Annotated in this window: 53 protein-coding genes, 2 tRNA genes and 3 rRNA genes; 54 read left to right on the top strand and 4 right to left on the bottom strand. The window is 39.3% G+C overall.

The window, feature by feature from the left end:
- The first annotated feature begins 81 nt into the window (after positions 1-81).
- The 12 genes from AC4G3O_RS18915 to rsmI all read left to right on the top strand — a co-directional run bounded on the left by AC4G3O_RS18915 (position 82) and on the right by rsmI (position 11,001).
- Positions 82-3,017 (top strand): 23S ribosomal RNA (locus AC4G3O_RS18915).
- Positions 3,018-3,087: 70 nt separating this feature from the next.
- A 5S ribosomal RNA gene (gene rrf, locus AC4G3O_RS18910) occupies positions 3,088-3,204 on the top strand.
- 701 nt (positions 3,205-3,905) lie between these two features.
- Complete coding sequence (locus AC4G3O_RS18905) at positions 3,906-4,115, top strand: sigma factor G inhibitor Gin (RefSeq protein WP_066103225.1); 210 nt, start codon at positions 3,906-3,908, stop codon at positions 4,113-4,115.
- 97 nt (positions 4,116-4,212) lie between these two features.
- Positions 4,213-5,661: an aminotransferase class I/II-fold pyridoxal phosphate-dependent enzyme gene (locus AC4G3O_RS18900; protein ID WP_254654693.1), complete on the top strand. Its 1,449-nt coding sequence runs from the start codon at positions 4,213-4,215 to the stop codon at positions 5,659-5,661.
- 7 nt (positions 5,662-5,668) lie between these two features.
- The gene (gene tmk, locus AC4G3O_RS18895; protein WP_148631348.1) at positions 5,669-6,349 is read left to right on the top strand and encodes a dTMP kinase; all 681 of its coding nucleotides are present in this window, start codon (positions 5,669-5,671) and stop codon (positions 6,347-6,349) included.
- A gap of 133 nt (positions 6,350-6,482) precedes the next feature.
- Positions 6,483-6,812 (top strand): cyclic di-AMP receptor DarA, encoded by a 330-nt coding sequence (gene darA / locus AC4G3O_RS18890; RefSeq protein ID WP_066103220.1) that lies wholly within the window; start codon positions 6,483-6,485, stop codon positions 6,810-6,812.
- 37 nt (positions 6,813-6,849) lie between these two features.
- Entirely contained in the window at positions 6,850-7,854 is a 1,005-nt protein-coding gene (holB, locus tag AC4G3O_RS18885) for a DNA polymerase III subunit delta' (protein WP_066103216.1), read from the top strand.
- Positions 7,847-8,674 carry a PSP1 domain-containing protein gene (locus tag AC4G3O_RS18880; RefSeq protein WP_066103211.1) on the top strand — a complete coding sequence of 276 codons (828 nt, stop codon included), beginning with the start codon at positions 7,847-7,849 and terminating at the stop codon, positions 8,672-8,674. Before holB ends, AC4G3O_RS18880 begins: the two co-directional genes overlap by 8 nt.
- Positions 8,675-8,691: 17 nt before the next feature.
- Positions 8,692-9,048, top strand: coding sequence for a DNA replication initiation control protein YabA (yabA, locus tag AC4G3O_RS18875; protein WP_066103206.1), 357 nt, complete (start codon positions 8,692-8,694; stop codon positions 9,046-9,048).
- Between the two features lie 85 nt (positions 9,049-9,133).
- Positions 9,134-9,871, top strand: a complete 738-nt coding sequence (locus AC4G3O_RS18870; RefSeq protein ID WP_066103240.1) for a tRNA1(Val) (adenine(37)-N6)-methyltransferase — start codon at positions 9,134-9,136, stop codon at positions 9,869-9,871.
- Positions 9,858-10,142: a GIY-YIG nuclease family protein gene (locus AC4G3O_RS18865; protein ID WP_491136572.1), complete on the top strand. Its 285-nt coding sequence runs from the start codon at positions 9,858-9,860 to the stop codon at positions 10,140-10,142. The genes AC4G3O_RS18870 and AC4G3O_RS18865 overlap by 14 nt, the downstream gene beginning before the upstream one ends.
- Positions 10,120-11,001, top strand: a complete 882-nt coding sequence (gene rsmI, locus AC4G3O_RS18860; RefSeq protein WP_066103200.1) for a 16S rRNA (cytidine(1402)-2'-O)-methyltransferase — start codon at positions 10,120-10,122, stop codon at positions 10,999-11,001. Before AC4G3O_RS18865 ends, rsmI begins: the two co-directional genes overlap by 23 nt.
- 44 nt (positions 11,002-11,045) lie before the next feature.
- Here the strand turns inward: rsmI and abrB are convergent, their stop codons facing one another.
- Positions 11,046-11,336 (bottom strand): transition state genes transcriptional regulator AbrB, encoded by a 291-nt coding sequence (abrB, locus tag AC4G3O_RS18855; RefSeq protein ID WP_139063808.1) that lies wholly within the window; start codon positions 11,334-11,336, stop codon positions 11,046-11,048.
- Between the two features lie 503 nt (positions 11,337-11,839).
- Between abrB and metG the strand changes: the two genes are divergently transcribed.
- The 25 genes from metG (at position 11,840) to AC4G3O_RS18730 (ending at position 36,456) form a co-directional block, all read left to right on the top strand.
- Complete coding sequence (gene metG, locus AC4G3O_RS18850) at positions 11,840-13,807, top strand: methionine--tRNA ligase (RefSeq protein WP_066103195.1); 1,968 nt, start codon at positions 11,840-11,842, stop codon at positions 13,805-13,807.
- 93 nt (positions 13,808-13,900) lie between these two features.
- A complete protein-coding gene (locus AC4G3O_RS18845; protein WP_066103192.1) occupies positions 13,901-14,668 on the top strand; it encodes a TatD family hydrolase in 768 nt (255 codons plus the stop codon).
- 173 nt (positions 14,669-14,841) lie between these two features.
- Positions 14,842-16,059 (top strand): resuscitation-promoting factor, encoded by a 1,218-nt coding sequence (locus tag AC4G3O_RS18840; protein ID WP_316246012.1) that lies wholly within the window; start codon positions 14,842-14,844, stop codon positions 16,057-16,059.
- A 163-nt stretch (positions 16,060-16,222) separates the two neighbouring features.
- Positions 16,223-16,783 (top strand): ribonuclease M5, encoded by a 561-nt coding sequence (rnmV, locus tag AC4G3O_RS18835; protein ID WP_066103188.1) that lies wholly within the window; start codon positions 16,223-16,225, stop codon positions 16,781-16,783.
- Positions 16,776-17,657 carry a 16S rRNA (adenine(1518)-N(6)/adenine(1519)-N(6))-dimethyltransferase RsmA gene (rsmA, locus tag AC4G3O_RS18830; protein WP_066103185.1) on the top strand — a complete coding sequence of 294 codons (882 nt, stop codon included), beginning with the start codon at positions 16,776-16,778 and terminating at the stop codon, positions 17,655-17,657. The genes rnmV and rsmA overlap by 8 nt, the downstream gene beginning before the upstream one ends.
- Positions 17,658-17,788: 131 nt before the next feature.
- Positions 17,789-18,685 (top strand): sporulation peptidase YabG, encoded by an 897-nt coding sequence (gene yabG / locus AC4G3O_RS18825; protein WP_066103182.1) that lies wholly within the window; start codon positions 17,789-17,791, stop codon positions 18,683-18,685.
- Between the two features lie 483 nt (positions 18,686-19,168).
- A complete protein-coding gene (gene veg / locus AC4G3O_RS18820) occupies positions 19,169-19,426 on the top strand; it encodes a biofilm formation stimulator Veg (RefSeq protein ID WP_066103179.1) in 258 nt (85 codons plus the stop codon).
- Positions 19,427-19,560: 134 nt separating this feature from the next.
- A complete protein-coding gene (locus AC4G3O_RS18815) occupies positions 19,561-19,719 on the top strand; it encodes a small, acid-soluble spore protein, alpha/beta type (RefSeq protein WP_491136573.1) in 159 nt (52 codons plus the stop codon).
- A gap of 188 nt (positions 19,720-19,907) precedes the next feature.
- A complete protein-coding gene (gene ispE / locus AC4G3O_RS18810; RefSeq protein ID WP_066103175.1) occupies positions 19,908-20,777 on the top strand; it encodes a 4-(cytidine 5'-diphospho)-2-C-methyl-D-erythritol kinase in 870 nt (289 codons plus the stop codon).
- A gap of 53 nt (positions 20,778-20,830) precedes the next feature.
- Positions 20,831-21,652 (top strand): pur operon repressor, encoded by an 822-nt coding sequence (purR, locus tag AC4G3O_RS18805; RefSeq protein WP_491136571.1) that lies wholly within the window; start codon positions 20,831-20,833, stop codon positions 21,650-21,652.
- Positions 21,653-21,820: 168 nt separating this feature from the next.
- Complete coding sequence (gene spoVG, locus AC4G3O_RS18800; protein ID WP_066103170.1) at positions 21,821-22,114, top strand: septation regulator SpoVG; 294 nt, start codon at positions 21,821-21,823, stop codon at positions 22,112-22,114.
- Between the two features lie 204 nt (positions 22,115-22,318).
- Entirely contained in the window at positions 22,319-23,692 is a 1,374-nt protein-coding gene (gene glmU, locus AC4G3O_RS18795) for a bifunctional UDP-N-acetylglucosamine diphosphorylase/glucosamine-1-phosphate N-acetyltransferase GlmU (protein ID WP_066103167.1), read from the top strand.
- A 15-nt stretch (positions 23,693-23,707) separates the two neighbouring features.
- Positions 23,708-24,661: a ribose-phosphate diphosphokinase gene (locus AC4G3O_RS18790; RefSeq protein ID WP_066103164.1), complete on the top strand. Its 954-nt coding sequence runs from the start codon at positions 23,708-23,710 to the stop codon at positions 24,659-24,661.
- Between the two features lie 142 nt (positions 24,662-24,803).
- On the top strand, positions 24,804-25,415 hold the full coding sequence (locus tag AC4G3O_RS18785) for a 50S ribosomal protein L25/general stress protein Ctc (protein WP_066103161.1): 612 nt from the start codon (positions 24,804-24,806) through the stop codon (positions 25,413-25,415).
- Positions 25,416-25,627: 212 nt separating this feature from the next.
- On the top strand, positions 25,628-26,191 hold the full coding sequence (gene pth / locus AC4G3O_RS18780) for an aminoacyl-tRNA hydrolase (RefSeq protein WP_491136570.1): 564 nt from the start codon (positions 25,628-25,630) through the stop codon (positions 26,189-26,191).
- A 79-nt stretch (positions 26,192-26,270) separates the two neighbouring features.
- A complete protein-coding gene (gene fin / locus AC4G3O_RS18775; protein ID WP_066103155.1) occupies positions 26,271-26,501 on the top strand; it encodes an anti-sigma-F factor Fin in 231 nt (76 codons plus the stop codon).
- Positions 26,502-26,617: 116 nt separating this feature from the next.
- On the top strand, positions 26,618-30,154 hold the full coding sequence (gene mfd, locus AC4G3O_RS18770; RefSeq protein WP_148631341.1) for a transcription-repair coupling factor: 3,537 nt from the start codon (positions 26,618-26,620) through the stop codon (positions 30,152-30,154).
- 200 nt (positions 30,155-30,354) lie between these two features.
- Positions 30,355-30,891 carry a stage V sporulation protein T gene (gene spoVT / locus AC4G3O_RS18765; protein WP_066103150.1) on the top strand — a complete coding sequence of 179 codons (537 nt, stop codon included), beginning with the start codon at positions 30,355-30,357 and terminating at the stop codon, positions 30,889-30,891.
- Positions 30,892-31,066: 175 nt separating this feature from the next.
- Positions 31,067-32,683: a putative polysaccharide biosynthesis protein gene (locus tag AC4G3O_RS18760; protein ID WP_491136569.1), complete on the top strand. Its 1,617-nt coding sequence runs from the start codon at positions 31,067-31,069 to the stop codon at positions 32,681-32,683.
- Positions 32,684-32,695: 12 nt separating this feature from the next.
- Complete coding sequence (yabN, locus tag AC4G3O_RS18755) at positions 32,696-34,159, top strand: bifunctional methyltransferase/pyrophosphohydrolase YabN (RefSeq protein WP_077248005.1); 1,464 nt, start codon at positions 32,696-32,698, stop codon at positions 34,157-34,159.
- 26 nt (positions 34,160-34,185) lie between these two features.
- Positions 34,186-34,452, top strand: coding sequence for an RNA-binding S4 domain-containing protein (locus AC4G3O_RS18750; RefSeq protein WP_066103147.1), 267 nt, complete (start codon positions 34,186-34,188; stop codon positions 34,450-34,452).
- 64 nt (positions 34,453-34,516) lie between these two features.
- On the top strand, positions 34,517-34,822 hold the full coding sequence (gene yabP, locus AC4G3O_RS18745; protein WP_066103144.1) for a sporulation protein YabP: 306 nt from the start codon (positions 34,517-34,519) through the stop codon (positions 34,820-34,822).
- Complete coding sequence (gene yabQ, locus AC4G3O_RS18740; RefSeq protein WP_148631336.1) at positions 34,819-35,469, top strand: spore cortex biosynthesis protein YabQ; 651 nt, start codon at positions 34,819-34,821, stop codon at positions 35,467-35,469. Before yabP ends, yabQ begins: the two co-directional genes overlap by 4 nt.
- Before the next feature lie 13 nt (positions 35,470-35,482).
- Positions 35,483-35,869, top strand: a complete 387-nt coding sequence (locus tag AC4G3O_RS18735; RefSeq protein WP_066103137.1) for an FtsB family cell division protein — start codon at positions 35,483-35,485, stop codon at positions 35,867-35,869.
- 107 nt (positions 35,870-35,976) lie between these two features.
- Positions 35,977-36,456 (top strand): S1 domain-containing RNA-binding protein, encoded by a 480-nt coding sequence (locus AC4G3O_RS18730; RefSeq protein WP_066103134.1) that lies wholly within the window; start codon positions 35,977-35,979, stop codon positions 36,454-36,456.
- Positions 36,457-36,783: 327 nt separating this feature from the next.
- Here AC4G3O_RS18730 and AC4G3O_RS18725 read toward each other — a convergent pair.
- The 3 genes from AC4G3O_RS18725 to AC4G3O_RS18715 all read right to left on the bottom strand — a co-directional run bounded on the left by AC4G3O_RS18725 (position 36,784) and on the right by AC4G3O_RS18715 (position 37,180).
- A tRNA-Glu gene (locus tag AC4G3O_RS18725) sits at positions 36,784-36,855 on the bottom strand.
- 6 nt (positions 36,856-36,861) lie between these two features.
- Positions 36,862-36,935, bottom strand: a tRNA-Met gene (locus tag AC4G3O_RS18720).
- Between the two features lie 119 nt (positions 36,936-37,054).
- Positions 37,055-37,180: a hypothetical protein gene (locus AC4G3O_RS18715; RefSeq protein WP_262366041.1), complete on the bottom strand. Its 126-nt coding sequence runs from the start codon at positions 37,178-37,180 to the stop codon at positions 37,055-37,057.
- A gap of 72 nt (positions 37,181-37,252) precedes the next feature.
- Between AC4G3O_RS18715 and spoIIE the strand changes: the two genes are divergently transcribed.
- The 17 genes from spoIIE to AC4G3O_RS18630 all read left to right on the top strand — a co-directional run.
- The gene (spoIIE, locus tag AC4G3O_RS18710) at positions 37,253-39,733 is read left to right on the top strand and encodes a stage II sporulation protein E (RefSeq protein WP_066103129.1); all 2,481 of its coding nucleotides are present in this window, start codon (positions 37,253-37,255) and stop codon (positions 39,731-39,733) included.
- A gap of 79 nt (positions 39,734-39,812) precedes the next feature.
- Positions 39,813-40,547: a VWA domain-containing protein gene (locus tag AC4G3O_RS18705; protein WP_066103126.1), complete on the top strand. Its 735-nt coding sequence runs from the start codon at positions 39,813-39,815 to the stop codon at positions 40,545-40,547.
- A complete protein-coding gene (gene prkT, locus AC4G3O_RS18700) occupies positions 40,519-41,487 on the top strand; it encodes a serine/threonine protein kinase PrkT (RefSeq protein WP_066103123.1) in 969 nt (322 codons plus the stop codon). Before AC4G3O_RS18705 ends, prkT begins: the two co-directional genes overlap by 29 nt.
- A 125-nt stretch (positions 41,488-41,612) precedes the next feature.
- Positions 41,613-42,998, top strand: coding sequence for a tRNA lysidine(34) synthetase TilS (gene tilS, locus AC4G3O_RS18695; RefSeq protein WP_148631333.1), 1,386 nt, complete (start codon positions 41,613-41,615; stop codon positions 42,996-42,998).
- A gap of 23 nt (positions 42,999-43,021) precedes the next feature.
- The gene (hpt, locus tag AC4G3O_RS18690; RefSeq protein WP_066103117.1) at positions 43,022-43,573 is read left to right on the top strand and encodes a hypoxanthine phosphoribosyltransferase; all 552 of its coding nucleotides are present in this window, start codon (positions 43,022-43,024) and stop codon (positions 43,571-43,573) included.
- Positions 43,574-43,697: 124 nt separating this feature from the next.
- Entirely contained in the window at positions 43,698-45,683 is a 1,986-nt protein-coding gene (ftsH, locus tag AC4G3O_RS18685) for an ATP-dependent zinc metalloprotease FtsH (protein ID WP_066103115.1), read from the top strand.
- Between the two features lie 407 nt (positions 45,684-46,090).
- A complete protein-coding gene (locus AC4G3O_RS18680; RefSeq protein WP_066103112.1) occupies positions 46,091-46,861 on the top strand; it encodes a type III pantothenate kinase in 771 nt (256 codons plus the stop codon).
- Between the two features lie 29 nt (positions 46,862-46,890).
- Positions 46,891-47,769, top strand: a complete 879-nt coding sequence (hslO, locus tag AC4G3O_RS18675) for an Hsp33 family molecular chaperone HslO (protein WP_066103109.1) — start codon at positions 46,891-46,893, stop codon at positions 47,767-47,769.
- A gap of 18 nt (positions 47,770-47,787) precedes the next feature.
- Positions 47,788-48,669, top strand: a complete 882-nt coding sequence (locus tag AC4G3O_RS18670; RefSeq protein WP_491136568.1) for a peptidylprolyl isomerase — start codon at positions 47,788-47,790, stop codon at positions 48,667-48,669.
- Between the two features lie 173 nt (positions 48,670-48,842).
- Entirely contained in the window at positions 48,843-49,769 is a 927-nt protein-coding gene (cysK, locus tag AC4G3O_RS18665; protein WP_066103103.1) for a cysteine synthase A, read from the top strand.
- 153 nt (positions 49,770-49,922) lie between these two features.
- Positions 49,923-50,771, top strand: a complete 849-nt coding sequence (gene folP / locus AC4G3O_RS18660) for a dihydropteroate synthase (protein WP_148631327.1) — start codon at positions 49,923-49,925, stop codon at positions 50,769-50,771.
- Positions 50,764-51,138 (top strand): dihydroneopterin aldolase, encoded by a 375-nt coding sequence (gene folB / locus AC4G3O_RS18655; protein WP_066103099.1) that lies wholly within the window; start codon positions 50,764-50,766, stop codon positions 51,136-51,138. The genes folP and folB overlap by 8 nt, the downstream gene beginning before the upstream one ends.
- Complete coding sequence (gene folK / locus AC4G3O_RS18650; RefSeq protein ID WP_151675505.1) at positions 51,128-51,655, top strand: 2-amino-4-hydroxy-6-hydroxymethyldihydropteridine diphosphokinase; 528 nt, start codon at positions 51,128-51,130, stop codon at positions 51,653-51,655. Before folB ends, folK begins: the two co-directional genes overlap by 11 nt.
- Positions 51,607-51,816 (top strand): helix-turn-helix domain-containing protein, encoded by a 210-nt coding sequence (locus AC4G3O_RS18645; RefSeq protein WP_066103093.1) that lies wholly within the window; start codon positions 51,607-51,609, stop codon positions 51,814-51,816. The genes folK and AC4G3O_RS18645 overlap by 49 nt, the downstream gene beginning before the upstream one ends.
- A 41-nt stretch (positions 51,817-51,857) precedes the next feature.
- Complete coding sequence (gene dusB / locus AC4G3O_RS18640; protein WP_066103090.1) at positions 51,858-52,853, top strand: tRNA dihydrouridine synthase DusB; 996 nt, start codon at positions 51,858-51,860, stop codon at positions 52,851-52,853.
- Positions 52,854-53,024: 171 nt separating this feature from the next.
- Positions 53,025-54,512 (top strand): lysine--tRNA ligase, encoded by a 1,488-nt coding sequence (lysS, locus tag AC4G3O_RS18635; RefSeq protein ID WP_148631318.1) that lies wholly within the window; start codon positions 53,025-53,027, stop codon positions 54,510-54,512.
- Positions 54,513-54,908: 396 nt separating this feature from the next.
- Positions 54,909-55,236 (top strand): 16S ribosomal RNA (locus AC4G3O_RS18630); the annotation flags it as partial.

Here is a 55,236-nt window from a genome sequence, read left to right as displayed (position 1 = left end):
AATCGTTCTTTGAAAACTGGATAATGTAATGTAAGGCAAAGTAAATGCGTTTTAATAAAAACCGAGTAAGAGTTTTTTAACGGTTAAGTTAATAAGGGCGCACGGTGGATGCCTTGGCACTAGGAGCCGATGAAGGACGGGACTAACACCGATATGCTTCGGGGAGCTGTAAGTAAGCTTTGATCCGGAGATTTCCGAATGGGGAAACCCACTGCCCGTAATGGGGCAGTATCTTACACTGAATTCATAGGTGTATGAAGGCACACCCGGGGAACTGAAACATCTAAGTACCCGGAGGAAGAGAAAGCAAATGCGATTTCCTGAGTAGCGGCGAGCGAAACGGAATCAGCCCAAACCAGATGGCTTGCCATCTGGGGTTGTAGGACACTCATTGTGGAGTTACAAAGGAACGGGGTAGATGAAGCGACCTGGAAAGGTCCGTCAGAGAAGGTAACAACCCTGTAGTCGAAACTTCGTTCCCTCCCGAGTGGATCCTGAGTACGGCGGGACACGAGGAATCCCGTCGGAATCCGGGAGGACCATCTCCCAAGGCTAAATACTCCCTAGTGACCGATAGTGAACCAGTACCGTGAGGGAAAGGTGAAAAGCACCCCGGAAGGGGAGTGAAAGAGATCCTGAAACCGTGTGCCTACAAGTAGTCAGAGCCCTTTTATGGGTGATGGCGTGCCTTTTGTAGAATGAACCGGCGAGTTACGATCCCATGCAAGGTTAAGTTGATGAGACGGAGCCGCAGCGAAAGCGAGTCTGAATAGGGCGTTTGCAGTATGTGGTCGTAGACCCGAAACCAGGTGATCTACCCATGTCCAGGATGAAGTCCAGGTAACACTGGATGGAGGTCCGAACCCACGCACGTTGAAAAGTGCGGGGATGAGGTGTGGGTAGCGGAGAAATTCCAATCGAACCTGGAGATAGCTGGTTCTCTCCGAAATAGCTTTAGGGCTAGCCTCGAGTTTAGAGTCTTGGAGGTAGAGCACTGTTTGGACTAGGGGCCCTCATCGGGTTACCGAATTCAGACAAACTCCGAATGCCAAAGACTTATACTCGGGAGTCAGACTGCGAGTGATAAGATCCGTAGTCAAAAGGGAAACAGCCCAGACCACCAGCTAAGGTCCCAAAGTATACGTTAAGTGGAAAAGGATGTGGAGTTGCCCAGACAACCAGGATGTTGGCTTAGAAGCAGCCACCATTTAAAGAGTGCGTAATAGCTCACTGGTCGAGTGACTCTGCGCCGAAAATGTACCGGGGCTAAACGTATCACCGAAGCTGTGGATGCATACCGTATGGTATGCGTGGTAGGAGAGCGTTCTAAGGGCTGTGAAGCATGACCGGAAGGACATGTGGAGCGCTTAGAAGTGAGAATGCCGGTATGAGTAGCGAAAGAAGGGTGAGAATCCCTTCCACCGAATGCCTAAGGTTTCCTGAGGAAGGCTCGTCCGCTCAGGGTTAGTCGGGACCTAAGCCGAGGCCGAAAGGCGTAGGCGATGGACAACAGGTTGATATTCCTGTACCACCTCTCTTCCATTTGAGTGATGGGGGGACGCAGTAGGATAGGGTAAGCGCGCTGTTGGATATGCGCGTCCAAGCAGTTAGGCCGATGAGCAGGCAAATCCGCTCATCACATAAGGCTGAGCTGTGATGGCGAGGGAACTAGAGTACCGAAGTTCCTGATTCCACACTGCCAAGAAAAGCCTCTAGCGAGGAAGAAGGTGCCCGTACCGCAAACCGACACAGGTAGGCGAGGAGAGAATCCTAAGGTGATCGAGAGAACTCTCGTTAAGGAACTCGGCAAAATGACCCCGTAACTTCGGGAGAAGGGGTGCTCATTAGAGGTTTATAGCCTCGAAGAGCCGCAGTGAAAAGGCCCAGGCGACTGTTTAGCAAAAACACAGGTCTCTGCGAAGCCGCAAGGCGAAGTATAGGGGCTGACGCCTGCCCGGTGCTGGAAGGTTAAGAGGAGCGCTTAGCGCAAGCGAAGGTGCGAATTGAAGCCCCAGTAAACGGCGGCCGTAACTATAACGGTCCTAAGGTAGCGAAATTCCTTGTCGGGTAAGTTCCGACCCGCACGAAAGGCGTAACGATCTGGGCACTGTCTCAACGAGAGACTCGGTGAAATTATAGTACCTGTGAAGATGCAGGTTACCCGCGACAGGACGGAAAGACCCCGTGGAGCTTTACTGCAGCCTGATATTGAATTTTGGTACAGCTTGTACAGGATAGGTAGGAGCCTTTGAAGCCGGAGCGCCAGCTTCGGTGGAGGCATCGGTGGGATACTACCCTGGCTGTATTGACATTCTAACCCGCACCCCTGATCGGGGTGGGAGACAGTGTCAGGTGGGCAGTTTGACTGGGGCGGTCGCCTCCTAAAGAGTAACGGAGGCGCCCAAAGGTTCCCTCAGAATGGTTGGAAATCATTCGCAGAGTGTAAAGGCACAAGGGAGCTTGACTGCGAGACCTACAAGTCGAGCAGGGACGAAAGTCGGGCTTAGTGATCCGGTGGTTCCGCATGGAAGGGCCATCGCTCAACGGATAAAAGCTACCCCGGGGATAACAGGCTTATCTCCCCCAAGAGTCCACATCGACGGGGAGGTTTGGCACCTCGATGTCGGCTCATCGCATCCTGGGGCTGTAGTCGGTCCCAAGGGTTGGGCTGTTCGCCCATTAAAGCGGTACGCGAGCTGGGTTCAGAACGTCGTGAGACAGTTCGGTCCCTATCCGTCGTGGGCGCAGGAAATTTGAGAGGAGCTGTCCTTAGTACGAGAGGACCGGGATGGACGCACCGCTGGTGTACCAGTTGTTCTGCCAAGAGCATAGCTGGGTAGCTACGTGCGGACGGGATAAGTGCTGAAAGCATCTAAGCATGAAGCCCCCCTCGAGATGAGATTTCCCATAGCGCAAGCTAGTAAGAACCCTGAAAGATGATCAGGTTGATAGGTCCGAGGTGGAAGTGTGGTGACACATGGAGCTGACGGATACTAATCGTTCGAGGACTTAACCAAATGAATCAAGCATACTTGCCAAACTTACATTATCCAGTTTTGAAGGAATGATTTCTTTCTAACCAAATAGTCCGGTAATGATGGCGAAGAGGCCACACCCGTTCCCATTCCGAACACGGAAGTTAAGCTCTTCAGCGCCGATGGTAGTTGGGACGCGAGTCCCTGTGAGAGTAGGACGTTGCCGGGCAATTTAAGAAACCAGTTCAGTTGATGAGCTGGTTTTTTTGTGTTGTTTTTATAGGGACCAGGGAGGATTTTGGATACTTGTTAGAGCTGGATGGGTGAGGAGTCGGGAAGGATCTTTCGTAAAGGATACTACCTTAAAGACTTGTGGAAGCTATAGAAAAGCTGCGCTATTCAACACCTATGGGACATCTATACTCGGGGGAAGGTGGGTGAAGTGTGGAAGAAAGCAGTTATGCTCCACCTATGAAGCATCTATGCCCGACCTATACCGGGGTATAGGTGGGGTTGAAAGGTAGGTGAAGTATGGAGGAAAGCAGCTAGCTATGCTCCACCTATGAAGCACCTACGCCCGATCTATCACCTACCTGCTCCCCACCTATCCCCGAAATAAAGATACGAAAAAGACAAAGGAAGCCACCTATCAAATACTAATGATTCCCCTTTCCTGGGGTTATGTAATTAAAGCTACGAATAGTTGAGCTATGCCAATTTCAAGAACAGACCCCAGCATTTTGCTACAACATTTAAGCCGTGAATTCCAAAGGTTTCTACATGAATTATTCCTCAAAGATATTTATATGTTGGACATTTTGAAAGACATACAACGAAATTCACTTGTGGGCATAGAATAATATATAAATTTAAAATATTGTATACAGTTTGTGGCCGGGGGCGATACTAAGAGGTATGGAGGTGTAGTAAATGGCCAACTGCGAGCGTGAAACAAATGATCATCTTAACGAAGAATGTGCAATCTGTGAATCGACGAAAAAAAAGGGAATGCATCTATATAATATTTTTATTTGCTCGGAATGTGAGGATGTGTTAATTCATACAGAAACAAATGACCCTTTGTATAATGAGCATGTAGAGAAGTTGAAGAAAATGAATATTTCCAGTATTTACTCATAAAACTTGAATACGCTATACTCCATCCTTATAATATAGTCAGCTGGCCCCTTCAACCGGAAGGAGCCTTTTTATTTGTTGGAAAAGGAGGCGTGTATGAGTGGCGGAAAAAATAATTAAAGTACCAATATTAGATATGCTGGAGAAACACCGAAATAAGAAGTCCATATCCATGCATGTTCCAGGCCATAAAAATGGTGTTGTCCTGCCTATTGAGGCTCCTCGGAGTTTTAGTTCGGTCCTGTCATGGGATGTGACAGAACTTGCAGGATTAGATGATTTGCATGAACCAGAAGAGGGTATTAAAGAGGCTGAAGCATTATTAGCGAAGTTTTATCAGACTAAAAAAAGTTACTTTCTTGTGAATGGAACAACTGTCGGTAATCTTGCGATGATCTTGGCTAGTATTGAGCCTGGAGATAAAGTCCTTGTACAAAGGAATTGCCATAAATCTGTGATGAATGGATTAAAACTAGCTAAAGCTAACCCAATATTTCTGACGCCTGTTATAGAATCTGATATTTCAATTGGTGTTCCATATGAAACAATTTATAATAGTTTGAATGATCATCTGGATGTAAAAGCAATTATTCTTACATATCCTAATTATTATGGGTTGGGAGTAGATCTGGCATCTATCATTAAGCGAGCTCATAAAAAGGGTATTCTAGTTTTAGTTGATGAAGCGCATGGTGCCCACTTTGCGGCAGGTGCTCCTTTTCCGCCATCTGCTGTCAATTTGGGGGCAGATATAGTTGTTCACTCAGCTCACAAAACCCTGCCTGCTATGACAATGGGCTCCTATTTACATATAAACAGTGAATTGGTAAACCAAGAGCGTGTGGAAGGGTATTTAAGAATGCTGCAATCAAGCAGCCCATCTTATCCAATTATGATGTCTCTAGATTTAGCGAGGGCTTATTTAGAGAGCTATTCAGAAAAGGATAAGGAATATTTAATAGAGCAAATTGAGTCTTTTAAACAATATTTACGAAGGCATGAGGAACTGTGCATTTTCGAATCAGAAAACAGCGATATTCAGGATCCTTTAAAGCTTGTTCTCTATCATAAAAACGGAATGTCAGGCTTTGAGCTGCAAAAATTAATGGAGCAAGCAGGGATTTATTCAGAGCTCGCAGATGAGCTGCATGTACTGCTTGTTCTGCCTTTATTAAAGAAAAGTCAACCATATTCTGTTGATGATATTATACAAAGGCTAGAAAGGATTAATTGGATTACAGGAGAACAAACACGAATAAGCCTGGCTAGTAACCCATTAAAAAATAAACAACAACATATGGAGAGTGTCCTAGCAATATCCTATGAGGAAATGGATATAATGCCGCGGAAAAGAATTTCTCTTGCTCATGCATGTGGAGAAATCTCAGCAGAAACAATTGTTCCATATCCTCCAGGTATTCCGCTCATTCAAAAGGGAGAGATTATTACCTATGACATGGTGCAGAAATGCACATCCTTACTAACTCAGGGGGCTAAAATCCAAGGAGGAGTTTATTTAAAGCAACAACAAATTGAGGTCTTTGTGTAAGTCACATATGATATACTATCTAGTAGTTACAATATTGGAGGTTACTGCCTTGAAACGTGGAGTTTTTATAACGGTAGAGGGTCCTGAAGGGGCTGGGAAAACGACCGTACTAGCAAGAGTGGGAGAGCAGCTTGAAAAGGAAGGCTACTCAATTGTACTGACAAGAGAACCTGGTGGAATTCCTATTGCAGAACAAATCCGGCAGGTCATCTTAAATCCTGATCATACTGAAATGGATTCCAGGACAGAAGCACTGTTATATGCAGCAGCGCGCAGACAGCATCTTATGGAGAAGGTGGTACCTGCATTAAATAAAGGCTGTATTGTCTTATGTGACCGGTTTGTAGATAGCTCATTGGCTTATCAGGGGTATGCAAGAGGTCTTGGGATAGAGGAAGTCAGAGAGATCAATCGCTTTGCTATACAGGATACCATGCCAGAACTTACATTGTTCTTTATGATTGATCCTGAAATTGGCTTGAAGAGAATTGAAAATCATAAAAGTCGGGAAATAAATCGTTTGGATCTTGAGAAGCTCAATTTCCACCAAAAAGTATATGAGGGCTATCAACTATTAATAAAAAATGAACCTGATAGAATAAAGGTAATTGATGCAAATCAAAGCTTTGAAGAAGTTTATCAAGAAACTCTTCAACAAATTCGGACATATATTCACAGGAGACCTTAAGGCAAATGCTTTAAGGTTTTATATTTATCACTTGAATTGCTTTATGGTTACAGAATAACTGGTATAATGGATAAGTAAAGCTTAAATACGCACCGTCATTTTTTCTTTATAATCCTTATAGGAGGTTTTAGCCATGAAACTTATAATAGCAGTAGTACAAGATAAAGATAGTACTAAATTATTAGGTGATTTGGTCGACAATAACTTCCGAGCAACTAAGTTGGCTACAACTGGAGGATTTTTAAAATCCGGTAATACTACCTTTTTGATAGGTACTGAGGAATTAAGGGTGAATAAGGCTCTTGAAATCATAAAGAAGAACTGCAAATCCAGAGAGCAGCTTGTAGCACCAGTTACTCCAATGGGTGGTAATACAGACTCTTATGTACCTTATCCAGTAGAGGTCGAGGTAGGAGGAGCAACAGTTTTTGTAATGCCGGTGGATAAGTTTTACCAATTTTAACAATTTATACAGTCAGTGAGGATGAGAGGAAATAAGCATGATTAACACGTGGGATCAATTAGCCAATCAACAACCAAGAGTATCAATGATGCTCAAGAATAGCCTAATGAAGAATCGTGTGGCCCATGCTTATCTTTTTGAAGGAGAGCGTGGTACCGGTAAAAAGGATACAAGTATTCTTCTGGCTAAATCTTTATTTTGCCATAACCGAGAAGACGGTTTTCTTCCCTGTGAGGAATGTACAAATTGTAAAAAAATTGACCATAAAAACCATGCGGATGTCCATGTTATTGAACCGGATGGTTTATCGATAAAAAAGGAACAAATTCGATTGCTTCATGAGGAATTTCAAAAGAAGGCAGTTGAGTCATCACAAAAAGTTTACATTATTACGCATGCACATAAAATGACTGCTTCTGCGGCCAATAGTTTATTGAAATTTTTAGAAGAACCTCATGCAGGGACAACAATTATTTTGCTTACAGATCAAATTCACCGCATGCTTTCAACCATCCTATCCCGTTGCCAAACGTTATCCTTTATGCCGTTAAATCCAAAGGAATTAAGTAAGCAGTTAATACAGGCAGGAGTACCTGTCACGAAGGCTCCCTTGATTGCGAGTTTGACGAACAGTGTCGATGAAGGTTTGTCGTTAAATGAGGATGAGTGGTTTGCACAAGCCCAAAAAATAGTGGTAAAATTATTTGAAGCAATGAAAAATCCTGTGGATGGTATTATGGTCATTCAGGAGAGTTGGCTTTCGCATTTTAAAGAAAGAGAACAGACAGAAATAGGCTTAATGCTCCTATTGAATATATATCGTGATCTCCTTTATATACAGCTGGATAAGCCGGAAGAGATTGTATACAAAGATATGGAGGAAAGGCTTCGCCAATTGGCCATTCAACATTCCCCCAAAAAATTGGCGTATCAAATGAATCAAATATTAGAGTCAAAACGAAAAATTTCGGCTAATATAAACCCACAGCTGTTAATGGAGCAGCTTGTGCTTAACCTTCAGGAGGGGTTTACACTTGTATGATGTTGTAGGAGTCCGCTTTAAAAAGGCGGGTAAAATATATTATTTTGACCCAGGTGATTTGGAAATAGCCAAGGATGAATACATCATAGTTGAGACAGTACGCGGAGTAGAGTTTGGAAAAGCTGTTATACCCAGAAAGCAGGTTGGGGAAAATGATGTAGTTCTGCCCCTGAAAAAAGTTATTCGAATAGCTGATGAAAAAGACCGGCTGATTGTGGACGAAAATAAACAAATCGCTGAACAGGCATTTCAAGTATGCAGCGAAAAAGTGGTTGAGCATCGTTTGGAAATGAAGCTTGTAGATGTTGAATATACTTTTGATCGTAATAAGGTGATTTTTTATTTCACAGCAGATGGACGAGTTGATTTTCGTGAGCTGGTTAAAGATCTGGCAGCTATTTTCCGAACACGTATTGAATTAAGACAGATTGGTGTCAGGGATGAGGCAAAAATGCTTGGAGGCATTGGACCTTGCGGCAGGATGTTATGTTGTTCTACATTTCTTGGGGACTTTGAACCGGTCTCCATTAAAATGGCTAAAGACCAAAACTTATCATTGAATCCCACGAAAATCTCAGGTCTATGCGGGCGTTTGATGTGCTGTTTAAAATATGAGAATGATGAATATGAGAGCGCAAAAGAGCAGCTTCCAGATTTGGGAGAGTACGTGGTTACACCGGTTGGTCGCGGTAAAGTAATCGGTCTTAACATTCTTGAAAAAATCATGCAAATAGAATTGCAGGGTAAGGAACGAGTAGTTGAATATACGCTGGATGAGATGATGGAGGAAGGCACCTTCTCGATTCAAGCCACAGATTAATAAGGTGGTGGGTGTTGATGAATAAAAAGGAAATTTTCGATTCGGTTAGCAGTATGGAAGCTCAAATTGGAGATTTGTATAAGCAACTTGGAGATTTAAAGGAACATCTCGCAGAAATATTGGAAGAAAATAATTCCCTCAAGTTAGAAAACGAAAATGTAAGGCGTCGCTTGCTGGATTTAGAAAAGACAAAGCCTGCGGTTTCTCAGAAAAAGCAAGCAAAAAAAGGCAATAAGCTAATGGATGTCGGAGAGGGCTACGATAATTTAGCGAGACTATATCAAGAAGGTTTCCATATTTGTAATCTGCACTTTGGAAGTCCACGTAAAGATGGGGATTGCCTGTTTTGTCTTTCATTTTTAAATAAGAAATAAAGATAGTCTTTCCTATCGATAGGAAAGACTATTTTTATAATTGATTTTTTACTGTATATAGGTAGGAGCGGATTGTAGAGTGTATATATTAAAGGATGATGAGCGTCTGGATTATTTATTGGGAGAGCCACTTAGGATTATTCAAAGCCCGAGTGTCTTTTCTTTTTCATTGGATGCTGTTTTATTATCTAAATTTGTATATGTTCCCATTCAAAAAGGGAATTTGGTTGATTTATGTTCTGGAAATGGTGTCATTCCACTCTTGCTCAGTACACGCACCAAGGGGCGTATATACGGAGTGGAGATTCAGGAGCGACTATATGATATGGCCGTTAGGAGTATAGGCTACAATAAGCTGGATGATAGAATTGAAATGTACCATGAGGATTTAAATAAAATTATTCCAATTCTCGGCCATGATAAATATGATGTTGTCACCTGTAATCCACCCTATTTTTTGACACCAGCGAAGGAAATTCAAAATGAAAATGAACATTTTGCCATAGCCAGGCATGAAATTAAATGTACATTGGAGGATGTAATCAGAGTGAGCAGCCAGCTTTTAAAGAACGGCGGTAAAGCGGCCTTTGTTCATAGACCCGGTAGGCTGCTTGATATTGTAACGTTAATGAGAAAGTATAGATTAGAACCAAAACGTCTTCAATTTGTGTATCCAAAGGCAAATAAAGAGGCAAATACAATCCTGATTGAAGGAATAAAAGGCGGAAATCCTGATTTAAAATTATTGCCACCATTAATTGTGTATGATGAAAATAATGAGTATACCAAAGAATTGAGAACCATCATCAATGGACAAGAATAATCACTATTTTTATGTACTTGAATGTGCGGACGGCAGTTATTATGCTGGGTATACAAATGATGTAAATAAGAGAGTGAATACACATAATGATGGGAAAGGTGCCAAATATACACGAGGGAGAAGGCCTGTGGTGCTTCGCTATGTCGAGGAGTATCAGACAAAGACAGAGGCTATGCAGGCTGAGTATCGCTTTAAACAGCTATGCAGGGGCGCCAAGGAAAGGATCGTACAAATGGGAGGAACAGATAATGAAGGCCCAAAAAAGCTTTGAAAAAGAGAATGAAGCAGTTCTCTATTTAGTACCAACACCAATCGGTAATTTAGATGATATGACATTTCGCACAATAAATATCCTCAAGCAGGCAGATTTAATTGCGGCAGAGGATACAAGGAATACAAAAAAACTGTGCAATCACTTTGATATTCAGACACCGTTAGTCAGTTATCACGAGCACAATATGAATCAGAGCGGGGAATCCTTGATTGAGAAAATGAAAAGTGGAAAACAAATTGCCCTCGTAAGTGATGCCGGAATGCCTGCTATTTCAGATCCTGGCTATGAGTTAGTCCAGTCCTGCATAGAGGAGGACATAAAGGTCGTATCATTGCCTGGTGCAAATGCGGCACTAACGGCACTGATTGCTTCAGGTATAGTCCCGCAGCCATTTTATTTCTATGGATTTCTAAACCGAAGCCGTAAAGAAAAGAAGAAAGAACTGGAGCGATTAAAAATAAAGGATTCGACCATAATCTTCTATGAATCTCCTCATCGTTTAAAGGAAACACTTACGATAATGTATGAGTATTTTGGAAATCGAAAAATAGTATTGGCAAGAGAGCTGACAAAAAAGTTTGAGGAATATATTCGAGGGACAATGTCTGAGATTATACAATGGGCTAATGAACATGAAATACGCGGTGAGTTTGTGATCATAACCGAGGGGTCAGATAGGGAAGAGTTAGATGATCTAGGAACAGCCTGGTGGACAGAGATGGAATTGAAAGAGCACGTCGATTTTTATATTGAATCTGAGAACCTTAAACCGAATGAAGCGATAAAAAAGGTTGCGAAAGATAGGGGTCTTCAAAAAAGAGAAATCTATCAGGCTTATCATGTTGAAGAGAATTAAATTAAAAGCTAATCAAAAAGCTCCCCGAAAGGGAAGCTTTTTGATTAGTTGTTTACAACCAAGTTTTCTTGAATCTCTTTAAGAAGCTGTTCTGCTCCTTCACGGCTAAGGATTAATTTACCGTCAGCAAGTGTGAAGTTGTTGTCGGATACTTCACCTGTAACTTGGCAAGTCATATTCGGCTTATATTTTTTTAGAATAATTTTTTCATCGTCAACATAAATTTCTAAAGCATCTTTTTCTGCGATTCCTAAAGTACGACGAAGCTCAATTGGAATTACCACCCGTCCAAGCTCATCTACTTTACGTACAATACCTGTGGATTTCATAAAAATACTCCTCTCATAGTAAAATATTTTTTTAATAAAATTCGTCATTATTCGACAAAATTTAAGGATGTTTTCATAATACCAAGCATTCCCAAAACCGTCAATGTTTTTGGATTGCATAATAATAGTAGTTTATTCCATATTTAGTGAGGTTTTATGAAAAAAACAGTAAAAAAACGATATAAATTTACATAAATATACATTAAATGAATCATTTACATGGATAAATTGACGATAAATTATAAAAGATTCAAAATAAATCAAATATATTTTGCGCATATTTGTAATTTTATTACAAAATTAAATATATTCATATAATTAATACATCTTGTCTACAATAATTATTTGTGAAAAAGATTTCAATATATAAGTGTAATAAAATTTTCCAAAAGCGCCCCGGGTTCATATGTATAAAAATAATTAAAATTCCTTTATAATGTACTATTATGTAATGTATTTATAAGCAAATCTTACGTACTTTATTGCAAGGCCTTTAAGGAGTGGAAAAGATGAAGGAAAAATTAAATACTTTTTATATTACTACCCCAATTTACTATCCAAGTGGAAATCTTCATATTGGACATGCATATACGACAGTTGCAGGAGATGCAATGGCTCGTTATAAGAGAATGCGTGGATATGATGTTATGTACCTAACTGGTACAGATGAACATGGGCAAAAGATTCAGCAAAAGGCAGAAGAAAAAGGAATCAGCCCGCAGGAATATGTTGATGGTATGATCAGAGACATCAAAATACTATGGAACAAGCTTGATATTTCTTATGATGATTTCATTAGAACCACTGAAGAAAGACATAAGAAGGTTGTTGAGAAGATTTTTAAACGCTTGCTTGATCAGGGCGATATTTATCTTGATCAATATGAAGGCTGGTATTGCACTCCATGTGAATCATTTTTCACAGATCGTCAGGTAGAAGAGGGCAATTGTCCTGATTGTGGACGTCCAGTTGAAAAGGTAAAAGAAGAATCCTACTTCTTTAAAATGAGTAAATATGCTGACCGATTATTAAAGTTTTACGAAGAGAACCCTGAGTTCATTCAACCGGAGTCACGCAAAAATGAGATGATTAACAACTTCTTAAAGCCTGGTTTAGAGGATTTAGCTGTTTCCAGAACAACTTTTGACTGGGGCATAAAGGTGCCGGGTGATCCTAAGCATGTTATCTATGTTTGGATTGATGCATTATCTAATTATATTACGGCTTTAGGTTACGGTACTGATGATGACTCCAAGTACATGAATTATTGGCCGGCAGATGTCCATTTGGTTGGTAAGGAAATCGTTCGTTTCCATACTATTTACTGGCCAATAATGTTAATGGCACTTGATCTACCTCTTCCTAAAAAAGTATTTGCACATGGCTGGCTATTAATGAAAGACGGCAAAATGTCTAAATCTAAAGGGAATGTTGTAGATCCTGTAACGCTCATAGATCGATATGGTTTGGATGCCCTTCGTTATTACTTATTGCGTGAGGTTCCATTCGGAGCGGATGGCGTATTTACTCCAGAAGGCTTCGTTGAAAGAATTAACTTTGATTTAGCCAATGACCTTGGAAACTTATTGAACAGAACTGTTGCAATGATTAATAAGTACTTTGAAGGAAAAATACCAGCTTATAAAGGGTCAGAGCGTGAATTTGATCAGCAGCTGCTGCAGGCTAATAAGGAAACGGTAGTAAAATATGAAGAGGCAATGGATGATATGCAATTCTCTGTTGCGTTGTCTACTATATGGCAATTGGTAAGCCGCACAAATAAATACATTGATGAAACTCAACCATGGGCCTTAGCGAAAGATGAAGCTAAAGTTGACGAGTTGGCATCTGTAATGGTTCATTTAGCAGAATCCTTAAGAAGAGTTGCTATCATGCTGAAGCCGTTCCTAACTGTAACTCCTGAAAAAATATTTGAACAATTGGATTGTCAGGATCCTTTATTACAAAGCTGGGATAGCTTGAAAGAGTTCGGATTGATCTCTGAAAATTCAACTGTTAAAAAAGGACAGCCTATCTTCCCTCGCCTGGATATGGAGGAAGAAGTTACTTATATTAAGGAAGCGATGCAAAGTACGGCACCAGCTGCACCGGTCCAAGAAGCGAAAAAGGAAATCGAACAACCTACAGAGGTAGAAGAGATTACGATTGATGATTTCAAAAAGGTGGAGCTCAGAGTAGCTCAAGTAATAAAGGCTGAGCCCGTGCCAAAAGCAGACAAACTGTTAAAACTTCAATTAGATCTTGGATATGAGCAGCGTCAGGTTGTTTCTGGCATTGCGGAGCATTACAAACCAGAAGAATTGACTGGTAAGAAGGTTATTTGCGTAACGAATTTAAAACCGGTTAAACTTCGCGGTGTACTATCTCAAGGGATGATTTTAGCTGGTAGTCTTGATGGTCAATTAGCGTTGGCCTCAATTGCGGAATCCCTACCAAATGGGGCACAGGTTAAATAATTGATTTTGAACGTAGGGATGTTACATGTGAAACATCCCTATTGTTTTGGGTATAGAGAGGTATTCTAGGCATATGGTAAAGGAGTGCTAACATTGTTATTTGATACACATGTGCATTTAAATGATGAGCAATTTGATAATGATTTGGAAGAAGTTATCAGTCGAGCCAAAGCGAATGGAGTAGAGCGGGTTATCGTTGTTGGTTTTGATGAGAAGACCATTAAACGAGCAATGGAGTTAATAGAAACTTATGACTTTATGTATGCAGCGATTGGTTGGCATCCGGTAGATGCAATCGATCTAACTGATGAATATCTTGAATGGATTGAGGAGCTGACCAAGCATCCAAAAGTGGTGGCAATTGGAGAAATAGGCTTAGACTATCATTGGGACAAATCACCGAAGGATATCCAAAAGGATGTATTCCGCCGTCAGATTCGTCTTGCTAAAAAACTTAAGCTTCCTATCATCATTCATAACAGGGATGCTACAGAGGACGTAGTAGAGATCCTTAAGGAAGAGCATGCAGAAGAAGTTGGCGGAATTATGCATTGCTTTAGCGGCAGTGTGGAAACGGCACAGGTATGCTTAGACATGAATTTTTATATTTCTTTAGGCGGACCGGTTACATTCAAAAATGCAGTTAAACCCAAAGAGGTTGCAAAGGCCGTGCCGTTGGAAAGATTATTGATTGAAACCGATTGTCCTTATTTAGCCCCTCACCCGTTTAGAGGGAAACGAAATGAACCAGGCTATGTCAAACTTGTTGCTGAGGAAATAGCAAGGTTGAAAGAAGTTTCTTATGAGGAAGTTGCTGAAGCAACAATGAGTAATGCCAAAACACTTTTTAAATTGATTTAAAGACAGATTCCCCCATTTTATTGGATGAAAATATACGTATATGGATAGGTAGATTGGATGTCATTAACTGCTTCGAGACAATCCTTACTCTAATAAGCATGAGAGCGGTATTATTTGACAAGCCTATTTATATATTTATATAATGCATTCAGTGAAAAGGGGGTAATTTTTTCGTGAATAAATACATGAAAAACCTATTTTCCAGGCCGCGGCAAACGCCAAAGGTAATATTAATGATGACTAGTATCGCTGTATTTCTATTAGCTTCCGGAGTTTTATTTTTTGAAGGAACAAAGAAGACAGTGGCACTGAGCCTGGATGGAGAAAAGCAAAAGGTAAAAACCCATGCTGATACCATAAGTGAATTACTTGAAGAACATGACATATTAGTAGATTCGAAGGACTATCTCAGTATACCTGAAACGACTAAAATAAAAGATGATTTACACATTGTGTGGGAGCCTGCTGTTGATATAAAGGTCATAATAGATGACAAAGAGCAGAGCTTTGCTACGACTGCGAAGACAGTTGAAGATGTTTTAAAAGAGGAAAATATACAGCTAAGGAACGAGGATTTCCTGTCCCATGATATGAATGACAAGATAGAAGCCGGTATGATCATACATATTGAGAAGGCTTTTCCTGTTACCGTAATTGATGGTGAGAATGAAAAAATACTATGGACAGTCTCGACCCCTGTGAAGGACTTTTTAGATACTGCCAATATACATATTGGTGATTTGGACCGTGTTGAACCTGGGATAAACGAGCAGCTTAGTAAGAAAGCATCCTTGTCTATTACACGAGTTGAAAAAGATACGGAAGTAGTGGAAGAACCGATTGCATATGAGACTATCAAGCGAAATGATCCCGCATTAACCTCAGGAAAACAGAAAGTAACCACTGAAGGCGTTAACGGTCTCATAAGTAAGAAATATGAGCTTATTAAAGAAAATGGGAAAGTTGTGTCCAAAAAGCTGATTTCAGAAAATGTTATTAAGGAAAAAACTGATCAGGTAATCTCCGTTGGGACAAAACAAAAACTACCTATAGCAAAGCCAATGTCTAATGTAAAAAAGAACGTGCAAAAGGCTAGTGATAGTGATGAATATTATGTTACGGCTACTGCCTATACCGTTGACTGTGATGGCTGTTCGGGAAAAACTGCAGTTGGCATTGACCTGCGTGCAAATCCGAACAAAAAGGTTATCGCTGTTGACCCTAACCTAATACCGCTTGGCTCAAGAGTATATGTAGAAGGCTATGGTTATGCAGTTGCAGGAGATACAGGTGGCGCCATAAATGGGAATAAAATTGACGTCTATGTTCCTACATCTGCCGAAGCCCATAACTGGGGTGTAAAAAAGGTCAAAATAAAAGTTATTCGTTAAATATTACGGTAATTTATACAGTGGATTTCGTATCCGCTGTTTTTTTACGTTATAATAGGCAGGGTTAACCGTAAATAAATTAATATTACATTAATATTACAAAAATAACACAAATATATCAATTGTAAATTACAAATTTTAGATAAAATTTTTTGGAGGGAAAATGAAAATCAAAGAAATTATTGTCGTTGAAGGAAAAGACGACACCACGGCCATCAAACGCGCTTTAAATGCTGATACAATAGAAACGAATGGTTCAGCTATTAATCAGGAAACATTAAATAAAATTCGCTTGGCGCAAAAGGTCAGGGGAGTGATTGTTTTTACTGATCCTGACTTTCCGGGAGAGAGAATAAGACAAATCATTTCACAGGAAGTACCCGGATGCCAGCATGCGTTTCTGCCAAAGCACTTGGCTATCCATAAGTCAGGGCGTGGGCTGGGTGTTGAACATGCGTCTGATGAAGCCATCAGAGATGCATTAAAAAATGCGAAACTAATGGATTCGGAATTAAAAGAAGTAATCAGTAAGGATGATTTGGTCTTATTTGGTTTAGTTGGCGGTCCAGGTTCCGCTGAGAGACGGGAAAAGTTAGGTCGATATCTGAATATCGGCTATGCAAATGGCAAACAGCTATATACAAGATTGAAGATGTTTGGAATCTCAAAGGAAGAGTTCATGAAGGCAATCGAACATATAAATGGAGTGGAAATAAATGAATAAAGATATTGCAACCCCAATTAAAACAAGAGAAATACTGGATAAATATGGATTCTCCTTTAAGAAGAGTCTTGGCCAGAACTTCTTAATTGATACAAACATACTACGAAATATTGTTCACCATTCGGGTGTTCACTCAGAGAGCGGAGCAATAGAAATTGGGCCGGGTATTGGCGCGTTGACAGAACAATTAGCAAAGAACTGTAAGAAAGTTGTAGCCTTTGAAATAGATCAACGCCTTTTGCCGATCTTAAAAGATACTCTTTCAGCTTATGATAATATCCAAGTTATTCACGAGGATATACTGAAAGCAGACGTAGCAAAAGTGATTAAGGAGGAGTTTACTGGTCAGGTAGATGATCTTCATATTGTAGCGAACTTGCCATATTACGTTACTACGCCGATTATCATGAAACTACTTGAAGAACGTCTGCCCCTTGAAAGCATAACGGTTATGCTTCAAAAAGAAGTTGCTGATCGTATGGCAGCAGCTCCAGGAACGAAAGAATATGGGTCATTGTCGATTGCAGTCCAGTATTACACAACAGCTGCAGTAGCCATGATTGTACCGAAAACGGTATTTGTGCCGCAGCCTAATGTAGATTCTGCTGTTATCCATCTAAAGGTCAGAGATAAACCGGCTGTAGAGGTTGAAGACGAAGGTTTCTTTTTTGAAATTACGAGGGCAAGTTTTGCTCAAAGAAGAAAAACGATTTTAAATAACTTAGTTTCCCAGCTTCCTGATGGAAAAGCAAGAAAGGAACTGATTCTCCAAGGGCTGGAAGCTGCGGGTATAGATCCGATTAGAAGAGGAGAGACATTATCTCTGCAAGAGTTTGCCGATTTGAGTAATGCTCTTAAACCTCATTTTAAATAAATATATAAAGCAAAAAAAGCCAGTTCAAGTTGATCTGGCTTTTTTCTGTCTTCACATCTGACCCTTGATCTGCATAGCCTATGTTGAATCCATTGATTAGTTGCAGTGACATAATATGGAGTGAGGCTTTCATGATAAAGGTTAATGATATAGTTGGTCGGAAATCGTATGATTGCGATATCTATTTTCGTGTTATAGATATTTTGGAGCATGATGGCGGAAAAATTGCGATCATATTTGGTGAAGATATACGTTTGGAAGCAGATGCACCCCTCTCGGATCTAAAAGTAATAGGCGAAGATGAGAGAGCTACAAGAAATATGTATACAGATACTTTGGTGAATCAATCAAATCATCTTATATCACAGGAATTTGAGCGATTGCGTCATAAAAAAGAATATGAAGTCACAGATGGGTACCGACAGCCTGTTGATTATTTTCAAATCCCTGGAAAGGTGCTGCATCTTGATGGAGATCCTAGTTATTTGGAGAAATGCCTGACCCTTTATAAGCGCATTGGAATTCCTGTACACGGAGAACATTGTAAGGAGCGTGAAATGCCTTATAAGGTTGGAGAATTATTGGATCAATACAGGCCTGATATCCTTGTCATCACAGGCCATGATTCCTATTCGAAGTCTAAAGGAGCCATTAATGATATAAATGCATATAGGCATTCAAAGGACTTCGTAATGGCCGTCAAGGAGGCTAGGAAAAAAATTCACCATTTGGACCATTTAGTTATCTTTGCAGGTGCTTGCCAATCTCATTTTGAATCATTAATCGTTGCTGGTGCTAATTTTGCCAGTTCTCCTTCCCGTGTGAATATCCATGCATTAGATCCGGTTTATATTGTTGGAAAGATAAGTCTTACGCCTTTTATGGATCATGTGAATGTATGGGAGGTTCTTCGTAATACTTTAACGGGTGAGAAAGGGCTTGGAGGAGTTGAATCGAAGGGTGTTCTTAGAATCGGAATGCCTTATCATACAAACGAGGCGAAGGAAAAGCTTGAAACAGATGACTGATTGTCTAACCCATATCATATGGTTTTTTAAAAGGTTCTTACCTATCTCTCAACTCTTGAATTAGTACTATTTATAAGCAGATTCTTAACAGAATGATTGCTAATGCCAAAAGTACCGATGGTTAATGATCGGTGCTTTTTTTATATTCACCAGATAAAGGGATAAAGTCAGTATTGATCCCTGCTAAATTGATTCCGCTGACTCGTGTTTAGTGAAGGGTAGAATGTTTTGTAGAAGTGGTTCTCCAAGATAGTTTTATTCAACAAAATAAATCATTTATCCCCTCTATAATCTTAAACATAATGTAATTGGAATTTACATACATATCTATCTGTCGAATAGGGTAGAATAAAAGAGAGAAAAAAACGGTATTTTTCTTGTGAAAAACATTGACAAACAAATTTGATCACTGATATAATTTATTATTTTATTTGACCGTCATTAGTCTATGTGATATACTACTTTTAGTGAGGTGGACGAAGCATGCCAAAAAGTTTGAATGATATTAAACAGATTTTGGATTCCCATTTGGGACAGAAGTTGCTACTCAAAGCGAATGGCGGTAGAAGAAAAACTATCGAACGTTCAGGTGTATTAGCTGAAACTTATCCCTCAGTATTCGTTGTCGAATTAGATCAGGATGAGAACTCTTTTGAAAGAGTTTCATACAGCTATGCAGATGTATTAACAGAAACGGTAGAATTAACATTTACTGAAGAGACATCAGGAAAAATGGCGTAACGGCAGTGAACAATAGTTCTCTGCTTTTTTATTTGCCTACATGAATATATTGGCTGTTATGAAATTTAGTTTTAGATAAATGATATAAAGGTCGTACCGATAAAAAGGAGCTGTTAAACTTGGGCAGAAGAGGTATGATGTCTGAAAAGTTTAAAGAAGAGCTTGCTAAGGAACTTGGTTTCTGGGATGTAGTGCAGAAAGAAGGATGGGGCGGAATTAGAGCCGTTGATGCAGGGAATATGGTGAAAAGGGCAATTGAAATAGCAGAGCAGCAATTAGCCAATCGATCATAAATGCTGTGACATTCGACTTTCCGAAAACTAATACTTGTTCGGTACGGCAATTAAACCCCAGGGATTTATATCCTGGGGTTTTCTTGTTCGCCACAAATTAAAGAGAAAAATTTATACGAATAGTGGCGATTGGTGTTACGAAAATGTACAATGTGAGAAGGTAACAAAAGGATAAGTAGGTGAACAGAATGAAATGGATGGAGAAAGCACCTGCTAAGATTAACTTGGCACTGGATGTTTTATATAAAAGGGAAGATGGCTTCCATGAAGTTGAAATGGTTATGACAAATGTCGATTTAGCAGATCGGATCGAACTGATGGAACTAAATAACAATACCATAAAAATTAACTCGCATAACCGCTATGTGCCGGATGATAGTCGGAATTTAGCTTATCAGGCAGCAGCATTATTGAAAAAGAAATACGAGATTAATACAGGTATTGAAATAACCATTGATAAACATATCCCTGTGGCAGCAGGTCTTGCAGGTGGCAGCAGTGATGCTGCAGCAACATTAAGAGGGTTAAACCGTATTTGGAACCTTGGCCTTTCTATGGACCAGCTTGCAGAGCTTGGAGCTGAGATAGGATCAGATGTATCATTTTGTGTGCATGGTGGTACAGCAATCGCAAGAGGCAGGGGAGAAAGAATTGAGCATCTGCCAGCACCTCCAAACTGCTGGGTAGTTTTGGCGAAGCCGACAATAGGGGTATCTACAGCAGATGTCTATCGTAATTTGAAGATAAATGAATTGGCACACCCTAATATAAATTCAATGGTAGAGTCTATATATAATCAAAATTATGAGGCTATGTGTCAAAGTATGGGAAACGTTTTAGAGAGTGTAACGTTAAAAATGTATCCTGAAGTGAAAATGATTAAGGAACAAATGAGCAGGTTCGGAGCTGACGCTGTGTTAATGAGTGGAAGCGGACCTACAGTATTTGGCTTGGTTGAACATGATTCACGTATGCAAAGGATTTATAATGGGTTAATGGGTTTTTGTGAACATGTTTATGCAGTTCGCCTGCTTGGAAACAGGCTGGATATTGAATAAGCACGGACATTAATATAAAATCATAATAAAATATTCGTGTTCTGGGGGTAAAAATGAAATTGCGCAGAAGTGAACGTCTTGTAGATATGACAACCTATTTGATGGGTCATCCCTCCACCCTTATTCCACTATCCTTTTTCTCAGAAAGATATCAATCTGCGAAATCTTCTATCAGTGAGGATCTCGTGATTATTAAACAGACCTTGGAAGCAATGGGGAATGGAACGTTGGTTACTGTCCCTGGAGCGGCAGGCGGAGTAAAGTATATTATTGGCGTGAGTATGGAGGAATCTGACCAAATCATCAAGGATTTATGTGCTTTGATGGAGACACCGGAAAGGCTGTTACCAGGCGGCTACCTTTATATGACGGATATTTTGGGTCAGCCAAAAATAATTGGTAACGTAGGAAAACTAATTGCCTCACATTATGCAAACCAAAATATTGACGTTGTTATGACAGTAGCAACAAAAGGTATTCCTTTAGCATATTCAGTAGCTCACTATTTAAATGTTCCGGTGGTTATTGTCAGAAGAGATTCATTAGTAACAGAAGGCCCGACATTAAGCATTAATTATGTGTCAGGCTCAAATAAAAGAATTCAAACAATGGTCTTGTCGAAGAAAAGTCTTAAAAGGGATTCGAAGGTTTTGATTGTGGATGACTTCATGAAAGCCGGCGGAACCGTAAACGGTATGATTAACTTAATTGAGGAATTTGATGCAAATGTAGCAGGGATTGCTGTGTTAGTTGAAGCTGAAAATTCTGAGGAGCGTCTTGTCGATGAGTACCTATCTTTGATTAAATTGACGGATGTGAATATGAAGGACAAAACAATTAAGGTAAATAAAGGGAATTTCTTCCGATCTAAGTAGGAAGTAATCGGCATAACCGATTGGATGTTCAGTGCCTTTTATACTGCGATTATATTCAGTTATTAAAAAGTTTCACAATTATTTCTATATTTTTCAAAAAAAAGAAGGAATATCATAATTTTTGTGGAAATAGTTTAGTAATTCGCATTATAAAAGGTGGTGACATAGATGGAAGTGACTGACGTAAGATTACGCCGCGTCAATACAGATGGTAGAATGAGGGCGATTGCATCCATTACTTTGGATAATGAATTTGTTGTTCATGATATTCGAGTTATAGATGGGAATAATGGCCTGTTTGTGGCAATGCCAAGCAAACGCACACCAGATGGAGAGTTCCGTGATATCGCTCATCCAATCAATTCTGGAACGCGCGGTAAAATCCAGGAAGCTGTTCTTGCCGAGTATCACCGTATTGGTGAAATGGAAGAGGTAGAGTTAGAAGGAGCAGGAGCATCTTAATAGATAGAAAATTTAAAATCAACATCTAGAGCCGACCATCTGAGAGGCTCTTTTTTATTTTTCTTCACAAATTCCTCTAATACTCTCCAGTGCATTTCTCTTCACAAATTTATAAATTAATTCATGGTTTTGACTCCACTTCTTGAAAAGAACATGGAGTTAAGGTATATTCGTAATGGATAAAAAGGTAAACGGAGGGCAATCATGACGAACCGAAATGCTGTAATACTAGCTGCGGGAAAAGGGACGAGAATGAAATCCAGCTTATATAAAGTATTACATCCCGTATGCGGCAAGCCGATGGTAGAACATGTTATAGATAACGTATCATCCATTAAGGCGGAGAAAATTGTAACGATTATTGGTCATGGCGCTGAAGAGGTTAAGTCAGTCTTAAAGGACAAGACTGAATATGCACTGCAAGCAGAACAATTAGGAACTGCCCATGCGGTTATGCAAGCACAGGACCTACTTGGTAGTGAAGAAGGCACAACTCTTGTGATTTGCGGAGATACACCTCTAATTACAGCAGAAACGTTAGATGCATTATTAAATCTGCATGCTGAGCAAAAAGCAAAAGCTACAATCCTCACGGCACGAACAACCAATCCTGCTGGTTATGGTCGTATCGTGCGAAACAAAGAGGGCTTGGTTGAGAAAATTGTAGAACATAAAGATGCAACTGAAGAAGAATTGCTTATTGAAGAGATTAACACTGGCACTTACTGTTTTGATAATAAGCTCTTATTTGATTGCTTAAAGAATGTTTCTAATCATAATGCACAGGGTGAATACTATTTACCGGATGTTATTGAGATACTAAAGAAACAGGGAGAAATTATTTCTGCATATGAGACACCTGATTTTGCAGAAACGCTAGGTATTAATGATCGAGTAGCACTGTCTCAGGCAGAAACATATATGAAGCGTCGTATTAATGAACAGCATATGCGTAATGGAGTCACTATTGTAGATCCAGAAAACACATATATCCATAAGGATGTACAAATAGGAACGGACTCATATATATATCCAGGTACGACTATTACTGGTCATACAGTAATAGGAAGCGGCTGTAAAATAGGGCCGAATACGGAAATCGAAAATTGTAATATCGGAGATAATACGGTTATTCGCCAATCGGTTGCACATGATAGCCAAATTGGATCTGAGGTTCAAATAGGACCTTTCGCCCACATTCGTCCTCAATCCAATATTATGGACGATGTTAAAATTGGGAACTTTGTTGAAATCAAAAAAACCACCTTTGGTAAAGGAAGCAAGGCATCTCATTTAAGTTACTTAGGAGATGCAATTGTTGGAGAAGGTGTAAATGTTGGATGCGGAAGCATCACGGTAAATTATGATGGTAAAAATAAATTCCTGACTACGATTGAAGACGGAGCTTTTATCGGTTGTAACTCGAACCTGGTTGCTCCTGTAACTGTAGGAAAGGGAGCATATGTTGCCGCTGGTTCAACGATTACGAAAGATGTTCCAGGTGAGGCATTATCAGTTGCCCGTGCACGTCAGGTAAACAAAGAAAATTATGTAGGCAAGTTAAATCTTAAAAAATAGTCTTGGAGGCCCATAATGTCAAATCGATATTTAGATCCTAATTTAAAGGTTTTTTCTCTTAATTCGAATCCCGGATTAGCAGAAGAAATTGCTAAAGAGATTGGCGTTGAATTAGGAAAATGCACAGTGTCGCAATTTAGCGATGGTGAAGTACAAATCAATATTGAAGAAAGTATTCGCGGATGTGATGTTTATGTCATTCAATCAACAAGTCAGCCTGTAAATGAACATCTAATGGAGCTGCTAATTATGATTGATGCGCTGAAAAGAGCGTCTGCTAAGACCATTAATATTGTTATGCCTTATTATGGTTACGCGCGTCAAGATAGAAAAGCAAGAGCACGTGAACCTATTACAGCCAAGCTTGTAGCTAATTTATTGGAAACAGCAGGGGCATCACGTGTCATTACACTTGATCTTCATGCTCCTCAAATTCAAGGATTCTTTGATATTCTGATTGATCACTTAATGGGTGTGCCAATTCTTGCGGATTATTTCCAACAGAAGAATTTGGAGGATATCGTTATTGTATCTCCGGATCATGGCGGAGTAACAAGAGCCCGTAAAATGGCTGATCGCTTAAAAGCACCTATTGCTATTATTGATAAACGCCGTCCAAGACCAAATGTTGCAGAAGTAATGAATATTGTTGGCAACATTGAAGGAAAAACAGCTATCTTAATTGATGATATTATTGATACTGCCGGTACGATTACACTCGCTGCCAATGCGTTGATTGCAAATGGAGCAAAAGAAGTATATGCCTGCTGTACACATCCAGTACTATCAGGTCCGGCAATTGAAAGAATTCAAAGCTCCAAAATTAAAGAACTGGCTGTTACAAACACCATTGCACTACCAGAAGAAAAAAGAATTGATAAGATCGTAAATCTATCAGTGGCTTCTTTAATTGGAGAGGCAATTATCCGTGTTCATGAGGAACAATCAGTAAGTACATTATTCGATTGATCAGAAGTCTGCCATAAGGCAGACTTCTTTTAGTTATCATTCAATGTAACTTACCCATAGTGATAAGTGAATTGTTTCGAATTCAGGAGATTAGGGAATATGAAAGGGTGATATTTAAAATAGATTAGGATGGTGAAGCAAAATGGTTACAACTTTAACAGTAAGTGAACGAACAGATTTGAAAAACTCATCTTTAAGAAAATTAAGATCAGAAGGTAATTTCCCTGCAGTTGTATATGGGAAGGAAAAAGAAGCGAAGACAATATTTGTAGAAGAAAGTAGTTTTTTAAAGGCGATTAAAGAAAGTGGACGCAATGGCGTACTATCGCTTGAGATAAATGGAAGTAAGGAAAAGGTAATGCTTACAGAGTATCAACAAGATCCTATAAAAGGGAATATTGTGCACGCTGACTTTTTAATCGTGAATATGTCGCAGGAAATGGATGTAGAGGTGCGAATTGATCTTGTTGGACAGGCAGAAGGAGTGAAATCCGGAGGTATGCTGCAACAAACTCTGCACACAGTAACAGTATCCTCTAAGCCTGATGATATTCCAGGCTCAATCGAATATGACGTTTCTGATTTAAAAATTGGTGATTCCATTATCATCGCTGATTTAAATGTAGATGGTTCTTATACCATTTCACAGGATGAAGATGAAGTCGTTGCATCCATCCTTCCTCCTACAGTTGAAATGGATGATGATGCTGTAGAAAAAGAAAGTGCTGAGACAACGAATAATAAAGAAGACTAAGTTTATACTGATGAGCAATATAGGTTGTGAAATAAGAAGGTTGTTGAGAATTGTCGATTCTCAGCAGCCTTTTTTATCATGACAAAAAAGAGAAGAGGACATGCTAAAAAAATCACAAATTTTTGTTATCCTTATTTTCCTTTGAGGATGAAACAGTATAAAATGTTAAGAGGAAACTAATTAGTTTGATATTCACAAGGATGTGTAAAGGTATGAAGTTGATTGTAGGTCTTGGAAACCCAGGATCACAGTATGAGCGAACACGTCATAATATCGGGTTTTTAATCATTGATTATTTGGCTGAACGCTGGAATATTAAAATGAATCAAAGTAAATATAATGGCTTATATGGAACAGGAACCGTTAATGGAGAAAAGGTCGTTTTATTAAAGCCATTGACATATATGAATCTTTCGGGGGAAGCCATTGCTCCGTTAGCCCGTTTTTATAAAATAGGTCTGGATGATATTGCAGTCATCTATGATGATCTTGATTTACCAAGGGGTAAAGTTCGACTCAGACAAAAGGGAAGCGCCGGCGGTCATAATGGGATGAAATCAACCATCCAGCATTTGGGCGGAGATAGTTTTAACCGTATAAGAGTTGGAATTGGCAGGCCGGAAGGAAGAATTCCCGTACCCGATTACGTTTTAACCAATTTCAAGGATGATGAATGGGAAATCATGACGGAGGCAATTGATAAATCCTTAAAAGTCTGCGATCAATGGCTTAATGAGCCATTTTTAAAGGTAATGAACTCATTTAATGGACAATAATCATATCCATCCACTAGACTGAATAAACAATAAGATAATGGTGCATACTAGCGGTATATAATAAAGCGGAGGGTATGATATGACGCTACATTATTGCTGCAGGCACTGTGGGCACACTTTAGGTGAGATTAGCGAACAGCAGGATGAATTATATCAATCGGTTTATGATTTTCTTTCAACCGAGGAAAGAAAAGAGATTATTGAATATGGTGAGAATGGAACTATTCGCATTCGATCAATTTGTGAAAGCTGCCAGAATACGCTGGATCAAAATCCAGACTATCATTTGCTTGAACACTTAATACAATAAGACAGTAGACTGCTTTGGATAAAAATTCCAAAGCGTTTTTCTGTTTATTATTTTCACATAGCAGACCAACTATAAATATATAAATTATGTAGAAGGCTGAAGGGAGGACGGATTATATGAATAAATTGCAGCAACTACTTACAGATAACAAAGATATTCGATCCATTACAGATGGGCTACAGGAAGGTCTGAAGGAACAATTATTAGCCGGTTTAACAGGTTCTTCGCGTTCTCTCTTTATGGCAGCGCTATATGAACAAACAAATCGGCCCCTTCTAGTGGTGGTACCGAATCTTTTACATGCCCAAAAAGTATATGAAGACCTAACGTCGATTTTAAATAAAAATAAAGTATTTCTATTTCCAGCAAATGAATTGATTGCTGCTGAATTAAGTATTGCCAGTCCTGAACTGCGTACACAGAGAATAGAAACACTTAATTATCTTGCAACAGAGGAAAAAGGCGGAGTTATTATTGCTCCGATTTCCGGTATTAAAAAGGTGCTTCCACCTCGTTCTGTTTGGAAGGAATCCTTGATTGAATGGAATGTGGGCGATGATCTGAATATCGAGAGCGTATTGGAGAATTTAATCTCGCTTGGATATTCGAGAACGGATATGGTATCGACTCCAGGTGAGTTTTCTCTTAGAGGCGGAATATTGGATATCTATCCTCTGACAGAAGAAAACCCTTTCCGGATTGAATTGTTTGATACAGAGATTGATTCCATTCGTATATTTTCAGCTGAAGATCAAAAATCGCTACAAAAGGTAGAAAAGGCATTTATCAGCCCGGTCAATGAAATTATTTTGAATAAGGGCAATGTGGCTAAAATAGCAGAGCATTTAGAAGCCGGCTTAAGCCAATCCTTAAAGAAGATTAAAAATGCAGATGCACAACAGCGGATGGTTCAGCAAATCGAGCATGAAATTGAAATGCTTAGAAGCGGGAATAAGTTTGACCATATCACTCAATATATGTCACTGGCCTATGATAAACAGGCTAGTTTGCTAGATTATATTCCGACAGAGAGTATCGTCATTTTTGATGAAATCAGCAGAATTCAGGAGATGGGTGAACAGCTGGATAAAGAAGAGGCTGAATATTATACAACTCTACTTGATGAGGGGAAAATCATTCATGATATTACTCTATCTCATTCACTCTCTTCACTTATGAGTCAACATAAATATCCGCATATTTATATGTCATTGTTTTTAAGGCATGTACCTCAAACAAGCCCTCAAAACATCGTAAATATCAGCTGCAAGCAAATGCAGGATTTCCATGGGCAGATGAATTTATTTAAAGCTGAGGTAGAACGCTGGAAAAAAGGAAAATACACAGTTGTTCTTATGGGTGCCGATGAGGAGCGGGTCAAGAGAATAGAGCGTATCCTAGAGGATTACGAAGTCGATGCAAGCTTTGTACAAAATAAAGATGATATTAAGATAGAATCCCTGCAAATTATGGAGGGGCAGCTACTGACTGGATTCGAGCTTCCTATGCAGAGACTAGCACTCATTACGGAGAAAGAACTGTTTAATAAGCGAACAAGAAAATCAGCCAGAAGGCAAAAAATGTCCAATGCCGAACGTATAAAAAATTATTCGGAATTGAAGCCTGGCGATTATGTTGTCCATGTAAATCACGGGATAGGGAAGTTTATTGGTATTGAAACATTAGAGATTAATGGAATTCATAAAGATTATCTTCATATTCGCTATCAGGGAACTGATAAGCTTTATGTGCCAGTAGATCAAATTGACCTGATTCAGAAATATGTTGGTTCAGAAGGTAAAGAACCTAAGATGTATAAGCTTGGCGGTAATGATTGGACACGCGTAAAAAGTAAGGTTCAATCAACGGTCCAGGATATAGCTGATGATCTAATCAAATTATATGCAGAACGAGAGACCGCGAAGGGCTATGCTTTTATGCCGGATGGAGAAATGCAGAAGGATTTCGAAGCCTCTTTTCCATATAAGGAAACAGAAGATCAGCTGAGATCTATTGTTGAAATCAAGAAGGATATGGAACGTGAACGTCCAATGGATCGTTTACTATGCGGTGATGTAGGATATGGGAAGACTGAGGTTGCCATTCGGGCAGTATTTAAAGCTGTTGCTGATGGTAAACAGGTTGCCTTTTTAGTGCCAACTACCATTCTTGCACAGCAGCACTATGAGACCATGCGTGAAAGGTTTCAGGATTTCCCAATCAACATCGGCCTTTTAAGTAGATTCAGAACAAGAAAACAGCAGAATGAAACAATTAAAGGTCTAAAAAACGGAACAGTTGATGTGGTTATTGGAACACATAGAATTTTATCTAAGGACATCGTTTATCGAGATCTTGGTTTACTTGTTGTAGATGAAGAGCAACGATTTGGTGTAACACATAAAGAAAAAATTAAACAACTAAAAACAAATGTAGATGTTCTGACTCTGACAGCTACCCCAATACCAAGAACCTTGCATATGTCCATGCTTGGTGTGAGGGATCTTTCAGTAATTGAGACACCTCCGGAAAATCGTTTCCCTGTGCAAACCTATGTAATGGAATATAATCCGATGCTAGCACGGGAGGCAATTGAGCGGGAGATGGCAAGAGGAGGACAGGTATACTATCTGTATAACCGTGTAGAAGATATTGAAAGAAGAGCTGAAGAGCTGTCGATGCTAATCCCGGATGCCAAAATCGTGACTGCGCATGGAAAAATGACAGAAAGTGAGCTTGAATCTGTCATGTACAGTTTCCTTGAGGGTGAGGCTGATGTGTTGGTAAGTACTACCATAATTGAGACTGGAGTGGATATTCCTAATGTAAATACACTCATCGTTTATGATGCAGACAGGATGGGCTTATCCCAGTTATATCAACTACGGGGAAGGGTTGGAAGATCCAATCGTGTAGCATATGCGTATTTTACTTATCGGCAGGATAAGGTATTGACAGAGGTTGCAGAAAGAAGATTGCAGGCAATAAAGGAATTTACAGAGTTGGGTTCAGGCTTTAAAATAGCAATGAGGGATCTGACCATTCGAGGTGCAGGTAATCTTTTGGGTGCGGAGCAGCATGGCTTTATCGATTCTGTTGGATTTGACCTTTATTCCCAAATGCTCAAAGAGGCAATTCAGGAACGAAAAGGGGATACCAATAAAGAAGTCCATAATCTGATTGAAATTGATCTTAAAGTAGATGCATATATTCCGGATTCTTATATTTCTGACGGCAATCAAAAAATCGAAATGTACAAACGTTTCAGAAGCATATCAACTTCTGAGGAATTGGATGAACTTCAGGAGGAAATGCTTGACCGATTTGGAGAATTTCCACAAGAAGTTACCTACCTGTTTAAAATTGCAGAAATTAAAGTTCTTGCCATTCGGGCAGGTGTAGAATTAATTAAACAAACAAAAGATGAAGTTACTATTATCACCTCTGAAAAAACAAGTAAAGAAATTGATGGACATGTATTATTCAGATCTGCTTCAAAGTTTGGTCGTATGGTCGGACTGGGTATGGAGGCTAATCGCTTGAAAATGGTTCTTTACGTAAAGAAAGTACCGGTTCAGGACTGGCTCAATGCTGCCTTTGAATTAGTTTCTGAGTTGGAACGTAACAAAAAGGTTAAAGAAAAGACTGAATAGTAAAATGTGAACTATGTGCTTTTTAAAGCAATCAAGTGTACCAATGCCCTCCTTTTTATGGTGATACATAAAGAAAAAATTTTCTTTATGTATAGAAGTTACCATTAGAAAAATACTATGTACAACATCGGCGGCATAGTCGATTTGGGCAGCAGGATGTGTCGCAAAAAATCAACCCGATGAAAGAGAGGCAACATAGAATGAAAGCAACTGGTATTGTTCGTCGTATAGATGATCTAGGACGCGTTGTTATTCCAAAAGAAATCAGAAGAACATTGAGAATCCGTGAGGGAGATCCTTTGGAAATCTTCGTTGACAGAGATGGCGAAGTAATTTTAAAAAAATATTCTCCTATCAGTGAACTTGGAGACTTCTCTAAAGAATATGCAGAGGCACTTTATGATAGCTTAGGAAACCCAGTTCTAATCTGTGACCGTGATACATTTATCGCAGTAGCAGGAAGTTCTAAAAAGGAATTCCTTAATAAAGCAATCAGTGACTCTTTAGAGAAAATTATGGAGGATCGTAACTCAGTTCTACATACTCAAAAAGGTTCTTTTTCACTTGTAGATGGCGTTGATGAAGAAGTAGCATCCTACACAGTGGCTCCAATTGTTGCAAACGGCGATCCAATCGGCGCAGTTGTGATTTTTGCTAAAGAAGCTACAGTTGGTGAAATTGAATTAAAAGCAATCGAAACAGCTGCAAGCTTCCTAGCGAAGCAAATGGAACAATAATATATTATTGTTTAACGGTTAATTGTGAAAACTCCAAGGAGTCTCCAATTAACCTTTTTTTGTCTCCTAAAAACAGGACATGACTATGAAAAAGAGGCAACCAATACTCCAAATAATGATTATTTTTGCTTATGTTATAATGTTTTGGAAATAGATAGAGAGGTGCTTTATTTGGATGAGCCGTCAGAATGATTCTTCACACAAAGTTTTAAAGGGCGCTGTTATTCTGACAGCAGCAGCTTTAATCGTAAAAATATTGAGTGCTGTATACCGAATTCCTTTTCAGAATATGGCTGGGGACACGGGTTTTTATATTTATCAACAGGTTTATCCATTTTACGGAATAGCTGTTGTTCTGGCTACTTATGGATTTCCAGTTGGTATCTCTAAGCTACTGATCGAATTTAACAGGTCTGGTAATGATAAAAAAGAAAAGAATAAAATAATAGCAGCTTCTTTTATATGGGTTGCTCTCTTCGGAATTATATTGTTTTTATTCTTGTACTTGGGAGCGGACTTGATAGCGAAGATTATGAATGATATTCAACTTGCCCCGTTAATTCGTATGGTGGCCTTTTCCTTTTTGCTAATGCCCTTCATTTCCATTGTAAGGGGTACTTATCAGGCGTCTGGAAATATGCTTCCAACTGCACTTTCCCAAACCTTTGAGCAGCTATTTAGAGTTACCTTTATTTTGATTGGTACATATTTGCTTATGAAATTCGAATATTCTTTATACACTGTTGGAAAAAGTGCGATAGCAGGGTCGTTAATTGGCGGTATTGCCGCTATGGGGGTTTTGGGACTTTATTTATGGAGAGAACGCCGTGATTATTTTCCAACCCTGATGCCAGAAAAGGAAATATTGATCAAAACGGGAGCAGTCCTTTTATTTCAGGGGTTAGCTTTTTGTTTAAGTAATATGTACTTGCTCCTTCTTCAACTAATTGATTCCTTCCAACTGTATACGAATCTCCTGTCTCAAGGGATACCTGCAGAGGAAGCGAAAGCGATGAAGGGTGTTTATGACCGAGGGCAACCGTTGATACAGGTAGGGCTTGTTGTAGCCACTTCACTTTCTTTGTCAATTGTCCCGGTATTAACCAGCTTGCAAAAAAGTAAAGCAATTGAAGAAGTAAAGAAAATGTGCCGTTTGGCTATAAAAATCAGTTCTGCTATTGGGGTTGGAGCAGCTATTGGGTTGGCTGGAATTATTCAGTCAGTAAATATTATGCTTTTTAAAGATGATGAAGGGGTTGGAGCTTTAAGCGTTCTCGCTATTTTAATATTGTTCGCATCCCTCCTGGTGACATGCTCAACTATTTTGCAAACAATGGGGTTTTGGAAAGCATCAGTTATGGTTATTCTGCTATCGGTAGGGATTAAAGTCCTTTTAAATCCTTGGTTGATTGCCGGAAGCGGAATAAAAGGGGCTGCCTACGCAAGTCTTCTTGCGCTGATGGCTGCTTGTATCCTGCTGCTTTATCTGGTAGGGAAATATATAACTGGAAGGAATATGGAATTTCATCATATAGCAAGCCTGGTGATAGCCGGAATTGTCATGTATATTGTATTAAAAGGCTATTCAGCTTTATTTTCCTTTTTTGTGGGGGAACTTGGTCAGTCAAGAATACTGGCCTCCATACATGCATTAAGTTCCGTTGCAATCGGAGGAATGATTTATCTGTATATGCTGCTTAAAATGAATCTATTTGAAAATGATGAATTGGCCCATCTACCTGGAGGACATCATTTGATAAGAATTATGAATAAAGGGAAAATCAAACGTTAGGAGAGCTGAAGTGTGACTAACCAAATCACAATTATAGGTTTAGGGGCAGGAGAGCTTGATCAAATGCCTTTGGGCATTTATAAATTACTGAAAAATACAGAGCTCGTATATGCGAGAACTATTGAACACCCGGTATTGAAAGAATTGGTGGCTGAGGGTCTGAAGGTTGAGAGCTTTGACTCCATCTATGAGGAGCATGATCAGTTCGAAGCAGTTTATGAGAAAATTGCAGAAATTCTAATTCAGAAGGCTAAGGTCCAGGATGTAATCTATAGTGTGCCGGGGCATCCGCTAATCGCTGAAAAGACTGTACAAATCTTACTTTCGGAAGGTGAAAAGAAAGGGATACCTGTACATATTAAAGGCGGCCAAAGCTTCCTCGATGCCATGTTCACATCCATTAAAGTGGATCCGGTTGAGGGTTTTCAATTTCTAGATGGTACGGACCTTTCATTGAGGGATGTCAATATCACTCAGCATATGATTGTAAGTCAGGTTTATGACGCCTTTGTTGCTTCCGAAGTGAAACTGACCTTAATGGAAAAATATCCGGATGATCATGAAGTTTATTTAGTGACCGGTGCGGGGATGAGCTCCGAATCAGTTGAACGTATGCCACTTTATGAATTGGATCGTGCCATGCAATTGAGCAATTTAACGTCAGTCTATGTACCTCCGATTCAGAAGGAAGAAAATCAATATAAGGAGTTTTGGAAGCTGAGAGAGATCATTGATAAACTCAGATCTCCGGAGGGATGCCCATGGGACAGAGAACAGACTCATGAATCGCTAAGGAAGTATTTACTGGAAGAGGCTTATGAACTGATTGATGCAATTAATGAAGGTGATATTGATCACATAATTGAAGAGCTTGGTGATGTATTACTTCAGGTGATGTTACATGCCAGAATCGGGGAAGATGAAGGGTACTTTTCCATTGATGATGTCATTCAAGGGATATCTGAAAAAATGGTGCGCAGACATCCCCATGTTTTTGGTAATGAAAGGGCAGAATCAGCAAAAGATGTAGAGGAAACCTGGCAGAGGGTTAAAAAGGAAGAAGGTTCAAATACCTCTGATTCCATTTTGAATGTCAGCACCCATTTTCCGAATCTTATACAGGCTTATGATATTCAGAAGCAAGCCTCTAAATTGGGCTTTGATTGGAATGATGTTTCACCTGCCTGGGAAAAGGTTTTTGAAGAACTTGATGAATTTAAAGCAGAGTGGAATAAGAATAAACCAGACACCCATAATATAGAATCAGAGTTTGGAGATGTTCTGTTTGCCCTTGTAAATGTGGCTAGATTGTTAAAAATCAACCCTGAAGAGGCGCTACATCGGACAAATCAAAAATTTAGAAAGAGATTTTTGTTTGTAAATGATTGCGTAAGGGAATCAGGAAAAGCATGGAGCGATTATACACTTAAAGAGCTTGATGAGTTTTGGGAACAAGCCAAAGAGTCAGGTATATAAAGGAATAAATGGAGGTTGAATACATAGTGAGATTAGATAAGTTTTTAAAGGTTTCCCGGATTATTAAAAGGAGAACAATTGCAAAAGAAGTTGCAGATCAGGGAAGAATTAAAATAAATGGTAAAGAATCCAAAGCTTCAGCCGATGTAAAGATTGGAGATATTTTGGATATCAGATTGGGGCAAAAAGTACTGACTGTCCGTGTAGATAAACTTCTGGAGACAACGAAGAAGGATGAGGCAGCAGGAATGTATACCCTCATAAAAGAAGCAAAACTATCAGAGTCGTTTTAAGCATGGTCTAATTCCTATCATCCTATCATACACTTGTACAAATGTTTGATAATGGGGGATTAGGATGAACCAATATTATGATACAAACCAAACGAGTAAATCAGCTGGACCTGATCACGATATTAGCATGAAGGGTAGAAGGCTTCTCGATATATCAGGTGTTAAGCAGGTAGAGAGCTTTGACAATGAGGAGTTCCTTCTCGAAACGGTCATGGGGTTTCTTTCGGTCAGAGGGCAAAATCTACAAATGAAAAACCTGGATGTCGATAAAGGAATTGTATCAATTAAAGGTAAAATACTTGAAATCAATTACTTGGACGAACATAGCGGGGAGAAAGCTAAAGGATTCTTTGGCAAACTGTTCAGATGAGTCTGGACACCCAGTTTGTAACCCTGTTATCCATGATTGGCATGGGTATTTACTTTGGAGCAGCATTTGATACATACAACCGCTTTTTAGTTAGAGCAAAGAGAAAAGTATGGTTTGTTTTTATTAATGACATCTTATTTTGGTGCATTCAGGCCTTGCTCATTTTCTATGTTTTATACGAATCCAATCAGGGAGAATGGCGCTTTTATATCTTATTGGCACTGCTATGCGGTTATTCCGCCTATCAAGCCCTTCTTAGAAATTCATATAAAAGATTGCTGGAAATGACTATTTATTGGGTTAATAAATTCAGTAAATTCCTTGTTAAATTGGGAGCTCTCTTATTCATTCGGCCAATAAAAGGGTTAATTGCGCTAATTATTACTGTTATATTGCTTATATTTCAAGTGTTGCTAAAGTTTGGCAATCCTCTATTATGGCTTGCCAAGTATCTTTTAAAGGCATTAATATCGATAGTAAGGGTGATTTTCTATCCCTTTACTAGTACAGCGTCATGGCTTTGGAAGACAATTCCGGGCGGTGTGCGATCACCTGTCGAAAAGTTTTTTGATAAACTAGCAGGAATTGGAAAAAAGTTGAAGAATACTATCAATAAATTATTAAAAAAATGGACAAATAAGTCTTAAAGGAGGAAAGGAAATGGGATCGCTTGATAAAAAGAAGGAAAATATCAAACAAATCGATACGCCATATGCCCAATATCAAGAGAAACGAACCCAGTCCTTTGAGAAAAAGAAATTAGGATTGACAAGAAGGCTTGTAATATTTGGGCTTTTTGCCATCATAACAACTGGGATCGTTCTTACAACACTCTTTTCTCAACATTCCGCTTTGAAGGCTAAAGAAGAACATAAAAGTGAATTGAAAGTGAAATTGTCAGATCTTCAAAAGGATGAAGCAAGATTAAAGGAAGAAATCATTAAATTGAATGATGATGAATATATAGCAAAGTTTGCGCGTAAAGAATATTTTCTATCAGATGATGGAGAAATAATATTCAATCTTCCCGAAAATGAGGGCAAGTAGATATCCCTCACGTTGACACATATTTTTTTAAGTGATTATAATATAAGGGGAAGCTATAACTTCCATTATTTTATTTTTTTAATTTCTTAAGGAGGAGCAATTTTTTTATGTCAATCGAAGTAGGCAGCAAGTTACAAGGTAAGGTAACAGGAATCACTAATTTCGGAGCATTTGTTGAGCTGCCCGAGGGTTCAACAGGACTTGTCCACATCAGTGAGGTTGCTGATAATTATGTAAAAGATATTAATGATCACCTAAAAGTGGGAGATCAAGTTGAAGTAAAAGTCATAAATGTAGAGAAAGATGGCAAAATCGGTCTTTCTATAAAAAAAGCTGTTGAGAAGAAGGAGAGCGAACAACCTGCGCAATCATCTTATCAACAACGACCTCGTTATAACAGAGGAAACGATTCACGTGGTGGAAGAAATGACTCTCGGGGAGGAAGAGGAGGACATGATTCCAGACCGCCGCGAGAAAGCTTCGAACAAAAAATGGCCCGCTTCTTGAAAGATAGTGAAGAGCGTATGTCATCTCTTAAGAGGAACACAGAATCCAAACGAGGTGGCAGAGGCGGAAGACGCGGCTAAACCTTGCTGCTGAAACAAAATGGCAATTTATATAACAGACCAACATCAGTTGTTGGTCTGTTTTTGTTTTTTACATTTGATTATCAATTGATATAGGGATTATATGGCATAGATAGGGTAGTATAATCCTGCTGTTTAAAGGATTTGACTAGAATGAGCATGTCAGTAAATGTTGTTCATTTAAGAATCAATAAAGCCATCATGTTAAAAATGTTTGATTGTTGAGTGTTCTTATAGATGGAATAGTATGAAGTGATAAATCTAGAAGAGTTATATTCTTTATAAACACAAAAAAACCAGGGATATATCCCTGGTTTTTTGTATAGATGACCCCTACGGGATTCGAACCCGTGTTACCGCCGTGAAAGGGCGGTGTCTTAACCGCTTGACCAAGGGGCCTCAAAATAGCGGCGGAGGGGATCGAACCCCCGACCTTACGGGTATGAACCGTACGCTCTAGCCAGCTGAGCTACACCGCCATAATCAAATATACTTTTAAACACAAAAATTATCTTACAATCTAGTAAATACTTTGTCAATGGTTTAAATATTTTAGCCAATAATTAGAATATTACATTTAAATAAGTATCTATTTCTTCTATCTTCTAGCCTTTCCTACAAAGTAGTTTAATAAAATATTCTCCTTTATGATTCCTTCGATAACCTTTGTGTTTTCTTCTGCCCATTCACATGGAATGCCGTCGAACACTTTATAAAAACTCATCCTCCGTTCTGACAAATTTAGGATTATATCCCCTTTATAATAAAAGACAATCACCTGTTAGGGAGTGGTAATGTGGATAAAACACAAAGTACAATGTATGGATCGGTAACGGATGTTCAATATGATGCTGGCAAATGGAATCCTACTCAATTAGTGGACAAGTATGTAACGAAGCTAGAGGATTACTTCGTGAAACAAGGATATATATTAGTAGTTTTGGGATTTCTCCTGGGAAGGGCGCTTATCCTTTCACAGTTGGCTCCTTTTTCTCTCCCATTCTTTGCAGCAGTATACATGATGAGGCGGGAACGTTCTCCGCTTGTTATGGTCGCCTCAATAGGAGGTGCGTTAACAATCTCCTGGTCAGCAGGTTTAAGTTTATTTGCTTCATGTGCCTTATTCCTCCTCTTATATAAGCTAAGACAGCCATCAGTGGAGAATCAATTTAAAGTTGTTGGTGTATATGTTTTAATAGCCATGGGAATTGCAGGAGCAACGGAACGCTATTTGAAATATATGAAGTTTGAGATATACGATGCCATGATGATCGGTGTTGAAGCAGGTTTAGCTCTTATTCTTACCATGATTTTTATTCAATGTATCCCACTGATTGCTATGAAAAAAAGTCCACAGGGACTAAGGACAGAGGAAGTTATCAGTTTGATTATCATGCTGGCCTCTGTTATGACCGGTACGATCGGCTGGTCGATTTATCATATATCTCTTGATCATACATTGAGCAGATACTTAGTTCTCCTTTTTGCAGTCTCTGGAGGAGCCTCAATTGGATCGACAGTAGGAGTGGTAACTGGTTTAATATTCAGTCTGGCCAATCTGAGCAACCTTTTCCAGATGAGCTTATTGGCCTTCTCTGGTTTACTAGGAGGCCTTCTTAAAGAAGGGAAAAAAATAGGGGCATCATTAGGTTTAATAATTGCCACATTATTAATTGGCCTTTATGGGGAAGGGAGTCAAAATATATCAGTAACTCTATATGAATCTTTATTGGCTATTGCTTTATTTTTTATGACCCCTGCTACCCTTATTTCAAAAGTAGCCAAACATATTCCTGGAACAGCAGAGCATACGAATGAACAGCAACGTTATGTCAGGAGGGTCAGAGATGTTACTGCGCAAAGAGTGAATCAATTTTCATCTGTTTTCCAGGCTTTATCGAATAGTTTTTCACAGATGGAGGAACAAACAACGAAGGAGGTAGAAAAGGAACGTGAGTTGGATTATTTTCTTAGCAATGTGACTGAAAAAACATGCCAGACCTGTTTCAAAAAGGATCATTGCTGGGCGAAGAATTTTGATTATACGTATGGAATGATGGGAGAGTTGGTTGAGAGTTTACAGGACGAGTCCGGGCAAGTTCCGCAGGCCACGCAGAGAGAATGGAAACGGTTCTGTACAAGATATGATAAAGTGACGGAGGCGATGCTTCAGGAGATCTCTTATTACAATGCAAACCAAAAATTAAAAAAACAAGTGAGAGAAAGTAGAAAGCTCGTGGCAGATCAACTCCAGGGAGTTTCAAAGGTAATGGAGGACTTTGCTAAGGAGATTACAAAAGAACGCGAAAATCTCCATATTCATGAAGAACAATTACTGGATTCCATACGGGGGTTCGGTTTGGATATCCACCAAATAGAAATTTATTCCCTGGAACAAGGGAATGTTGATATAGATATGCAAATCCCAGATTGCGAGGGAAGTGGTGTAGGTGAGAAATTAATTGGCCCCATGCTCTCAGATATATTGGAAGAGCATATCATTGTTTACAAAGAAGAGTGCAGTTCGTTTCAGGGAGGTTTATGCCGCTTAACATTCCGTTCTGCCAAACGCTACACAGTAGAAACTGGTGTAGCCCATGCTGCAAAGGGAGGAGGGCTTGTATCAGGGGACAGTTACACCATGATTGACATCGGAAAAGGGAAGCATGCGATTGCCATTAGTGATGGCATGGGAAATGGAGAAAGGGCCCATAATGAAAGCTCAGAAACCTTAGGGCTACTGCAAAAAATACTAGAGTCTGGAATAGAGGAAAAGGTAGCTATTAAATCGATTAACTCGATTCTCTCATTGCGGACTACAGATGAAATCTTTTCAACACTTGACTTATCGATGATTGATTTGCAGGATGCGAGTGTGAAATTTTTAAAAGTGGGTTCAACTCCAAGCTTTATAAAGAGAGGGCAGCAGGTTACGAAAATCCAATCTAATAACTTGCCAATTGGTATTATCAAAGAATTTGATGTGGATGTGGTTCATGACCAATTAAAGGCCGGTGACCTTTTAATTATGATGAGTGATGGAATATTTGAGGGGCCAAAACATGTAGAAAATTATGAAGCATGGATGATTAGAAAGATTAGAGAAATCGGGACTGACAGGCCACAGGAAATAGCTGATATTATTCTCGAGGAGGTAATCAGGACAAGCTCAGGAAAAATTGAAGATGATATGACAATTGTCGTCGCACAAATCAATCATAATATTCCAAAATGGACAAGTATACCTGTCGGTGCCAAGAAGAAAAAAGCTCAATAATAATATCCTCCTAATCGTATAAAGCGCCTATATATAGGCGAAGATGGAAATAATAATAGCGGTATAGGAGGATGATGAAATGAAGACAGGTACAGTTAAACAAATATTATTGCTGACAGACGGCTGCTCCAATCAGGGAGAGAGCCCGACAGCGATGGCTGCACTAGCACGTGAGGAAGGAATTACTGTAAATGTAATTGGTGTTATGGATAAGGACATTATAGACGAGGGGGGAATGCAAGAGATTGAGAATATAGCATCATCTGGTGCTGGCATTCATCAAATCGTCTATGCTGAGCAATTATCACAAACTGTACAAATGGTCACTAGGAAGGCAATGAACCAAACGATACAGGGCGTAGTGAATAAAGAGCTTCAGCAAATATTGGGGAATCATATCACTATGGAAGAATTACCACCTGATAAACGCGGCGAGGTAATGGAGGTAGTGGAGGATCTGGGAGAAAAAGTAAAAATGGAGGTTCTTGTATTGGTTGATACAAGTGCCAGTATGAAGCATAAGCTGCCAACGGTTAAAGAGGCGCTTATAGATTTGTCTATAAGTCTAAATGCGAGAAGTGGTGAAAATCAGTTCTCAGTTTTTATATTTCCCGGGAAAAGAACCGAAGTGGAAAGAGTAATGGATTGGAGTCCTAGACTTGAATCTCTTTCTAAAATTTTCGCCAAATTAACGACTGGAGGGATTACCCCGACTGGTCCGGCTATTCGTGAGGCCATTAAGTATTTTAATAAAGAGTCTTCTATAAGGAGAATAGTAGGCGACGATGATCAATACTTCGAAGAAACCATGTAGCTTCCCAATTGGATCAGTAATCAGGGGCAAATGGCATCATAAGAGTTATATCATTCGAAAAGAATTAGGGTATGGCGCTAATGGAATTGTTTACCTCGCAGATTCTTCGGATGGATCAGTAGCAATCAAGTTTAGTGATAACAGTGCTACTATTGCTGCAGAAGTAAATGTATTAAAATCATTTGCAAAGGTCCAGGGAATATCCCTAGGACCTTATTTGATAGATGTGGATGATTGTATAGGGAGTGGAAAAATTATTCCTTTCTACGTGATGGAGTATATTTCCGGAGATTCCTTTCTAACGTTTGTGCAAAAAAGAAGTTCAGATTGGCTTGGTGTACTCATGCTGCAGCTTCTAAACAGCCTTGAGGAAATGCATAAGCTAGGATGGGTTTTTGGGGATTTAAAACCTGAAAACTTGATAGTACAATTACCCGATTTTAAAGTCCGTTTTATAGATGTAGGAGGAACCACGCAAATCGGTCGTGCGATTAAAGAATACACTGAGTATTTTGACCGGGGATATTGGGAGCTGGGGGGCAGAAGAGCAGAGCCATCATATGATTTATTTGCGCTCGCTATGATAGTGATCAATGCAGCCTATCAAAAAAGGTTTAATAAAAACGGAGAAGGAATTAACCAATTAAAGGAATTGGTGAAAAACAAGCAGGAACTCAGAGAGTTGGAGTCCATTCTTTTAAAAGCTTTGAAGGGTCATTACATAACGGCAACTGATATGAAAAAGGAAGTCATATCTCATTTACACACAAAACAAACCGCTACCCGCACCGCTGTAAAAAAGAATACTCCAGTTAACACCAGTCGAGTACAGATGAGGAAACGAAAATCCAATGATAAAAGCAGTTTCTTTGAAACGTTTTTTTTAGTTGCTATCATTACTTTGCTTTATGCATTTTATATGTTTGGTCAAGTTGTATAAGTTCACAACAAATACAAACAATAACGCTGTCTCTACCGTTTTTTTTTGAAAGATAATTTTTGGATTCCATTTGTAAGAGTGGTACGATAATAATTAATTGAAAGCAACGGTAGAAAGGAATATTTATGTTAGAGGCGAAAGTGACTGCTTATATTAATAAAAAACAATTGATTAATCATAATGACACGATTTTGGTTGGTGTTTCCGGTGGGCCGGATTCATTGGCATTGCTTGCTTATTTAAATAGCATAAAAAAATCCTATAATCTAACCCTTGTGGTTGCCCATGTAGATCATATGTTCAGAGGTGAAGAATCATTTGAGGAGTATTTATTTGTAGAAAAAATATGTGAGGAATGGGGAATCCCATTTGAAGGAAGTCGGATAGATGTCCCAAAATATATTAAAGATACAGGTAAAAATCCACAACAGGCATCCAGAGATTGTCGATATGCATTTTATAGGGATATAATGGAAAAGTATGCGGCGCAAAAATTAGCTCTTGCTCATCATAAGGATGATCAAGCGGAGTCAGTCTTAATGAACCTTATTAGAGGGACTTCTGGGATGGCGAGGATTGGAATTCCTCTGAAAAGATTATTCGGGGGTGGATGGATCATACGTCCTTTTCTTGCTGTTACAAGAGAAGATATTCTGGAATATTGTACAGAGATGAATCTCAACCCACGCATAGATCCGAGTAATGAAAAGGATATTTATACCCGAAATCGATTCCGCAAATACATATTACCGATGATAAAAAAGGAAAATAGTAAAGCGCTTGATCATATTCAACGGTTTAGCGAGGATTTGGAGCAAGATGAAGGGTTTTTGATGGTGTTAGCTGAAAAAGAGTATAATTCTCTTGAATTAACTGAAAAGGACGGGATTTTAAAAGTTCCCATATCTTCTCTTGGAAAGGTGCCAAAACCTTTACAAAGGAGGGTGATTCATCTAATATTAAACTATCTTTATCAAGTGAAACCTTATGTATTTTCATACGTACATATAGAGTGTATTCAGTCTTTATTGACAGAATCCAATCCTTCCACCTCCGTGCAATTACCTTCTGGGCTTCAAGTTACGAAAGCATATGATCAGTTGCTTTTCCATTTTGGAAGGCTGCCATCAGTAACTTTATCAAAGGAACTCCGTATACCGGGGAAGACGGCTCTTGCGAATGGCGCCGTTATTGAAACAGTACTGCTGGATCCCTTATCTGAAAAATGGGAGCATGCATCTCGATATACATGTATTTTACCTTTAAGTGAAGAGGACTTACCATTAAGGGTGCGGAATAAGCGGGATGGAGATCGTTATCAGCCTAAAGGCTTCACGGGCCATAAAAAACTGAAAAAGCTGTTTCTTGAACACAAGATACCTGTGCATGAGCGGGAGAGTTGGCCAATTATTGTTAATAAGAATGATCAAATTGTTTGGATACCAGGTCTGCAAAAGATTAATTTAGAAAAGACCCCGATGCCAGCCATCATGATAAAGTATGTTGAATAATGCTCTTCTAGGAGGACTACCGAATGACGATTCATAATGATATTGAGAAAATTTTGATTTCAGAAGAAGAAATCCAAGGCAAAATTAAAGAACTCGGGGCTTTGCTTACAGAGGAATACAAGGATCTTAATCCATTAGTGATAGGTGTGCTGAAAGGTGCAATGCCTTTTATGAACGATTTATTAAAGCATGTAGACAGCTATTTGGAAATGGATTTCATGGATGTTTCCAGCTATGGTACTTCTACGGTTTCAAGCGGTGAAGTTAAAATCATTAAAGATTTAAACACATCTGTAGAAGGCAGAGATTTGCTGATTATTGAAGATATCATAGACAGCGGTCTTACCCTCTCTTATTTAGTGGATTTATTTAAATACAGAAAAGCTAAATCCATCAAGCTTGTCACATTATTGGATAAGCCATCCGGAAGAAAAGCGGATATACATGCGGATTACGCTTGCTTTAATGTACCTGACGAATTTGTTGTCGGATACGGGCTTGACTACATGGAAAAATACAGAAACATTCCATACATTGGCGTGTTAAAAAGGGAAGTTTACGAAACTGCCAAATAGGGATATAGATGATTAATAACCGCTATTCACATAATAGACTGTGCTATGATCTTTATATAAAATATATAAGTAACCTGATTGTAGATACGAATACTATATTTAGTTTTTTGGGAGGAGGTTAGGGATGAACCGTATTTTTAGAAATACCATATTCTATTTACTTATTTTTGTGGCGATTATCGGAGTAGTAAGTGTGTTTAACCAAAATTCCGAGCCAACTAAACATATTTCTAATAATGAGTTTATTGAAAGCCTTGAAAAAGGTGAGGTTAAATCCGCTGATTTACAGGTGGAACGCGGAGTATATTCTGTTAAGGGTCAATTAAAGGATGCTAAGGAAAATGAGTATTATTTAACATATATCCTTGCAGAACAGGCTGAAGAGGTTACTGACTTAATTGATGAACAGGGTGTAAAATCTACAGTTGCTCCAGCAAAAGAAACAAGTGTATGGGTAACATTCTTAACTTCAATTATTCCGTTCGTCATTATTTTGCTATTGTTCTTCTTCTTGATGAATAGTGCGCAAGGTGGCGGAAACAAAGTAATGAGCTTTGGTAAAAGTAAAGCTAAGCTTTACAGTGAAGAAAAGAAAAAAGTGCGCTTCAAAGATGTAGCAGGTGCTGATGAGGAAAAGCAAGAACTGGTTGAAGTTGTTGAGTTCTTGAAGGACCCTCGTAAATTTGCTGAATTAGGTGCGAGAATTCCAAAAGGTGTACTTTTAGTAGGACCTCCGGGAACAGGGAAAACCTTGCTTGCAAGAGCAGTAGCTGGTGAAGCAGGTGTACCTTTCTTCTCTATCAGTGGTTCAGACTTTGTTGAGATGTTCGTGGGTGTGGGTGCTTCCCGTGTGCGTGACCTTTTTGAAAATGCGAAGAAGAATGCACCATGTATTATTTTTATCGATGAAATCGATGCAGTTGGACGTCAGCGTGGAGCTGGCCTTGGCGGGGGACACGATGAACGTGAACAAACCCTGAACCAATTGCTTGTTGAAATGGATGGTTTCGGAGCAAATGAAGGTATCATTATCATTGCTGCTACAAACCGACCTGATATTCTTGACCCGGCTCTTTTACGTCCAGGCCGCTTTGACCGACAAATTACGGTTGACCGTCCTGACTTAATTGGAAGGGAAGCTGTACTTCGTGTACATGCACAAAACAAACCGCTTGATGAAAATGTGGATCTTAAAGCAATTGCGATGAGAACCCCAGGTTTCTCCGGTGCTGATTTAGAAAATCTCTTGAATGAAGCTGCTTTGGTAGCTGCAAGACAAGATAAGAAAAAAGTAGATATGAGCGACATTGATGAAGCAACGGATCGTGTGATTGCCGGTCCTGCTAAAAAAAGCCGTGTCATTTCTAAGAAAGAAAGAAATATTGTTGCCTTCCATGAATCCGGACATACGGTTATCGGGTTGGTACTTGACGAAGCAGATATGGTCCATAAGGTAACAATTGTTCCGCGTGGCCAGGCAGGTGGTTATGCTGTAATGCTTCCGCGTGAAGATCGTTACTTTATGACTAAGCCTGAACTGTTCGATAAGATTACCGGATTATTGGGCGGACGTGTTGCTGAAGAAATTGTCTTTGGTGAAGTGAGTACAGGAGCTCATAATGACTTCCAACGTGCTACAAGTATTGCCCGCAAAATGGTAACTGAATATGGAATGAGTGATAAACTCGGACCGATGCAATTTGGCCAGGCTTCAGGAGGCCAAGTATTCTTAGGTCGCGATATTAATAGTGAGCAAAACTATTCTGATAAGATTGCTTATGAAATTGATATCGAAATCCAAAATATCATCAAAACTTGCTATGAACGTGCAAGAAAAATTCTTACTGAAAACCGCAGTAAGTTAGACTTAATTGCTAATACATTACTTGAGATTGAAACGTTAGATGCTGAACAAATTCGCCACTTAGCGGATTATGGTAAGTTGCCTGAGCGTAAGGTAGCGAGCGATGTTACAGTGAATGTATCAGCTAAAAAGGAAATTCTGTCTGAGGATCTATCCAAAGACGATACAATATCCGAGCAAAGAGAAGATGATCAAACTCCTCCTACACCACCGGATATGGAAACAAACGATCCTAATAAATTGTAAGAATTCTGAGTGTCCCATCATATGAATGGGGCACTTTTTTTGAAAAGGGATAGAATGCTAACAGGAAGTTGGTCATGAAGGCGTTGCCACAGGATGTGGCGTACTTAGTCTTTGTTCGTTAAATAAGGGGCTTCAGCTTTTTGATTAATCCAGCTTCAGGGCCTAACCGCTCGAGACATAAGTGTAGCTGCTGCGGGAGAGAAAAAGCGCTCTCCCTCCGCACCTCCTCTTATGCTTGTCGCGGTTGACCAAGGCCCTTCAGCTTTTTGATGTAATCTAGCTTCGACTCCTAGGAGCTCGAGTCATAAGCAAATACCCTACGGGAGAAGAACCCTCCCTCCGAGTATTCGTCTTATGCTTGTCGCTCCTGACCAGTCGTCTCAGCTTTTTCGATAGGGGGTTTTTGCATGTTATTGGTGATGGATGTGGGGAATACGAATATTTCGATTGGTGTTTATAGGGATGATGATCTTTGTTTTCATTGGAGAATTGGTACGGATCGGGGAAAAACTGAAGATGAATACGGAATGATATTTAATCAGTTGTTGAGTCATGTTGGGTTAACCTTCCATGATGTAAAAGGAATGATTCTTTCCTCTGTTGTGCCTCCCATAATGTCTTCACTTGAAAGAATGTGTACAAAATACTTTCAACTGAGGCCTTTGGTTGTTGGGCCTGGTGTTAAAACGGGATTAAATATAAAATATGATAATCCTAAAGAAGTTGGGGCAGATCGAATCGTGAATGCTGTGGCTGCAATTCATGATTATGGAGCGCCAATCATTATAGTAGACTTTGGTACAGCGACAACGTATTGTTATGTAAATGAGCATAGCCAGTATTTAGGAGGGGTGATTGCCCCGGGAATTGAAATTTCTACAGAGGCGCTCTATTCGAAGGCTGCTAAACTGCCCAGGATAGAGATTGTTCGTCCTGCCAATATCATTGGGAAGAATACAGTAAACGCTATGCAGTCCGGCGTTTTATATGGTTTTATTGGACAGGTAGAAGGAATTGTAACCAGGATAAAAAAACAGAGTAAGCAGAATCCTATGGTTATCGCTACTGGCGGAAGAGCATCTATGATTGCAAATGAAACATCCATAATTGATGTTGTCGATCCGTATTTAACATTAAAAGGTCTGCAAATCATCTATTCAAAGAATATACAACAATAATCCTGTAATGGATTTGGAAGGAGTTTATCATGAACGATTATTTAGTTAAAGCACTAGCATTTGATGGACAAGTAAGGGCGTATGCAGTCTCAAGTACGCAAACTATTGCAGAGGCACAAAGAAGACAGGATTCTTGGCGTACAGCATCTGCTGCGTTGGGAAGAGCAATGACAGCGGCTGTAATGATGGGAGCCATGCAAAAAGGCGAAGCAAAGATTACTATTAAAATTGAGGGTGATGGTCCGATTGGTCCGGTTATCATTGATAGTAATGCAAAGGGTGAGGTTAGGGGATATCTGACAAACCCTCATGTTGATTTTGAGTCTAATGAACATGGAAAACTTGATGTAAGACGTGCTATTGGTACAAATGGTACGTTAACTGTTGTTAAAGATATTGGATTAAGAGATAATTTCTCTGGCCAAGTTCCTTTAATTTCAGGCGAGCTTGGTGAAGACTTTACTTATTATTTTGTTGCCTCTGAGCAAACTCCTTCATCTGTAGGAGTCGGTGTTTTGGTTAATCCGGATGACTCGATTCTTGCTGCGGGTGGATTTATTATCCAGCTAATGCCCGGCACGGAAGAAGAGGTTATAGAAAAAATAGAGAAAGCTCTAGGATCAATTCCGCCTATATCCAAAATGATTCAGGATGGTTTAACTCCGGAAGAAGTACTTAATAAAGTATTGGGAGAAACAAACGTAAAAATATTAGAAAAAATGCCAATATCGTTCCAGTGTCAATGTTCCAAGGATAGGATAGCAAATGCTTTAATCAGTCTTGGAAAAGAAGAATTAGAAGATATGATCGAGACAGATGGTCAGGCTGAAACCCAATGTCATTTCTGTAATGAAAAATATATATTTACCAAAGAGGAGCTTCAGGAGCTAAAAGACACAGCTAAGTAATTTATTGGAGGAGTTACTTTGTCAAGTAAGCAATGTTGGTCCATTATCGCCGGTTTAATTCTATTGAATATTGTGACTGTCCTTTACTTTACGGTGGGGGAAAATTCAATGGAGGAAGATGCAACGGAAATTGTTGCTGCAGTAGGGGATGAAGAGATTAGCCGTCCAGACTGGCTCGCTGAATTGGAAAGGATACATGGCAAAGATGTATTAACTACAATGGTAAATGAAGAAGTTATTCTTCAATTGGCGGCTAAGCATCAGCTGACTGTTTCTGAGGATGAGATGAAAGTGGAGGCTGTTCTTCGGCAAGCGTTATATGGTTTTACTGGAAATTCACCCGCTCATATAAGTGATAAGGAGCACAAAAAGAAACTTGAAGTTTCAATTCTGCTTGAGAAGTTGTTGACAAAGGATGCCGTTATAACAGACAAGGAAGTTGAGTCTTACTATAAAAGTAATGAAAGCTTATTAAAGTTCACTGATCTCTATCATCTATCCCATATCGTACTTAGTGAAAAGGCAAAAGCAAATGCGATTATTAAGGAATTGAAGGCGGGAACTGATTTTGCTGCAATGGCAATAGAGCGCTCGGAAGATAAATATACGGCCAATAATGGTGGAGAATTAGGGTATATATCTTTAGATTCCGAGTCTGTCCCTGAAGAATATAAAGAAACTGCGGCTTCATTAAAACCAGGGGAATGGAGTCAGCCAATTAAGATCAAGGATGGATATGCGATACTCTATTTGCGTGATCAGATTGGTAAATCCGAACTATCCTTTGGAAAAATAAAATCTAATCTTAAAAGAAAGACTGCAATGGAACAAATGAATATACCTGTATCTGCAGATATGCTTTGGGAACAGTATGATGTGGATTGGATTTATGGAAAATAGAGTCATGTGCTCTATTTTCTTTTATATACTGTAAATGAGCCATAAAGATTATTTCACATGGTTAGATGCGAGAAAATCTGGGAATTTAGAAGTATAATAGTTGACAGAAAGCGTAAAAATAGCTAAATTGTATATAAAACCAATGAAAATACTATGGATTAGGGGTGGATAAGTTGGGTAAAATAGCAAATAATATTTCTGAATTAATAGGTAATACACCTGTTGTTAAATTAAATAAGATTGTAGAAGATGGATCTGCAGAGGTTTATTTGAAATTGGAATATATGAATCCGGGAAGCAGTGTTAAGGATCGTATCGCACTTGCCATGATTGAAGATGCCGAGGAAAAAGGTCTTCTAAAGCCGGGTACAACGATAGTTGAACCAACAAGCGGTAATACAGGCATTGGGTTGGCATGGGTTGCAGCAGCAAAAGGGTATAAAGCTATATTGGTAATGCCGGATACAATGAGTATGGAACGCCGTAACTTATTGAAGGCATATGGAGCCCAACTTATTCTTACTCCTGGTAAAGATGGAATGAAAGGTGCAATTGCTAAGGCGGAGGAACTTGTTAATGAACATGGGTACTTTATGCCGCAGCAGTTTAAAAATGAGGCCAATCCAGAAGTCCATAGAAAAACAACCGGTAAAGAAATTGTAGAACAAATGGGCGATCAATTGGATGCCTTTATATCCGGTATAGGTACAGGCGGAACTATTACGGGTGCTGGAGAAGTGCTGCGTGAGAAATACAAAGATATTAAAATTATTGCAGTTGAACCAGCGGATTCACCGATTCTATCAGGCGGTACTCCAGGGCCTCACAAAATTCAGGGGATTGGTGCAGGCTTTATACCTGATACATTAAATACAAATATTTATGATGAAATTATAAAAGTTGAAAATGAACAAGCCTTTGAACAAGCAAGAAAAGCTGCTAAAGAAGAGGGTATTCTTGGTGGTATTTCTGCAGGGGCAGCTATTTTTGCAGCATTGGAAGTTGCCAAAAAACTTGGTGCCGGCAAAAAAGTTCTAGCAATCATCCCGGATAATGGTGAAAGATATTTAAGTACACCATTATATAACTTTGAAGATTAATCGTATAGAAGAGTAAATAAGCTAAACATATGGAGGAGGCTAAATGCCTCCTTTTGTTTTGGTTTTCTGTGTTTCTTTCTTTTTTACAAATAACATGTGGTATAGTGATTTGCATAGAGTAATTTCGGAGTCTAATTAAAGGAGCAAATTATTATGGAACTACCACAAAAAAAGATGATTCTAGAATGTGGACAATATAGATTGGAACTTGGACAAAGCACTAAGATTATGGGAATTTTAAATATCACTCCGGATTCGTTTTCTGATGGAGGCCAGTTTAACAAAGTAGAACAAGCGGTTTTGCGTGCAAAGGAAATGATAAAAGCTGGAGCAGATATCATTGATATCGGTGGTGAGTCGACGAGACCTGGCCATCAGCGAATTTCGTCAGATGAAGAATTGGAGCGAATCATTCCTGTTATTAAGGAATTAACAAAAGAGATCAATGTACCGATCTCGGTAGATACATATAAAGCGGATGTGGCAAAAGAAGCACTTCATGCAGGGGCAACTATCATAAACGATGTTTGGGGAGCTAAAGGTGATGAGGAAATGGCCCGTGTTGCTGCCGATTCAGGCGCTCCGATCATCCTCATGCATAATCGTAAGCAGGCTTCCTATGATCATTTTTTGCGTGATGTTTTAAATGATTTATATGAAAGTATTCAGATTGTTAAAGATGCTGGAGTTAGTAACGATAAAATTGTGCTGGATCCAGGTATCGGCTTCGCGAAGTCACTGGAGGAGAACTTGCTGATGATGCGAAATTTAGACATATTGACCAGCCTGGGTTACCCTGTCTTATTGGGAACATCACGTAAATCAATGATCGGCAGAACACTTGATCTACCAGTAGAGGAAAGAATGGAAGGTACAGGGGCGACAATATGTTTAGGGGTTCAGCAGGGGTGTCAAATCATAAGGGTGCATGATGTGAAAGAGATGTCCCGTATGGCCCGTATGATGGATGCGATGCTTGGAAAGGTGAAAGTAAATGGATAAAATAATTCTTGAAAATATGGAATTTTATGGATACCATGGTGTTTATGAAGAAGAAAATAAGCTTGGACAGCGTTATAGAGTAAGTGCAGAATTGTATTTGGATCTGCAAGTCGCCGGAGAAACAGATGATCTGAATAAATCGGTTAATTATGCTGAAATATACACTTTATGTAAGGCTATTGTGGAAGGAAAGCCATATAATCTAATCGAAGCAGTGGCAGAAAAGATATCAGCAGAAATTTTAGGCACATATTCAATTATTCATTCATGCAAAATCAAGGTTGTGAAACCAGACCCACCGATACCGGGTCACTACGATTTTGTTGCAGTTGAGATTATAAGGGAGCAAGAGCAGCATGATGAATAAAGTTTATATTGGATTAGGTACAAATGTAGGGGATAGAGAATCGAATTTAAAGGATGCCATAAGCGAATTGGCAGCAGTACCTGAAATTGAGATTATATCTTTATCATCTATATATGAGACAAATCCAGTAGGCTATTTAGAACAAGGTAAATTTTTGAATATGGTTGTTTGTATAAACACAACTTTCGATGCACAAACACTATTGGTTACCTGCATGAAGATAGAACAAAATCTTGGCAGAAAAAGGGAAATTAGGTGGGGTCCGCGAACAATAGACCTTGACATTTTGTTATATAATCAAGAAAATATTGTAACGAAAAACCTAATTGTCCCTCATCCGCGGATGCTTGATAGGGCCTTTGTGGTTATCCCGCTCGTGGAGATAGATAAGGACATCATTCTGCCTAATATGGAAAAACCTATAAGGGAAATCATGGATGATATCCCCGAAAAAGAAGGGGTTCGGATATGGAAGCGGAAAAATGGGGAAGGCGTATTAGGGCATTTAGAAAGCTGAAAGGTTTTACTCAAGAGGAATTTGCAAGGGAGTTATCTGTCTCTGTCTCAATGCTTGGCGAGGTAGAAAGAGGCAACCGAATACCCTCTGAGCGCTTTTTGCAGGATATTGCAAATCAGTTGGACATTACAGTGGAGGAACTAAAACCTCTCGTTAAATAGATTTAATGATAAGTGCAAGTAAAGGATAGGGAGGAATTGAATTGTTGAAGATTGGCAATGTCGAAATGAAGAATCCGGTTGTACTTGCACCTATGGCCGGAGTTTGTAACTCAGCATTTCGTTTAACAGTTAAGGAATTTGGGGTAGGGCTTGTTTGTGCAGAAATGGTTAGTGATAAGGGAATAATTTATGGAAATGAAAAAACCCTCAACATGCTCTATATTGATGAACGAGAAAAGCCATTGAGCCTTCAAATTTTTGGTGGAGAAAAAGAATCGCTTGTTCAGGCAGCTCAGTTTGTGGATAAGAACACCAATGCAGATATAATTGATATTAATATGGGCTGTCCTGTTAACAAGATTATTAAATGTGAAGCGGGAGCCAGATGGTTACTAAATCCGGATAAGATTTATGAGATGGTTTCAGCTGTAGTTGATAAAGTAGATAAACCGGTTACGGTTAAAATGAGAATTGGCTGGGATGACAAGCATATATTTGTTGAAGAGAATGCAAGGGCAGTTGAAAGAGCGGGCGGAAGTGCGATATCTGTCCATGGACGTACTCGGGTTCAAATGTATGAAGGAACGGCAAACTGGGATTATATCCGTATGGCAAAAGAAGCTGTCAATATACCGGTTATTGGAAATGGGGATGTACAGACTCCGCAGGATGCCAAGAGGATGCTTGAAGAAACTGGCTGTGATGGAGTCATGATCGGTCGTGCTGCACTCGGGAATCCGTGGATGATGTACCAAACCGTTAAGTATTTAGAAAATGGGATCCTTTTGCCGGAGCCATCTGTTCGTGAAAAAATCGATGTTTGCGTCCTGCATCTTGACCGCCTTATTGCATTGAAGGATGAGTTTATCGCTGTGCGTGAGATGAGAAAACACGCAGCTTGGTATTTGAAAGGTATTAAAGGAAGCGGTAGAATCAGAAATGAGATAAATGAGTGCAACACACGTGAACAATTGGTAGGGCTGCTTTATAATATGGTGGAAGATATTGAACTCCATGAAGCCGTTCGTGCAGTTTGATGATTTGACAGTACCTGATATACTGTATAATAAGTATGTAGAAACTGCCGGTAAAACCGGCAGTTTTTATGATACTTTTAAAAGGATAATGATATTTTTTATATATTAGGTTCTAAGGTTGTGTAAAATAAAGGAACAGTATATACGTGATAGAGATGGAGTGGAAATAAGATGAGCAATTATGAAGAATTAAACGACCAATTAAAAGTCAGACGTGACAAAATGAACCGCATCCAAGAAATGGGCATAGATCCATTTGGCAAAAGATTCGAACGTACACATTTGGCTCAAGAAATTAGCAATGAATATGCAGATGTGGAAAAAGAGGATTTAGAAGCAAAGAATGCGGAAGTATCTATAGCTGGCAGAATTATGACAAAGCGTGGAAAAGGAAAAGCAGGCTTTGCTCATATTAAAGATGTGAGCGGTCAAATTCAAATATATGTGCGTAAGGATGCTATTGGGGAAGAAGCTTATGAGCTATTCACTATGGCTGACCTTGGCGATATTGTAGGTATTAAAGGAACGGTATTTAAAACTAAAGTGGGAGAGCTTTCTATAAAAGTAAGCCAGTTTACATATCTTACTAAGTCCCTTCGTCCTCTTCCGGAAAAATATCATGGATTAAAAGATATTGAAGAGCGCTATCGTAAGAGATATTTAGACTTAATTACAAGTGAAGAAAGCCAAAAAACATTTGTAACACGCAGTCGTATCATTCAGGCAATGAGACGTTACTTTGACGACCAAGGATTCCTTGAGGTTGAAACACCAATGCTTCATTCAATTGCTGGTGGTGCATCTGCACGTCCGTTTATAACGCATCATAATGCGCTTGATATGCCTATGTATATGCGTATTGCCATTGAATTACACTTGAAAAGGCTAATTGTTGGTGGTTTGGAAAAAGTATACGAAATCGGCCGAGTATTTAGAAATGAAGGAGTGTCCACAAGACATAATCCTGAGTTCACAATGCTTGAGCTTTACGAAGCTTATGCTGACTACAATGATGTAATGGACTTGACTGAAAATGTCATTGCTTATATTGCAAAAGAAGTTTTAGGAACAACTGTCATTCCTTACGGTGATTATGAAGTGGATTTAACACCAAAATGGACAAGACTTCATATGGTAGATGCAATTAAAGAATACGTAGGTGTAGATTTCTGGAAAGAAACATCAGTTGAAGAAGCGCGTGCGCTTGCTAAAGAACATGATGTCCAAATTACTGAATCTATGACATACGGTCATATTGTTAACGAATTCTTCGAGCAAAAAATCGAGGAGAAGTTAATACAACCAACCTTCATTTATGGTCATCCGGTAGAAATTTCTCCGTTGGCTAAAAAGAATGAGGATGATCCACGCTTTACTGATCGTTTTGAGTTATTTATCGTGGGACGTGAGCATGCGAACGCCTTCACTGAGCTGAATGATCCAATTGATCAGCGTCAACGCTTTGAAGCGCAATTAAAAGAGCGTGAACAAGGTAATGATGAAGCACATATGATGGACGATGATTATATAGAAGCATTGGAGTATGGTATGCCTCCAACAGGAGGTCTTGGAATTGGTATGGACCGTCTAATTATGCTACTAACTAATTCACCTTCAATTCGTGATGTACTGTTATTCCCGTTAATGAGACATAGATAAGATTTTAAAGAAGAAGCTGCCGATTAAGGGCAGCTTCTTCTTTATTTTCTTTCATTCGTATAATTGATATATGAAGATAAGGATATAAATCTAAGCTTCATAGTATAAGAAAGGATAAAAACAAAAACTTTTATAAAAAAGTATTGCAAAATAAAAAACAAGGTGGTATATTAATAAACGTCGCTGCTGCAGTATTAAATACGAAGCAAGCGATAAAGAAAAAAATAAAAAAGTTGTTGACATGAGGTTGCTAACTTGGTATGATAGTTAAGTCGCCAAAACGACAACGAAACAGATTGTTCTTTGAAAACTAAACAAAACGAAACGCCAAGCAAGTCTAAAATAAGAGATTTTTAATCTCGTCAATTTGCTTTAAAATTTAGCTAGATCAAACATCTTTCGGAGAGTTTGATCCTGGCTCAGGACGAACGCTGGCGGCGTGCCTAATACATGCAAGTCGAGCGAATCTGAGGGAGCTTGCTCCCAACGATTAGCGGCGGACGGGTGAGTAACACGTGGGCAACCTGCCCCTAAGATTGGGATAACTCCGGGAAACCGGTGCTAATACCGAATAGTTTCCAACACCTCATGGTGTTGGAAGGAAAGTTGGCTTCGGCTAACACTTAGGGATGGGCCCGCGGCGCATTAGCTAGTTGGTGAGGTAACGGCTCACCAAGGCAACGATGCGTAGCCGACCTGAGAGGGTGATCGGCCACACTGGGAC

The sequence above is a fragment of the Bacillus sp. z14 (2026) genome (assembly GCF_058313575.1).
Note: the sequence above shows the minus strand (reverse complement) of the source record. Positions and strands in the feature narration are given on the sequence as shown.

Bases quoted from the DNA above. Each gene is read 5' to 3' on its own strand.
- veg (WP_066103179.1), top strand. From the start codon at position 19,169: ATGCCAAAAAGTTTGAATGATATTAAACAGATTTTGGATTCCCATTTG.
- hpt (WP_066103117.1), top strand. From the start codon at position 43,022: ATGACGATTCATAATGATATTGAGAAAATTTTGATTTCAGAAGAAGAA.
- AC4G3O_RS18730 (WP_066103134.1), top strand. From the start codon at position 35,977: ATGTCAATCGAAGTAGGCAGCAAGTTACAAGGTAAGGTAACAGGAATC.
- glmU (WP_066103167.1), top strand. From the start codon at position 22,319: ATGACGAACCGAAATGCTGTAATACTAGCTGCGGGAAAAGGGACGAGA.
- hslO (WP_066103109.1), top strand. From the start codon at position 46,891: ATGAACGATTATTTAGTTAAAGCACTAGCATTTGATGGACAAGTAAGG.
- AC4G3O_RS18705 (WP_066103126.1), top strand. From the start codon at position 39,813: ATGAAGACAGGTACAGTTAAACAAATATTATTGCTGACAGACGGCTGC.
- AC4G3O_RS18645 (WP_066103093.1), top strand. From the start codon at position 51,607: ATGGAAGCGGAAAAATGGGGAAGGCGTATTAGGGCATTTAGAAAGCTG.
- yabP (WP_066103144.1), top strand. From the start codon at position 34,517: ATGAACCAATATTATGATACAAACCAAACGAGTAAATCAGCTGGACCT.
- yabQ (WP_148631336.1), top strand. From the start codon at position 34,819: ATGAGTCTGGACACCCAGTTTGTAACCCTGTTATCCATGATTGGCATG.
- AC4G3O_RS18865 (WP_491136572.1), top strand. From the start codon at position 9,858: ATGGACAAGAATAATCACTATTTTTATGTACTTGAATGTGCGGACGGC.
- lysS (WP_148631318.1), top strand. From the start codon at position 53,025: ATGAGCAATTATGAAGAATTAAACGACCAATTAAAAGTCAGACGTGAC.
- fin (WP_066103155.1), top strand. From the start codon at position 26,271: ATGACGCTACATTATTGCTGCAGGCACTGTGGGCACACTTTAGGTGAG.
- spoVT (WP_066103150.1), top strand. From the start codon at position 30,355: ATGAAAGCAACTGGTATTGTTCGTCGTATAGATGATCTAGGACGCGTT.
- metG (WP_066103195.1), top strand. From the start codon at position 11,840: ATGAAGGAAAAATTAAATACTTTTTATATTACTACCCCAATTTACTAT.
- tmk (WP_148631348.1), top strand. From the start codon at position 5,669: ATGATATACTATCTAGTAGTTACAATATTGGAGGTTACTGCCTTGAAA.
- purR (WP_491136571.1), top strand. From the start codon at position 20,831: ATGAAATTGCGCAGAAGTGAACGTCTTGTAGATATGACAACCTATTTG.
- mfd (WP_148631341.1), top strand. From the start codon at position 26,618: ATGAATAAATTGCAGCAACTACTTACAGATAACAAAGATATTCGATCC.
- prkT (WP_066103123.1), top strand. From the start codon at position 40,519: ATGATCAATACTTCGAAGAAACCATGTAGCTTCCCAATTGGATCAGTA.
- AC4G3O_RS18905 (WP_066103225.1), top strand. From the start codon at position 3,906: ATGGCCAACTGCGAGCGTGAAACAAATGATCATCTTAACGAAGAATGT.
- spoVG (WP_066103170.1), top strand. From the start codon at position 21,821: ATGGAAGTGACTGACGTAAGATTACGCCGCGTCAATACAGATGGTAGA.
- ftsH (WP_066103115.1), top strand. From the start codon at position 43,698: ATGAACCGTATTTTTAGAAATACCATATTCTATTTACTTATTTTTGTG.
- folP (WP_148631327.1), top strand. From the start codon at position 49,923: ATGGAACTACCACAAAAAAAGATGATTCTAGAATGTGGACAATATAGA.
- AC4G3O_RS18815 (WP_491136573.1), top strand. From the start codon at position 19,561: ATGATGTCTGAAAAGTTTAAAGAAGAGCTTGCTAAGGAACTTGGTTTC.
- AC4G3O_RS18715 (WP_262366041.1), bottom strand. From the start codon at position 37,180: ATGAGTTTTTATAAAGTGTTCGACGGCATTCCATGTGAATGGGCAGAA.
- folK (WP_151675505.1), top strand. From the start codon at position 51,128: ATGATGAATAAAGTTTATATTGGATTAGGTACAAATGTAGGGGATAGA.
- AC4G3O_RS18790 (WP_066103164.1), top strand. From the start codon at position 23,708: ATGTCAAATCGATATTTAGATCCTAATTTAAAGGTTTTTTCTCTTAAT.
- yabA (WP_066103206.1), top strand. From the start codon at position 8,692: ATGAATAAAAAGGAAATTTTCGATTCGGTTAGCAGTATGGAAGCTCAA.
- AC4G3O_RS18680 (WP_066103112.1), top strand. From the start codon at position 46,091: ATGTTATTGGTGATGGATGTGGGGAATACGAATATTTCGATTGGTGTT.
- darA (WP_066103220.1), top strand. From the start codon at position 6,483: ATGAAACTTATAATAGCAGTAGTACAAGATAAAGATAGTACTAAATTA.
- AC4G3O_RS18760 (WP_491136569.1), top strand. From the start codon at position 31,067: ATGAGCCGTCAGAATGATTCTTCACACAAAGTTTTAAAGGGCGCTGTT.
- tilS (WP_148631333.1), top strand. From the start codon at position 41,613: ATGTTAGAGGCGAAAGTGACTGCTTATATTAATAAAAAACAATTGATT.
- AC4G3O_RS18785 (WP_066103161.1), top strand. From the start codon at position 24,804: ATGGTTACAACTTTAACAGTAAGTGAACGAACAGATTTGAAAAACTCA.
- ispE (WP_066103175.1), top strand. From the start codon at position 19,908: ATGAAATGGATGGAGAAAGCACCTGCTAAGATTAACTTGGCACTGGAT.
- yabG (WP_066103182.1), top strand. From the start codon at position 17,789: ATGATAAAGGTTAATGATATAGTTGGTCGGAAATCGTATGATTGCGAT.
- rsmI (WP_066103200.1), top strand. From the start codon at position 10,120: ATGAAGGCCCAAAAAAGCTTTGAAAAAGAGAATGAAGCAGTTCTCTAT.
- rsmA (WP_066103185.1), top strand. From the start codon at position 16,776: ATGAATAAAGATATTGCAACCCCAATTAAAACAAGAGAAATACTGGAT.
- rnmV (WP_066103188.1), top strand. From the start codon at position 16,223: ATGAAAATCAAAGAAATTATTGTCGTTGAAGGAAAAGACGACACCACG.
- folB (WP_066103099.1), top strand. From the start codon at position 50,764: ATGGATAAAATAATTCTTGAAAATATGGAATTTTATGGATACCATGGT.
- AC4G3O_RS18735 (WP_066103137.1), top strand. From the start codon at position 35,483: ATGGGATCGCTTGATAAAAAGAAGGAAAATATCAAACAAATCGATACG.
- pth (WP_491136570.1), top strand. From the start codon at position 25,628: ATGAAGTTGATTGTAGGTCTTGGAAACCCAGGATCACAGTATGAGCGA.
- holB (WP_066103216.1), top strand. From the start codon at position 6,850: ATGATTAACACGTGGGATCAATTAGCCAATCAACAACCAAGAGTATCA.